56 protein-coding genes (2 of these 56 cut by a window edge) are annotated in these 55191 nt (G+C 68.3%); 34 read left to right on the top strand and 22 right to left on the bottom strand.

The window, feature by feature from the left end; genetic code table 11:
* The 13 genes in view from atzF to BM133_RS27085 are tightly spaced (at most 59 nt apart) and all read left to right on the top strand, a layout consistent with a single transcriptional unit that may run on beyond the window.
* Positions 1-342 carry the 3' end of an allophanate hydrolase gene (atzF, locus tag BM133_RS27145; protein ID WP_093440893.1) on the top strand. The gene continues 1377 nt to the left of window position 1, outside the view, so only the last 342 of its 1719 coding nucleotides appear in the window; its start codon lies beyond the left edge, outside the window; the stop codon is at positions 340-342.
* Positions 343-365: 23 nt separating this feature from the next.
* Positions 366-1364, top strand: a complete 999-nt coding sequence (locus tag BM133_RS27140; protein ID WP_093440890.1) for an ABC transporter substrate-binding protein — start codon at positions 366-368, stop codon at positions 1362-1364.
* Positions 1365-1366: 2 nt separating this feature from the next.
* Entirely contained in the window at positions 1367-2194 is an 828-nt protein-coding gene (locus BM133_RS27135) for an ABC transporter permease (RefSeq protein WP_093440888.1), read from the top strand.
* The gene (locus BM133_RS27130) at positions 2191-3024 is read left to right on the top strand and encodes an ABC transporter ATP-binding protein (protein ID WP_093440885.1); all 834 of its coding nucleotides are present in this window, start codon (positions 2191-2193) and stop codon (positions 3022-3024) included. Before BM133_RS27135 ends, BM133_RS27130 begins: the two co-directional genes overlap by 4 nt.
* Entirely contained in the window at positions 3021-3401 is a 381-nt protein-coding gene (hpxZ, locus tag BM133_RS27125) for an oxalurate catabolism protein HpxZ (protein ID WP_093440882.1), read from the top strand. Before BM133_RS27130 ends, hpxZ begins: the two co-directional genes overlap by 4 nt.
* A 59-nt stretch (positions 3402-3460) precedes the next feature.
* Complete coding sequence (locus BM133_RS27120; protein WP_093440880.1) at positions 3461-4579, top strand: BMP family ABC transporter substrate-binding protein; 1119 nt, start codon at positions 3461-3463, stop codon at positions 4577-4579.
* Between the two features lie 23 nt (positions 4580-4602).
* Complete coding sequence (locus tag BM133_RS27115) at positions 4603-5664, top strand: ABC transporter permease (RefSeq protein WP_093441259.1); 1062 nt, start codon at positions 4603-4605, stop codon at positions 5662-5664.
* The gene (locus BM133_RS27110; RefSeq protein WP_093440877.1) at positions 5661-6584 is read left to right on the top strand and encodes an ABC transporter permease; all 924 of its coding nucleotides are present in this window, start codon (positions 5661-5663) and stop codon (positions 6582-6584) included. Before BM133_RS27115 ends, BM133_RS27110 begins: the two co-directional genes overlap by 4 nt.
* A 5-nt stretch (positions 6585-6589) precedes the next feature.
* Entirely contained in the window at positions 6590-7582 is a 993-nt protein-coding gene (locus tag BM133_RS27105) for a formamidase (protein WP_093440875.1), read from the top strand.
* A gap of 8 nt (positions 7583-7590) precedes the next feature.
* A complete protein-coding gene (locus BM133_RS27100; RefSeq protein ID WP_371286360.1) occupies positions 7591-8277 on the top strand; it encodes a biuret amidohydrolase in 687 nt (228 codons plus the stop codon).
* 8 nt (positions 8278-8285) lie between these two features.
* The gene (locus tag BM133_RS27095; protein ID WP_093440869.1) at positions 8286-9881 is read left to right on the top strand and encodes an ABC transporter ATP-binding protein; all 1596 of its coding nucleotides are present in this window, start codon (positions 8286-8288) and stop codon (positions 9879-9881) included.
* Complete coding sequence (locus BM133_RS27090) at positions 9872-10540, top strand: cysteine hydrolase family protein (RefSeq protein WP_093440867.1); 669 nt, start codon at positions 9872-9874, stop codon at positions 10538-10540. Before BM133_RS27095 ends, BM133_RS27090 begins: the two co-directional genes overlap by 10 nt.
* Complete coding sequence (locus BM133_RS27085) at positions 10537-11322, top strand: GntR family transcriptional regulator (protein WP_093440864.1); 786 nt, start codon at positions 10537-10539, stop codon at positions 11320-11322. Before BM133_RS27090 ends, BM133_RS27085 begins: the two co-directional genes overlap by 4 nt.
* Positions 11323-11328: 6 nt before the next feature.
* Here BM133_RS27085 and BM133_RS27080 read toward each other — a convergent pair whose 3' ends face one another.
* Positions 11329-12291, bottom strand: a complete 963-nt coding sequence (locus tag BM133_RS27080; protein WP_093440862.1) for a tripartite tricarboxylate transporter substrate binding protein — start codon at positions 12289-12291, stop codon at positions 11329-11331.
* Between the two features lie 40 nt (positions 12292-12331).
* Positions 12332-13573: a flavin-dependent oxidoreductase gene (locus tag BM133_RS27075; protein ID WP_093440859.1), complete on the bottom strand. Its 1242-nt coding sequence runs from the start codon at positions 13571-13573 to the stop codon at positions 12332-12334.
* Positions 13574-13670: 97 nt separating this feature from the next.
* Between BM133_RS27075 and BM133_RS27070 the strand changes: the two genes are divergently transcribed.
* Positions 13671-14597: a LysR family transcriptional regulator gene (locus BM133_RS27070; RefSeq protein WP_093440857.1), complete on the top strand. Its 927-nt coding sequence runs from the start codon at positions 13671-13673 to the stop codon at positions 14595-14597.
* Here the strand turns inward: BM133_RS27070 and BM133_RS27065 are convergent.
* Complete coding sequence (locus BM133_RS27065) at positions 14594-15502, bottom strand: LysR family transcriptional regulator (RefSeq protein WP_093440854.1); 909 nt, start codon at positions 15500-15502, stop codon at positions 14594-14596. The genes BM133_RS27070 and BM133_RS27065 overlap by 4 nt on opposite strands.
* A gap of 128 nt (positions 15503-15630) precedes the next feature.
* On the opposite strand from BM133_RS27065, the gene BM133_RS27060 reads away from it, so the two are divergent.
* The 10 genes from BM133_RS27060 to BM133_RS27015 are packed head-to-tail and all read left to right on the top strand — an operon-like array spanning position 15631 to position 25677.
* Positions 15631-16452 carry a cysteine hydrolase family protein gene (locus BM133_RS27060; protein ID WP_093440852.1) on the top strand — a complete coding sequence of 274 codons (822 nt, stop codon included), beginning with the start codon at positions 15631-15633 and terminating at the stop codon, positions 16450-16452.
* A 12-nt stretch (positions 16453-16464) separates the two neighbouring features.
* Entirely contained in the window at positions 16465-17520 is a 1056-nt protein-coding gene (locus BM133_RS27055) for an ABC transporter substrate-binding protein (RefSeq protein ID WP_093440849.1), read from the top strand.
* 14 nt (positions 17521-17534) lie between these two features.
* Positions 17535-18326 (top strand): SDR family NAD(P)-dependent oxidoreductase, encoded by a 792-nt coding sequence (locus BM133_RS27050; RefSeq protein WP_093440847.1) that lies wholly within the window; start codon positions 17535-17537, stop codon positions 18324-18326.
* Between the two features lie 10 nt (positions 18327-18336).
* Positions 18337-19806, top strand: coding sequence for an allantoinase AllB (allB, locus tag BM133_RS27045; protein WP_093440844.1), 1470 nt, complete (start codon positions 18337-18339; stop codon positions 19804-19806).
* Positions 19803-20954: a cyanuric acid amidohydrolase gene (locus BM133_RS27040; protein ID WP_093440841.1), complete on the top strand. Its 1152-nt coding sequence runs from the start codon at positions 19803-19805 to the stop codon at positions 20952-20954. Before allB ends, BM133_RS27040 begins: the two co-directional genes overlap by 4 nt.
* An 8-nt stretch (positions 20955-20962) precedes the next feature.
* Positions 20963-21832 (top strand): ABC transporter ATP-binding protein, encoded by an 870-nt coding sequence (locus tag BM133_RS27035; protein ID WP_093441257.1) that lies wholly within the window; start codon positions 20963-20965, stop codon positions 21830-21832.
* Entirely contained in the window at positions 21829-22605 is a 777-nt protein-coding gene (locus BM133_RS27030; protein ID WP_093440839.1) for an ABC transporter permease, read from the top strand. The genes BM133_RS27035 and BM133_RS27030 overlap by 4 nt, the downstream gene beginning before the upstream one ends.
* 14 nt (positions 22606-22619) lie before the next feature.
* Positions 22620-23033: a DUF3830 family protein gene (locus BM133_RS27025; protein WP_093441254.1), complete on the top strand. Its 414-nt coding sequence runs from the start codon at positions 22620-22622 to the stop codon at positions 23031-23033.
* Positions 23034-23053: 20 nt separating this feature from the next.
* The gene (locus tag BM133_RS27020) at positions 23054-24118 is read left to right on the top strand and encodes an ABC transporter substrate-binding protein (RefSeq protein WP_093440836.1); all 1065 of its coding nucleotides are present in this window, start codon (positions 23054-23056) and stop codon (positions 24116-24118) included.
* Positions 24119-24153: 35 nt separating this feature from the next.
* A complete protein-coding gene (locus BM133_RS27015; RefSeq protein ID WP_256219367.1) occupies positions 24154-25677 on the top strand; it encodes an amidohydrolase family protein in 1524 nt (507 codons plus the stop codon).
* A gap of 24 nt (positions 25678-25701) precedes the next feature.
* Here the strand turns inward: BM133_RS27015 and BM133_RS27010 are convergent, their stop codons facing one another.
* On the bottom strand, positions 25702-26505 hold the full coding sequence (locus BM133_RS27010) for an exodeoxyribonuclease III (protein ID WP_093440831.1): 804 nt from the start codon (positions 26503-26505) through the stop codon (positions 25702-25704).
* 13 nt (positions 26506-26518) lie between these two features.
* Between BM133_RS27010 and pyrE the strand changes: the two genes are divergently transcribed.
* Both pyrE and BM133_RS27000 read left to right on the top strand, forming a co-directional pair.
* Positions 26519-27202 carry an orotate phosphoribosyltransferase gene (pyrE, locus tag BM133_RS27005; RefSeq protein WP_093440828.1) on the top strand — a complete coding sequence of 228 codons (684 nt, stop codon included), beginning with the start codon at positions 26519-26521 and terminating at the stop codon, positions 27200-27202.
* Between the two features lie 12 nt (positions 27203-27214).
* Positions 27215-27907 carry a DUF4124 domain-containing protein gene (locus BM133_RS27000; protein WP_093440826.1) on the top strand — a complete coding sequence of 231 codons (693 nt, stop codon included), beginning with the start codon at positions 27215-27217 and terminating at the stop codon, positions 27905-27907.
* A 36-nt stretch (positions 27908-27943) separates the two neighbouring features.
* Here the strand turns inward: BM133_RS27000 and gatB are convergent, their stop codons facing one another.
* The 3 genes from gatB to gatC are packed head-to-tail and all read right to left on the bottom strand — an operon-like array spanning position 27944 to position 31312.
* Positions 27944-29524 carry an Asp-tRNA(Asn)/Glu-tRNA(Gln) amidotransferase subunit GatB gene (gatB, locus tag BM133_RS26995; RefSeq protein WP_093440823.1) on the bottom strand — a complete coding sequence of 527 codons (1581 nt, stop codon included), beginning with the start codon at positions 29522-29524 and terminating at the stop codon, positions 27944-27946.
* Position 29525: 1 nt separating this feature from the next.
* Positions 29526-31013 (bottom strand): Asp-tRNA(Asn)/Glu-tRNA(Gln) amidotransferase subunit GatA, encoded by a 1488-nt coding sequence (gene gatA / locus BM133_RS26990; protein WP_093440821.1) that lies wholly within the window; start codon positions 31011-31013, stop codon positions 29526-29528.
* Positions 31010-31312, bottom strand: coding sequence for an Asp-tRNA(Asn)/Glu-tRNA(Gln) amidotransferase subunit GatC (gene gatC / locus BM133_RS26985; RefSeq protein WP_093440818.1), 303 nt, complete (start codon positions 31310-31312; stop codon positions 31010-31012). Before gatC ends, gatA begins: the two co-directional genes overlap by 4 nt.
* A 213-nt stretch (positions 31313-31525) precedes the next feature.
* On the opposite strand from gatC, the gene BM133_RS26980 reads away from it, so the two are divergent.
* The 4 genes from BM133_RS26980 to mrdA all read left to right on the top strand — a co-directional run bounded on the left by BM133_RS26980 (position 31526) and on the right by mrdA (position 36225).
* Positions 31526-32569 carry a rod shape-determining protein gene (locus tag BM133_RS26980; RefSeq protein WP_007833435.1) on the top strand — a complete coding sequence of 348 codons (1044 nt, stop codon included), beginning with the start codon at positions 31526-31528 and terminating at the stop codon, positions 32567-32569.
* A gap of 86 nt (positions 32570-32655) precedes the next feature.
* Entirely contained in the window at positions 32656-33615 is a 960-nt protein-coding gene (gene mreC / locus BM133_RS26975) for a rod shape-determining protein MreC (protein WP_093440816.1), read from the top strand.
* On the top strand, positions 33612-34133 hold the full coding sequence (gene mreD, locus BM133_RS26970; RefSeq protein ID WP_093440813.1) for a rod shape-determining protein MreD: 522 nt from the start codon (positions 33612-33614) through the stop codon (positions 34131-34133). Before mreC ends, mreD begins: the two co-directional genes overlap by 4 nt.
* A 121-nt stretch (positions 34134-34254) precedes the next feature.
* Positions 34255-36225, top strand: coding sequence for a penicillin-binding protein 2 (gene mrdA / locus BM133_RS26965; protein ID WP_093440811.1), 1971 nt, complete (start codon positions 34255-34257; stop codon positions 36223-36225).
* Between the two features lie 133 nt (positions 36226-36358).
* Here mrdA and fahA read toward each other — a convergent pair whose 3' ends face one another.
* The 6 genes from fahA to BM133_RS26935 all read right to left on the bottom strand — a co-directional run bounded on the left by fahA (position 36359) and on the right by BM133_RS26935 (position 43026).
* The gene (fahA, locus tag BM133_RS26960; RefSeq protein WP_093440808.1) at positions 36359-37630 is read right to left on the bottom strand and encodes a fumarylacetoacetase; all 1272 of its coding nucleotides are present in this window, start codon (positions 37628-37630) and stop codon (positions 36359-36361) included.
* A 121-nt stretch (positions 37631-37751) separates the two neighbouring features.
* Positions 37752-38726: a Bug family tripartite tricarboxylate transporter substrate binding protein gene (locus BM133_RS26955; RefSeq protein ID WP_093440806.1), complete on the bottom strand. Its 975-nt coding sequence runs from the start codon at positions 38724-38726 to the stop codon at positions 37752-37754.
* Positions 38723-40033, bottom strand: coding sequence for a homogentisate 1,2-dioxygenase (gene hmgA, locus BM133_RS26950; RefSeq protein WP_093440803.1), 1311 nt, complete (start codon positions 40031-40033; stop codon positions 38723-38725). The genes BM133_RS26955 and hmgA overlap by 4 nt, the downstream gene beginning before the upstream one ends.
* Before the next feature lie 52 nt (positions 40034-40085).
* Positions 40086-40283, bottom strand: a complete 198-nt coding sequence (locus BM133_RS26945; protein ID WP_093440800.1) for a DUF2783 domain-containing protein — start codon at positions 40281-40283, stop codon at positions 40086-40088.
* Entirely contained in the window at positions 40265-42013 is a 1749-nt protein-coding gene (locus BM133_RS26940) for an FAD-dependent oxidoreductase (protein ID WP_093440798.1), read from the bottom strand. Before BM133_RS26940 ends, BM133_RS26945 begins: the two co-directional genes overlap by 19 nt.
* 53 nt (positions 42014-42066) lie before the next feature.
* Entirely contained in the window at positions 42067-43026 is a 960-nt protein-coding gene (locus tag BM133_RS26935) for an MBL fold metallo-hydrolase (protein WP_093440795.1), read from the bottom strand.
* A 159-nt stretch (positions 43027-43185) separates the two neighbouring features.
* Between BM133_RS26935 and BM133_RS26930 the strand changes: the two genes are divergently transcribed.
* Positions 43186-44079 (top strand): IclR family transcriptional regulator, encoded by an 894-nt coding sequence (locus BM133_RS26930; RefSeq protein WP_093440792.1) that lies wholly within the window; start codon positions 43186-43188, stop codon positions 44077-44079.
* Positions 44076-44828 carry an SIR2 family NAD-dependent protein deacylase gene (locus tag BM133_RS26925; RefSeq protein WP_093440789.1) on the top strand — a complete coding sequence of 251 codons (753 nt, stop codon included), beginning with the start codon at positions 44076-44078 and terminating at the stop codon, positions 44826-44828. Before BM133_RS26930 ends, BM133_RS26925 begins: the two co-directional genes overlap by 4 nt.
* Positions 44829-44844: 16 nt before the next feature.
* Here BM133_RS26925 and BM133_RS26920 read toward each other — a convergent pair whose 3' ends face one another.
* From BM133_RS26920 to BM133_RS26890, 7 genes are all read right to left on the bottom strand, one after another.
* Complete coding sequence (locus BM133_RS26920) at positions 44845-45339, bottom strand: pentapeptide repeat-containing protein (protein ID WP_093440787.1); 495 nt, start codon at positions 45337-45339, stop codon at positions 44845-44847.
* Positions 45340-45575: 236 nt separating this feature from the next.
* A complete protein-coding gene (locus tag BM133_RS26915) occupies positions 45576-45797 on the bottom strand; it encodes a hypothetical protein (RefSeq protein WP_093440785.1) in 222 nt (73 codons plus the stop codon).
* Between the two features lie 33 nt (positions 45798-45830).
* A complete protein-coding gene (locus tag BM133_RS26910) occupies positions 45831-46511 on the bottom strand; it encodes an ABC-type transport auxiliary lipoprotein family protein (protein WP_093441252.1) in 681 nt (226 codons plus the stop codon).
* Positions 46512-46526: 15 nt separating this feature from the next.
* Complete coding sequence (locus tag BM133_RS26905) at positions 46527-47483, bottom strand: MlaD family protein (protein WP_093440782.1); 957 nt, start codon at positions 47481-47483, stop codon at positions 46527-46529.
* Between the two features lie 18 nt (positions 47484-47501).
* The gene (locus BM133_RS26900) at positions 47502-48344 is read right to left on the bottom strand and encodes an ABC transporter ATP-binding protein (RefSeq protein WP_093440780.1); all 843 of its coding nucleotides are present in this window, start codon (positions 48342-48344) and stop codon (positions 47502-47504) included.
* Positions 48341-49507 carry an MlaE family ABC transporter permease gene (locus BM133_RS26895; protein ID WP_093440778.1) on the bottom strand — a complete coding sequence of 389 codons (1167 nt, stop codon included), beginning with the start codon at positions 49505-49507 and terminating at the stop codon, positions 48341-48343. The genes BM133_RS26900 and BM133_RS26895 overlap by 4 nt, the downstream gene beginning before the upstream one ends.
* 134 nt (positions 49508-49641) lie before the next feature.
* On the bottom strand, positions 49642-50550 hold the full coding sequence (locus BM133_RS26890; RefSeq protein WP_093440776.1) for a LysR family transcriptional regulator: 909 nt from the start codon (positions 50548-50550) through the stop codon (positions 49642-49644).
* 146 nt (positions 50551-50696) lie between these two features.
* Between BM133_RS26890 and BM133_RS26885 the strand changes: the two genes are divergently transcribed.
* A complete protein-coding gene (locus tag BM133_RS26885) occupies positions 50697-52331 on the top strand; it encodes a GMC family oxidoreductase (RefSeq protein ID WP_093441249.1) in 1635 nt (544 codons plus the stop codon).
* Positions 52332-52338: 7 nt separating this feature from the next.
* Here the strand turns inward: BM133_RS26885 and tetR are convergent, their stop codons facing one another.
* The gene (tetR, locus tag BM133_RS26880) at positions 52339-53013 is read right to left on the bottom strand and encodes a tetracycline resistance transcriptional repressor TetR (protein WP_093440773.1); all 675 of its coding nucleotides are present in this window, start codon (positions 53011-53013) and stop codon (positions 52339-52341) included.
* Between the two features lie 79 nt (positions 53014-53092).
* Between tetR and tet the strand changes: the two genes are divergently transcribed.
* Positions 53093-54310: a Tet(A)/Tet(B)/Tet(C) family tetracycline efflux MFS transporter gene (gene tet, locus BM133_RS26875; RefSeq protein ID WP_093440771.1), complete on the top strand. Its 1218-nt coding sequence runs from the start codon at positions 53093-53095 to the stop codon at positions 54308-54310.
* Between the two features lie 120 nt (positions 54311-54430).
* On the opposite strand, the gene BM133_RS26870 is transcribed toward tet, so the two are convergent.
* Positions 54431-55191, bottom strand: partial view of an ABC transporter substrate-binding protein gene (locus tag BM133_RS26870; protein ID WP_093440768.1) — the 3' portion only. 307 nt of this gene lie beyond the right edge of the window; only the last 761 of its 1068 coding nucleotides appear in the window; its start codon lies beyond the right edge, outside the window — the gene reads right to left on this strand; its stop codon occupies positions 54431-54433.

Below are 55191 nucleotides of genomic sequence, written 5' to 3'. Positions count from 1 at the left end.
ACCGAGCGCGGCGCCACGCTGCTGCGCACCACCACCACATCGCCCGCCTACCGCCTTTTCGCATTGCCCGGCACCACGCCGCCCAAGCCCGGCCTGCAGCGCAATGCGGAAGGCGGCGGCGCCATCGCGCTCGAGGTGTGGGCCATGCCCATCGCGCAGGTCGGCAGCTTTCTCGCATTGATCCCGCCACCGCTCGGCCTGGGCAGCGTCGAGCTGGCCGACGGCAGCTGGGTGAACGGCTTCATCTGCGAGGGACATGCACTGGCCGGCGCGCAGGACGTCACCCATCACGGCGGCTGGCGTGCCTATGTCGCGAGCCGCGCCCCGACCACTTCCAACTGATTCCAACCGATCCAGGAGTTCCGATGAGCACCCTCGATAAATCCGCGGCATCGCGCCGCCAGTTGCTGCAAGCGGGCGCCGCGGGCCTCGCCGTGCTGGCCGCGCCCGCCATCGTGCGTGCGCAGGCCGCGCCCAAGCTGCGCATCGGCTTCTGGCCCGTGGCCGCGGGCCTGCCGTTCTTCGCGGCGGTGGATCGCGGCTACTTCAAGGAAGCGGGGCTCGACGTGGAGCCGCTCAAGTTCGCCGGCGCGCAGCAGGTGATGGAGGCCATGCTCGCGGGCCGCTGCGACGGCAGCGCCAACGGCACCGGCTCGGCCAACCTCGCCATCGGCGAGATCGCGCAGCCGGGCCTCTTCAAGATCTTCTGCACCAACCCGAGCAACGCCAAGTTCGTGCTCGACGAATTCATCGTCGGCAAGGACAGCCCCATCAAGACCATGGCCGAGCTGGCCGGAAAGAAGGTCGCCTCGGGCCCCGGCATCCAGAACGTCACGCTGTGCAAGACCATGCTGGAGCGCGCGGGCGCCAAGGGCGCGGTCGTGAGCGAGCTGCCCATCGGCCAGCACGTGGCCGCGCTGGTCGCGGGCCAGGTCGATGCCTGCTACACGCTGGAGCCCACCGGCACCGTCGGCCGCATGAACGGCACCACGCGCGTGATCGAGGCCGGCGTCGTGGCGAAGTACATCCTCGGCGACCCGATGGCGCCGTGGCACGGCGGCGCGGCCAGCCTCACCACCGAGTTCATCAAGAAGAGCCCCGAGGTCGCGAAAAAATACATCGCCGCCTACGCACGCGGCGTGGAACTGGTGCGCACCAAGCCCGACGATGCGCGCCAGCACATGAAGGGCTACACCGCCATCGAAGGCAAGCTCACCGCCGAAGTGCCGCTCGCGTCTTACATGCTCTACAACGAGTTCAAGCCGAGCGACGTTGCGTACTTCCAGAAGTTCTACGACCTGTTCACCGAGAAAGGCATCTTCGAGAAGAAGGTGCTGGTGGACGGCCTGCTCTACAAGGCATGACCATGGCCGACGCAAGCACGACCACGGCCGCGCCGTGGACACCGCCGGCCAGCCTCAACGCTGCCGCGCCCAAGCCGCCGCTGCGCGACCGCCTGCTGCCCTTCATCGGCCCGGTCGTCCTGTTCATCGTGTGGGACCTGGTGGTGCGCCTGGGCTTCATCAAGCCCATCCTGCTGCCCACGCCGGCCGACACCATCGCGGCGCTGATCACGGGCCTGGCGGGCGGACCGCTGCTCACCGATTTCGCGATGACGGTGTGGCGCACGCTGCAGGCCTTTCTCATCGCGGCGGTGGTCGGCGTGCCTTTGGGCGTGCTGCTCGGCAGCAACGAGAAGGCGTACCGCAGCGTGGAGTTCCTGATCGACTTCTTCCGCTCGACGCCGTCGTCCGCGCTCATTCCGCTGTTCCTGCTGATCTTCGGCGTGAGCGACGTCAACAAGATCGCCATCGCGGCCTTCGGCGCTCTCCTCATCGTGGTGTTCAACAGCGCCTACGGTGTCATCAATGCCAGGAAGCAGCGCGTGATGGCGGCCAAGGTCATGGGCGCCTCGCGCTGGCAGGTCTTCAAGGACGTGCTGATCTGGGAGAGCCTGCAGCCCAGCTTTGTCGGCCTGCGCTCGGCGGTGTCGATGGCGCTGGTGATCGTCATCGTGGCCGAGATGTTCATCGGCTCCGACACGGGCCTGGGCCACCGCATCATCGACGCGCAGCAGGTGCTCAACGTGAAGAGCATGTACGCGGCGATCCTTGCGGCCGGCGCACTCGGCTACGCGCTCAACATCCTCTTCCTGATCGCCGAGCGCCGCATCGTGCACTGGAGCGGAAGATGAAAGTCACACCCGACATCGTCATCAACGGCCCGGTGTATGCCGACGTGCCCAAGCCGGCGTTCAAGCCCGGCCCCGCCGGCACGCACATCACCATCCGCGGCCTCACCAAGTACTTCGCGGGCTGGCCGCTGTACGAGAACTTCGACCTCGACATTCCCAAGCACAAGATCGTCTCGGTGTTCGGCCCCAACGGCTGCGGCAAGTCCACGCTCATCAACATGATCGCGGGGCTCGTTCCCATCGACTCGGGCGAGATCCTGTTCGACGGCAAGCAGCGCAAGGACACCAAGATCGGCTACGTGTTCCAGAACTACCGCGAGGCGATGTTCCCGTGGATGCGCACCATCGACAACATCGCCTACCCGCTGAAGCTCGAAGGGCGCAGCAAGGCCGAGGTCGACCGGCGCATGGAGGAGCTGGTCGCGTCGTTCGACGTGAAGTTCGACCTGAAGCGCTTCCCCTACGAGCTCTCGGGCGGACAGCAGCAGACCGCGTCGATCATGCGGGCCCTCGCGCCCAACCCCGAGGTGCTGTTTCTCGACGAGCCCTTCTCCGCGCTCGACTTCGAGATGACGCTCTTCATCCGCGAGAAGCTGCAGGAGGTGTTCATGCAGACCGGCACCACGATGCTGCTGGTCTCGCACGACCTCGAAGAGGCCGTGTACCTCGCCGACGAGGTGCTGCTGCTGACCAAGCGGCCCACCAAGGTGGCGGAGATCCTGCGCTACGGCGATGCGCGCCCGCGCACCCTGGAGACGCTGAGCAGCGACAGCTTCGTTGCGATGAAGAAGCTCAGCCTCGACATCTTCCAGCGCGAGGTGCGCCGATGACGATGGAGATCAACCTCCCCGAAGTGCACGCCGAAGTCAGCGCCGTGTTCGCGCGCTACGAAGAGGCACTGGTGACCAACCAGCGCGCCGTGCTCGACGAACTGTTCTGGAACAGCCCGCACACGCTGCGCTACGGCTTCTCCGAAAACCACTACGGCCACGCCGACATCCGCGCCTTCCGCGCCTCGCTGCCGGTGCAGAGCCCGCCGCGCGAACTGCTGCGCACCGTCATCACCACCTACGGCCGCGACTTCGCGACGGCGAACGTCGAGTTCCGGCGCGAAGGCAGCCGCGTGATCGGCCGGCAGAGCCAGACGTGGATACGCACTGCCGAGGGCTGGCGCGTCGTCGCCGCCCACGTGAGCATGCCGGCCTGAAATCGGCACATCGCACGGCACATTTTTTGCACCTCCTTCAACTCTCCCGAAAGAACGCCATGACCAGCCAATTCAATCGCCGCGATTCCCTCAAGTCCCTGGCCGCGCTCGGCGCCGCCGGCACCCTCGGAGGCTGGAGCGCCCTGGCCACAGCACAGGCCAAGCCGCTGACCGTCGGCGTGATCTACGTCGGCGCGCGCGACGACTACGGCTACAACCAGGCGCACGCCATGGCCGCGGCCGAGATCAAGAAGCTGCCCGGCATCAAGGTGGTCGAAGAAGAGAACGTGCCCGAAACCGCCGCCGTGCAGAAGACCATGGCCGGCATGATCTCGCAGGACGGTGCCAAGCTGCTGTTCCCCACGTCCTTCGGCTACTTCGATCCGCACATCCTTGCCGTGGCGCCCAAGTACCCCGACGTGCGCTTCTCGCACTGCGGCGGCCTCTGGACCGAGGGCAAGCACCCCAAGAACGCGGGCAGCTTCTTCGGCTACATCGACGAGTGCCAGTTCCTGAACGGCGTGATTGCCGCGCACATGACCAAGAGCAACAAGGTCGCCTTCGTCGCAGCCAAGCCGATTCCGCAGGTGCTGCGCAACATCAACGCCTTCACGCTGGGTGCGCGCTCGGTCAAGCCGAACATCACCTGCAGCGTGATCTTCACCGGCGACTGGTCGATGGCCGTGAAGGAAGCCGAAGCCACCAACAGCCTGGCCGACCAGGGCTGCGACGTGTTCACCATGCACGTGGATGGCCCCAAGGTGGTGGTCGAGACCGCAGCCAAGCGCGGCAAGATGGTCTGCGGCTACCACGCGAGCCAGGCCAAGCTGGCGCCGAACGCCTACCTCACCGGTGCCGAGTGGAACTGGCTCACCGCCTACAAGACCGCGATCGAAGCCGCGCAAACCGGCAAGCCGCATCCCAACTTCCTGCGCGGCGGCCTGAAGGAAGGCTACGTGAAGATGTCCGCCTACGGCCCCATGGTGCCGGACGCCGCGAAGAAGCAGGCCGACGACATCAAGGCCAGGATGATCGCGGGCACCTTCGATATCTTCAAGGACGGTATCAAGGACAACAAGGGCGCGGTCGTGGTGCCCGCCGGCAAGGTCCTGAAGCAGACGGACCTGGAGCTGGAGAAGATGAACTACCTGGTCGAAGGCGTCATCGGCTCGGCCTGAGTTCCACGTCCATGCCGATGCCCATGCGTAGTGCGCTCAAGGAATTCGCCCTGCCGGTGTTCGCCATCGCGGCGGCGCTGCTGCTGTTCGGCGTGCTCGTCGCCTTTGCCGGCGTCGATCCGGTGGAGGTGTGGGCGACGCTTTTCAAGGGCGCGTTCGGCGACTGGTTCTCTTGGCAGAACACCCTGCAGCGCGCCGCACCGCTGATGCTCACCGCGCTGTGCGTGGCGCTGCCCGCGCGCGCGGGGCTGATCGTCATCGGCGGTGAAGGCGCGCTGGTGTTCGGCGGCCTGGCCTGCGCCGCGCTCGCGCATGCGGTGCCGCTGCCCGCCAATGTCGTGGGCACGGTGATGGTCTGCATCGCAGGCGCACTCGCCGGCGCGCTGTGGATCGTGCTCGCGGGGTGGCTGCGCCAGTACCGCGGCATCAACGAAACCATCAGCAGCCTGCTCCTGGCCTACATCGCCATCGGCATCTTCAAGCACCTGGTCGAAGGGCCGCTGCGCGATCCGGCGAGCCTGAACAAGCCATCGACCTATGCGTTGAACGACGGGCTGCTGATCGGCGGCATCGGCGGCTCCGACGTGCACTGGGGTTTCGTGATCGGCGTCGTGGCCTGTCTCGGGCTCGGATGGTGGTTGCGTGCGACGGCCTCGGGTTTCTCGGTGCGCGTGGTCGGCGGCAATCCGCGCACCGCGCAGCTCGTGGGCCTGCCGGCCACGCGGCTCATCCTCGGGGCCTGCGGGCTCGGCGGTGCCTGCGCGGGCCTCGCAGGCGCGGTCGAGGTGGCGGCGGTGCACACCAACGCCAACGCCTCGCTGATCGCGGGGTATGGCTACGCGGGCATCCTCGTGTCGTTCATCGCGCGGCACAACCCGGTGGCCATCGTGCCGGTGGCGATCCTGTTCGGCGGCTTCGGTGCGGCGGGAAGCCTGCTGCAGCGGCGGCTCGGGTTGCCCGATGCGTCGGTGCTGGTGCTGCAGGGCATCGCGTTCGTGCTGATCCTTGCGAGCGAGGGCCTGCGCATGATCGACTGGAAGGCGCTGCGCGCGCGCATGTTCCGCGCCTCGGGGAGCCCCGCATGACCGCCGACCAATGGATCGCGCTCGCAGCCGGCATCGTCGGCGGCGCACTGCGCGTGGGCGCGCCTTTTCTTTTCGTGAGCCTGGGTGAATGCCTCACCGAGAAATCGGGGCGCATCAACCTCGGGCTCGAAGGCGTGCTGGTGCTGTCGGCGATGGCGGCTTTCGGCGGTGCCTACCTCACCGATTCGGCCTGGCTCGGTGTGCTGATCGGTGCGATGGCCGGGGCTGTGCTCGCGCTGCTGCACGGCCTCCTGTGCTCGCTCGATCGCGTCAATGACGTGGCGACCGGCATCGCGTTGATGCTGCTGGGCACAGGCCTGGCGTTCTATCTCGGCAAGCCGCTGATCCAACCGCAGGCGCCGCAGATCCCCGCGATACCGCTGGGCTTCTGGAGCGACAACACGGTGGTGCGTTCGGCGCTGCAACTCAATGCGCTCGTGCCCATCGGCGTGGCGCTCGCGGTGCTGCTCTGGTGGGGCTTCGCGCGCACGCGCGCCGGCCTCCTGGTGCGCATGGCCGGCGATTCGGCGCAGGCCACGCGCGCACTCGGCTACTCGGTCTCGGGCCTGCGCATCGCGGCGACCACGGCGGGCGGCTTCATCGCCGGGCTCGGCGGCGCATCGCTCACGCTGTTCTATCCGGGCAGCTGGAACGAAGGCATCTCCAGCGGACAGGGCCTGATCGCCGTCGCGCTGGTGATCTTCGCGCGCTGGAGCCCGCTGCGCTGCGTGGGCGCGGCCTTTCTCTTCGGCGGTGCGGGCGCCATCGGCCCCGCGCTGCAGTCCATCGGCATCGGCTGGGGCTACCACCTCTTCAACACCGTGCCCTATGTGCTCACGCTGGTGATCCTGGTGCTCACCTGCAAGCCGGGCAGCGCCGCCATCGGCAGCCCCGGCGAACTTTCATCGACAAGGAACTGAACACCATGAGCGGTCTGGGTGGCCTCAACAAATCGGCGCACGGCGTCGTCGTCGGCCTGGTGCAGCTGCAGCTGCCGAACGTGAAGACGCCGGCCGACCTGGCCGCGCAGACGCAGCGCATCTGCGACATGGTGGGCAAGGCGCGCCGCAACCAGTCGACCATGGACCTCGTGGTGTTCCCCGAGTACGCGCTGCACGGCCTCTCGATGGACACGAACCGCGAGATCATGTGCACGCTCGATGGCCCCGAGGTCGCGGCCTTCAAGCGCGCCTGTGTCGAGCACCGCATCTGGGGCTGCTTCTCCATCATGGAAGCCAACCCCGGCGGCAACCCGTACAACAGCGGGCTCATCATCGACGACCAGGGCGCCATCAAGCTCTACTACCGCAAGCTGCACCCGTGGGTGCCGGTCGAGCCGTGGGAGCCCGGCAACCTGGGCATTCCGGTGTGCGACGGACCCAACGGCAGCAGGCTTGCGCTCATCATCTGCCACGACGGCATGTTCCCCGAGATGGCGCGCGAGGCCGCGTACAAGGGCGCCGACATCATCCTGCGCACGGCCGGCTACACCGCGCCGATCCGCCACGCGTGGAAGATCACCAACCAATCGAACGCCTTCTGCAACCTCGCCTACACCGCGAGCGTGTGCCTGTGCGGCAGCGACGGCAGTTTCGATTCGATGGGCGAGGGCATGTTCTGCAATTTCGACGGCACGGTGCTGGTCGAGGGCGGCGGCCGCGTCGACGAAATCATCACCGCCGAACTGCGGCCCGACCTCGTGCGCGAAGCGCGCACTGGCTGGGGCGTGGAGAACAACATCTACCAGCTCTACCACCGCGGCTACGTCGCGGTGAAGGGCGGCGCGCAGGACTGCCCCTACACCTACATGCACGACATGGCCGCCGGCACCTACAAGCTGCCGTGGAGCGCCGACGTGAAGGTGACCGACGGCACGAGCTGCGGCTTTGCGCCGCCGGAACGCAACTACCAAGGATGAGCACCGCCATGACCACCATCGCTTCCGAGCCGTATGCCTGGCCCTACAACGGTGATCTCCGCCCCGAGAACACCGCGCTCGTCGTGATCGACATGCAGACCGACTTCTGCGGCAAGGGCGGCTACGTCGATGTGATGGGCTACGACCTCGCGCTGGTGCAGGCACCCATCCAGCCGATTGCGCGCACGCTCGCTGTGCTGCGGCCGCTGGGCTTTCACATCATCCACACGCGCGAAGGCCACCGGCCCGATCTTGCGGACCTGCCGGCCAACAAGCGCTGGCGCTCGCGGCAGATCGGCGCCAACGGCGTGGGCATCGGCGACGACGGGCCGTGCGGCCGCATCCTCGTGCGCGGCGAGCCGGGCTGGGAGCTCATTCCCGAGCTCGCGCCGCTGCCCGGCGAGGTGGTGATCGACAAGCCCGGCAAGGGCTCGTTCTATGCGACCGACCTCGAACTGATCCTGCGCACGCGCGGCATCGAGAACCTGATCCTCGCGGGCATCACCACCGACGTGTGCGTGCACACCACGATGCGCGATGCGAACGACCGCGGCTTCGAATGCCTGCTGCTGTCGGACTGCACGGCCGCCACCGACCACGGCAACCATCTCGCGGCGCTGAAGATGATCACGATGCAGGGCGGCGTGTTCGGTGCGCACACGACCTCGCAGGCATTGCTGGCCGCGTTGGGCTGATTGCACCCATGAGCGCCATGCCCCACGCCATCGGCGCACTGCCCGCGGGCAGCGGCGCGCTCGCGCTCGACACCTACGAGCTGACCAAGCGCTTCGGCGCCTTCACCGCGATGGACAAGGTGACCATGCGCGTCGAGCCCGGCACGGTGCACGCGCTGCTCGGCGAGAACGGCGCGGGCAAGAGCACGCTGGTGAAGTGCGTGGCCGGCTTCCAGCGCGCGGAGGAGGGCAGCATCCTCGTCGACGGGCGCGAGCAGGACATCGCCAACCCCATCGTCGCGCGTGCGCTGGGCATCGGCATGGTCTACCAGCACTTCACGCTGGCACCGGGCATGACGGTGGCCGAGAACCTGTTGCTGGCTGGCGGCAAGACGCCCGCGCTGATCGACTGGAAGACCAAGCGCGCGGAGCTGAAGGACTTTCTCGCGACCACGCCCTTCAGCCTCGACCTCGATGTGCGGCCTTCGGAGCTTGCGGCGGGCGAGAAGCAGAAGCTCGAACTGTTGAAGCAGCTCTACCTGAAGCCGCGCCTCCTGATCCTGGACGAGCCGACCTCGGTGCTCACCCCGCAGGAGGCCGACGAGGTGCTGGGCCATGTGCGCGAATTCGCACGCAGCGGCATGTGCACCGTGCTCATCATCACGCACAAGTTTCGCGAGGTGATGGCCTATGCGGACAGCGTGACGGTGCTGCGCAGGGGCAAGGCGGTGCATCACTGCCGCGTGGCGGACACGAGCCCGGCGCAATTGGCGCAGGCCATGATGGGCGGTGAAGACGCCGCCGTTGTCGCACCGGCTTCATCGCCCGCCGTCAGGAAGCCCGTGGCCGATGCGGCACCTGTCGCGCTGCAGGTCGAAGGCCTCAAGGCGCAGGGCGACCGCGGCACGCTCGCGCTGCACGACCTGAGCCTTTCCGTGCGCGCGGGAGAAATCCTCGGCGTGGCGGGCGTCTCCGGCAACGGACAGCGCGAACTGGTCGAAGCCCTGGTCGGGCAGCGCCCGAGGCTGGCCGGCCGCGTGACCGTGAGGGGCCAGCCCTACAACGCACGCCGCGCCGAGAACCGCAGCCTCAAGGTGCGCAGCCTTCCCGAGGAGCCGCTGCGCAACGCCTGCGTGGGCGACCTCAGCGTGGCCGAGAACATGGCGCTGCGCGATTTCGACAGGCCGCCGCTGTCGCGCGGCGGCGTGCTGAACTTCCCGTTCTGGCGCAGCCGTGCGCGCGAGTGGATCGCCGAGTACGGCGTCAAGACGCAGGGCGAGGGCGCGCCGATCCGCAGCCTTTCGGGCGGCAACGTGCAGCGCGCGGTGCTCGCGCGCGAACTGGCCGGCGACATCAACGTGCTGATCGCGGCGAACCCGGTGTTCGGCCTCGACTTCGCCGCTGTCGCGGAAATTCACGAACGCATCGTGCAGGTGCGCGAGAAGGGCGGTGCGGTGCTGCTGATCAGCGAAGACCTGGACGAGCTCCTCGAACTGGCCGACCGCATCGTCGTGATGAGCGAAGGAAAGATCGTGTTCGAGACCTCGGCTGCGGATGCCGAGCGGCACGTGATCGGCGCGCACATGGGCGGTGGACACCACGAGCCGGAGCCAGCATGCGCATAGAAGCCAACCCCTTCGCCTACGCGTTCGAATTGAAGCACACGGCGCTGGTCCTCATCGACATGCAGCGGGACTTCATCGAGCCGGGCGGCTTCGGCGAAACGCTGGGCAACGACGTGTCGCTACTCGAAGCGATCGTCCCCGCGACGAAGGCCGCCCTGGCGGCGTGGCGCAAGGCCGGCGGCCTGGTGGTCCACACCCGCGAGGCGCACAAGGCGGATCTTTCGGACTGTCCGCCCGCCAAGCGCCACCGCGGCAACCCGAGCCTGCGCATCGGCGACGAAGGCCCGATGGGCCGAATCCTCGTGGCCGGCGAGCCCGGCAACCAGATCATCGATGCACTCGCACCGGTCGAGGGCGAGATCGTCATCGACAAGCCCGGCAAGGGCATGTTCTACGCGACCGGCCTGCACGAGTTGCTGCAGCAGCGCGGCATCACGCACCTGCTGTTCGGCGGCGTCACCACCGAGGTCTGCGTGCAGACCAGCATGCGCGAAGCCAACGACCGCGGCTACGACGGCCTGCTGCTGGAGGACTGCACCGAGAGCTACTTCCCGGCCTTCAAGGCGGCGACGCTCGACATGATCCGCGCGCAGGGTGCCATCGTCGGCTGGACCGCGCCGAGCGCGGCGCTGCTCGCCGCGCTCGACAACGCGGCATGAAGCCGGCGCCAGCGACTACCATCCCCCACGTGTCTACCGTCCGACCCCGCCCAGCTTCCCCCGCGCCCGCGCCCACGCCCGCACCCGATGCGGCCGTTTTTCGTACACGCGCCGACGAGGTCTACGCGCAGCTCAAGCGCGACGTGGCCGAGTTCATCCTCGTGCCCGGCGACCGTTTCACCGAGAACGAGATCAGCGACCGGCTCGGCGTGTCGCGCACGCCCGTGCGGCAAGCGCTCTTCCGATTGCAGCAGGAGGGCTTCGTCGAGGTGCTGTTCCGAAGCGGCTGGCGCGTGCTGCCGTTCGACTTCGACCAGTTCGAGCAGCTCTACGACTTGCGCATGGTGCTGGAGACCACGGCGGTGCACCGCATCTGCGAGGCCGACCACCGGGTCGATCGCAGCCTGCTCGACACGCTGGCGGGCATCTGGCTCGTGCCCGCGGCCGAGCGCAGCACCGACACGGCGCAGGTCGCGCAGTGGGACGAAGCCTTTCACTGCTCGCTCGTGGCCGCTGCGGGCAATGCCGAGATGGCGCGCGTGCACAGCGACGTGACGGACCGCATCCGCATCATCCGCCGGCTCGATTTCACGCAGCAGCCGCGCATCGAGGCGACCTACGAGGAGCACGCGAAGATCCTGAAGGCGATCCGCGCGAACCGGGGGGATCAGGCCGCGATGCTGCTGCGCGCGCACATCGAGACCAGCCAGGCGGAGGTGCGCAAGATCACGCTGCACCAGGTGCATCTGGCGCGGCATGCGGGCAAAACGGCGCCGCGCTGAAGGAACTCAGTCCGCGGTGATGTTCCCGCGCTTGACCACCATTGCCCAACGGTCCGCATCCTTCTTCACCAGCGCCCCGAATTCCGCCGGCGTCGAACTCGCCGGCACCATGCCCTGCGACTCGAACGACTTCGCCACTTCGGGTTGCTTCAGGACCGCAGCGATCTCCTTGTTGAGCCGCGCCACCACGTCGGGCGGCGTGCCCTTGGGCGCGAGCACGCCGTACCACATGTCCACGTTGTCGGCGGTCACGCCCGCTTCGGCGAGCGTCGGCACGTCGGGCAGTTGCGGCAGGCGCTTGCTGCTGCCGGTGGCAATGGCTTTCAGTTTGCCGACCTGGATGTGCTGCAGCGCCACGTGCACCGGCAGGAACATGTAGTCGATGCGACCGCCCAAGAGGTCGGTCACCGCGCCGGCCGTGCCCTTGTACGGCACGTGCATCAGCTCTGTGCCGGTGCCTTGCATCAGCAGCGCCATCGACAAGTGATGCGGCGTGCCGACACCCGGCGTGGCATACGTCAGCTTGCCCGGTTCCGCCTTGGCCGCGCTCACCATCTGCGCGACCGACGTCGCCTTCTGCACGTTCGGGTTGGTCACCAGCAGCAGCGTGCCCCACGAGGTGAGCGACACCGGCGTGAAGTCGGCCACGGGGTCGTAGCTCAGCGACTTGTAGAGGCTGCGGTTCATCACCAGCGTGTTGACCTGCACCATCAGCGTGTAGCCGTCGGGCTTGGCGCGCGCAACTTTCTCGCTGCCGATGTTGCCGCTGGCGCCCGCGAGGTTTTCCACGATCACCGGCTGGCCCAGCAACGCGGGCAGGCGGGCCGAGAGCTGGCGCGCGACGAGGTCGATGCCGGTGCCCGGCGTGTAGGGCACGACGAGCGTGATCGGCTGCTCGGGCCAGGCGTGGGCCGCTGCGGCGCTGGCTGCAACGAGCAGGGCGGTGAGGGGCTTGGTCAGGAATCGCATGGTGTCTTGTCTCCGTCTTGTTCTGTGAAATTGCCGGTGCTCAGAGGTACGAGGCTCGCGCCTTCAACGCGACCGGGTCGTAGCCGGCCACACGCTTGTAGTTGTCCGAGATGGCCTGCAGCTCGGCGTGGCTCACCACATCCTCGATCTGCCCGAAGCGCTTGCCGCCCGAGCGTTCGAACACCTCGCGCAGGATCGCATCGGGCGGGTTGCTGCGGTTGGTCAGCACCACGTTGGTGGTGGCCTTCACGCGCACGCGGTCGTAGTCTTCCAGCGCCGCGGTGCCGACGCCCAGGTCCTTGAGCGCACCGGCGAGGAAGCGCGCGTCGATGATCGCCTGGCCCGCGCCGTTGGAGCCGCGCGGCACCATCGGGTGCGCGGCGTCGCCCAGGAGCGTGAGGCGGCCGTGCGTCCAGCGCGGCAGCGGGTCCTGGTCGACCATCGGGTACTCCAGGATGGTGTCCGAGGCGCGGATGAGCGCGGGCACGTCGAGCCAGTCGAAATGCCAGTCGGCAAATGCCGGGAGAAAGTCTTCGAGCCGGCCGGTGCGGCTCCAGTCGCGCATCGCGGGTTGCGGCGCGTGGATCTCGGCGACCCAGTTCACGAGCTGGTTGCCTTCGGCATCGATGTCGTTGCGGATCGGGTAGATCACCATCTTTCCGACCGCGAGCCAGCCCGCGCGCACCATGCTCGCGCCCGAGAGAAACGGCTTCCATCGGGTGGTGCCGCGCCACATGTTCACGCCCGAATAGCGCGGTGCGCCTTCGTTGGGGTAGAGCTGCTTGCGCAGGGCCGAGTGGATGCCGTCGCAACCGATGGCCACGGCGCCGCGCACGGCGGGTGCATCGGCGAAGTGGACGGTGACGCCGCCCGCGTCCTGCGTCACGCCGGTGCAGCGGTGGTTGCAGACCACGCTGTCCGCGCCCAGGCGCTTGAGCGTCTCTTCGAGCAGCACCGTCTGCAGGTCGCCGCGATGGATCGAGAACTGCGGCCAGTCGTAGCCCGCATGTTCGCCTGCTGCTTCCTGGAAGATCAGCTGGCCGTGCTCGGTGAAGAAGATCGACTCCTTCGTGCGCACGCCCACCGCGTCGAGTTGCGGCAGCAGGCCGAGCTCGGTCAGCTCGCGCACCGCATGCGGCAGCAGGTTCACGCCCACGCCCATGGGCTTGAGCTCGGGCACGGCCTCGTACACGCGGCAGGGAATGCCGGCCTGGTGCAGGCTCAGCGCGAGGGTCAGGCCGCCGATGCCGGCGCCCAGGATGATCACTTGCTTGTCGTTCATGGTTCTCGAAAGGATTGCGTTTGTCTCGCGTCGTATTGGGAACGGAAGTTCGCCATTTGTGAAATTTAGATGTGCTATGGATTTATCATGAATCTTTATGAACCTCTCGACCCGCCAGATGCGCGCCTTCCTGCAGGTGGCGCGGCTGGGCAACTTCACGCGCGCGGCCGAGCAGGCGCACATCACGCAGGCGGGGTTGAGCATCCTGATCCGCGAGATGGAAAAGCAGCTGGGCTGCCGCCTCTTCGACCGCACCACGCGCGTGGTCAGCCTCACGCCGGCCGGGCGCCGGCTGCTGCCGGTGGTGGAGCGGCTGGTCACCGACCTGGACGACGTGGCCGCGCAGCTCGGCGCCGAGGGCGACGAGGCGCGCCAGACCTTGCGCATCGCGGCCACGCCGCTGGTGTCCTCGCACCTGCTGCCGCAGGTGTTCACCACGTTCCGCGAGGCGCATCCGCAGGTGAGCCTGCGCCTCTTCGATGCCGACCTGCGCGACGTCGAAGCGATGGTCGCGGCCGGCGATGCCGACATGGGGCTCGGCTTTTTCTTCAAGGCGGCGGCGGGGCTGGAGCGCACGCCGGTCGGGCGCTTTCACCTGATGCGCGTGATGCCCGTGATGCCCGTGATGCCCTCGACGGACGCTGCCGATGAGCCGCCCGCCATCGGCACCGCGCCGTGGTCCACATTGCGCACCGCCGAACTCATCGGCCTGCCCGCGGGCAACCCCATCCAGAGGGTGATCGACCAGCACCTGGCCACCATCGGCCGCGCCGATGCGCAGCGGCCCACCTTCAATTTCTTCGGCACGTTGATCTCGATGGTCGAGGCCGGCTTCGGCACGGCCGTGATGCCGACCTTCGCGCTCGCGGCCTGCCGCCGCCACCGCGTGCGCACCGACGTGCTGGTCAAGCCGAAGATCGGGCTCGACTTCTATCGCATCGCCAAGCGCGGCGCGCACGAGACCGAAGCCATGCAGGCCTTCGTCGCCACGCTGGTGAAGGCGCTGCCCGCACTCTCGCGCTAGCGGGCATCCGCACCCGAGGGTTCGGTGAGCCGCTTGCGCAGGAACTCCGCGAAGGCGTAGGCGATCACCGGCAGCTGCCGCCCGCGCAGGCTGGCCAGCACCAGTTCGCCGCGCGGAAAGCCGCGGTCCTCGATGTCCCTGGCCACGATGTTGGGGTCTTCGGTCTGGGTGCCGATGGCCATCTGGAACGAGATCGACTGGCCGTCGTACAGGCAGCCGCGCAGGAACTCGAAGCTGTTGCTCTCCACCATGGCCCGGATCGAGGTGGAACTGCGCGCGAGAAAACGCTCGAGCAGCTGGCGCCCGCCCGTGTCGCGGTTCGGAAGCACCACCGGGTGGTCGGCGCAGTCGCGCAGGCGCAGGGTCTTCGCCTTCGCAAGCGGATGGCGCTTGTGCATGATGGCCATGAGCTTCTGCTCGACCGCGCACACGCGCTCGATGTCGGCCTCCGGCGCGAGGTTGAACACCAGCGCCAAGTCGGTTTCGAAACTGCGCAGCGCGCCGGCGGCTTGCACGTGGTCGCCGATGCGCGCATCGAAACCCACCAGCGGATGCGTCTTGCCGAAGTCGTTGATGGCCGCCGGCAGGAATCGCGGCGCGAGCGCCTGGCTCGCCACCAGCCGCACCGATCCGCGGCGCAGACCCTGCAGCTCCTCGATTTCGGAGCGCACCCGCTCCAGCTCCGACGAGCGCCCCCGGATGTAGCGCACGAACAGTTCGCCCGCCGCGGTGAGCCGCATGCCGCGCGGCAATCGCTCGAAGAGCGGCGTGCCCAGTTCTTCCTCCAGGTCCTGGATGCGGCGGTTGACGGCGGAGGGCGCGACATGCAGCCGCTCGGCGGCCTGGCGGATCGATCCGGCCCGGGCGACCTCGTCTGCGTAGCGCAGGAAGCGAAGGTGGTTCATGCCCGCATCGATTGCACGAAGCGCGCCAGCGCCGCCGCCCAGACCGTTGCCGCAACGGCAACGCACAGTACGTGAATCGGTACGGATCAGGAGCACCTTCTGGCACGTCGGCTGCGTGCCCGTCTCGCATGACACGCCGATCCGCGCCTTCGCGCACCAATGCAGAGCAGCCGCCCGCCCGCTTCGGCCCGGCGCCCCATAACGCGTGGACGCTGGCCGGCGGCCGGGTCAGCCTGGTGCGCGCACCCCGGCGGCCACGGCCGGTGCAGATGCCGGCCGAGCCGCAGCCGATCGCGTTCGACCTCGCGCGCAGCGCGCTCGTCGTGGTCGACATGCAGAACGACTTCTGCCACCCCGAGGGCTGGTTCGCGCAGAAGGGCATCGCCATCCGTGCGGCGCGCAAGCCGATCGCGGCCATCGCGCGCCTGCTGCCCGCATGGCGCGCGGCAGGCGGCGCCGTGGTGTGGCTCAACTGGGGCATTCGCGCGGACCGGCTGAACCTGTCGCCCACGGTGCAGTTCAAGGGCAAGCGCAGCGCCGAGGGCGTCGGCTATGCCGAGCATTCGCCCATCGACCACGGCCCTTCGCTCGTGCAGGGCGAGTGGGGCGCGCAGGTGATCGACGAGCTGGCCGTCGCGCCCGGCGACATCGCGGTCCACAAGCACCGCCTGAGCGGCTTCTGGGACAACGAGCTGGACAGCATCCTGCGCCAGCAGGGCATCACCACGCTGATGTTCGCGGGCATCAACACCGACCGCTGCGTGTTCTCGACGCTGCAGGACGCGAACTTCCTCGGCTACGACTGCGTGCTGCTGAAGGACGCGTGCGGCACCTCGTCGCCGGCCTTCGTCACGCGCGGCATCCATTTCATCGTGCAGCAACTGCACGGCTTCGTCGCGACCGCCGAGTCGCTGCTGGTTTCTTTGTCTTCGCTTTCCAGAAAACGCTAGGAGTCTTTCGCCATGCCACTGTCTCTCTTTGGAACCGGGCGCCTCGTGCGCTCCCTCGCCGCGCTGGTTGCCGCCGGCGGACTGGCCCTGGCGGCCGTGCCCGCCGCCGCACAGGTGCCCATCAAGCTGGTGCTGAACTGGAAGTACGAAGGCCCGCAGGCCTGGTTCTTCGTGGCGCAGGACAAGGGCTACTTCAAGGCCGAGGGCCTGGATGTCGAGATCGACCAGGGCGAGGGCTCCGCGGCCTCGATCCCGAAGGTCGCGGCCGGCGCCTACCAGGCGGGCTTCGGCGATCTCAATGCGCTGATCGACCTGGCCTCCAAGCGTCCGGCCGATGCGCCGGTGGCGGTCTACATGCTCTACAACACGCCGCCCTTCACGCTCGTGGTGAAGCAGGACAGCCCGATCAGGTCGCCCAAGGACCTGGAAGGCAAGACCATCGGCGGCCCCGCCAACGACGGTGCGCTGAAGCTGTTCCCGGCCTTCGCCAAGCTCGCCAAGGTCGATGCATCCAAGGTGACCATCACCCACATGGCGCCCAACCTGCGCGAGCAGATGCTCACGCGCGGGCAGATCGACGCCGCCTTCGGCTACGTGACCACCGTGAGCTTCAGCGCCAAGGCGATGGGCCTGGATCCCGCGAAGGACCTGCGCTTCATCCGCTACGGCGACAACGGCATGGACCTGTATTCCAACGCCGTGTTCTTCTCGCGCACCTTCGCCAAGGAGAACCCCAAGGCGGTGCAGGGCTTCGTGAAGGCGCTGAACCGCGCGGTGAAGGAGGTCATCGCCGACCCGGACATGGGCATCGACCACGTCATGAAGCGCGAGCCGCTGCTCAAGCGCGAGGTCGAGAAAGAAAAGCTGCTCGCCACGCTGCGCAACGACATGAGCCACCCCGAGGTCGCCCGCATCGGCCTGGGCGACGTGGACGACGCGCGCCTGAAGAAGGGCATCGACATCGTGGTCGATGCCAACCAGCTGCCGCGCACGCCGGCATCGGCCGAGGTGTTCGACCGCAGCTTCCTGCCCGCGCGCGCCGAGCGCCCTTCCAAGACATCGAACTGAAAGCGAGAAACGACATGGACCTGCAACTCAAAGACAAGGTGGCGCTCATCACCGGCCCGGCCAAGGGCATGGGACGCGCCGTGACGCTGGCCTTCGCGCGCGAAGGCGCCAGGCTGGTGCTGGCCGGGCGCGACACCGCCGCCATCGAGCCCGTGGCCGCCGAGGCCCGCGCGCTCGGCGTCGAGGCGATCGTCGTGCCCTGCGACCTCACCGTGGGCGCGCAGACCGACGCACTGGCGGCGCATGCACTGGAAGCCTTCGGCCGCGTCGACGTGCTGGTCAACATCGCCGGCGGTTCGGGGCCCATCGGCAAGACCGGCTGGGAAACCACGAGCGAGGAATTCAACGAGATCGTGCAGCTCAACATGACCGGCTGCTTCAACACCATGCGCGCCGTGCTGCCCGGGATGATCGAACGCAGGAGCGGCAAGGTGGTGAACGTGGGCGGCACCTTCGGCATGCGCGGGCGCGCCGGCCGCATGGCGTACTCGGCCTCCAAATGGGGCTTGCGCGGCATCACCAAGAGCTTTGCGCTGGAGGCCGGGCCGCACGGCATCAACGTGAACTGCGTGGCGCCCGGCATGGTCGACGGCCCGCGCTTTCGCGAGAAGGTGTGCGCCAACATGGCCGAGAAGCTCGGCATCTCGCTGGAAGAAGCGATGACGCGGCACGCGGCCGACTATGCGCTGCGCCGCGTCTCCACCGATGCGGACGTGGCCAACGCCTGCCTCTTCATGGCGAGCGACGTGTCGCGCCAGATCACCGGCGTCGACCTGCCCGTCGATGGCGGCTGGGCGATGCTCTGAGGAGGCCGCGATGAAAGAAGTCGACCTCGTCATTCGCGGCGCCCGCGTGGTCTCCGCGGACCAGATCATCGAAGCCAGCGTGGCCATTGCCGGCGAACGCATCGTGGCTGTCGGCCATGACGACACCATGCCGCCCGCACGCGAGGAAATGCGCGCGGACGGCCTGTTCCTGCTGCCCGGCGCCATCGACAGCCACGTGCACTTTCGCGACCCCGGCTACCCGAACAAGGAAACCTGGAAGACCGGTTCCGCCGCCGCCGCACTGGGCGGCGTGACCACGGTGTTCGAGATGCCCAACACCAACCCGCCGACCGGCACCGTCGAGGCGCTGCGCATCAAGCAGAAGGCGGCCGAGTCGTCGTATTGCGACTTCGGCATCCACGGCCTGTTGGGCGACGACACGGTCGACCGGCTCGAAGAGTTGCTCGACGCGGGCGTCACCAGCTTCAAGGCCTTCGTCGGCAACACCTTCGGCAACCTGCCCGCGCCCACCGACGGCGCGCTGCTCGAAGGCTTCGAGAAGCTCGCGCCGCTGGGAATCCGCACGGTGGTGCATGCGGAGAACTCGTCGATCCTGCAGCGCCGCCAGCAGAAGATGAAGGCCGCCGGCCGCATCGATGCGATGGCGCACCTGGCCGCGAGGCCGGCCGTGGCCGAGATCGAGGCGATCGGCCGCGTGCTCACGCTGGCCGAGTGGACCGGCGCGCGCGTGCACATCGCGCACCACAGCGCGGCCGATTCGCTCTTCCTGCTGCGCGAGGCCAAGCGCCGCGGCGTGGATGTGACGGCCGAGACCTGCCCGCAGTACCTGCTGCTCAACACCAGCCACATGTTGAAGCTCGGCGGCGTGATGCGGCTCAACCCGCCGATCCGCGAGGCGCGCCACAACCAGCCGCTGTGGGACGCGCTGATGGACGGCACCCTCGACATGATCGCGACCGACCACGCGCCGCACGCACCGGAAGAGAAAACCCGCGAGAGCATCTGGGACTGCGACTGCGGCTTCCCGGGCGTCGAGACGCAGATGCCGCTGATGCTGACCGAGGTGAACCGCGCGCGCGCCACGTTGATGGACTACGTGCGCTGGAGCGCGGTGAACCCGGCCAAGGCCTGGGGCCTGTACGGCACCAAGGGCGTGATTGCACCGGGCGCGCATGCGGACATCGCCATCGTCGACATGCAGCGCGCGGGCACGCTGTCGCAGAACAAGCTGCAGAGCATCAGCAAGATCTCGCCGTGGAACGGCCGCGCGGTGCAGGGCTATCCGCTGCACACGCTGCTGCGCGGGCGCTTCGTGATGCGCGAGGGCAAGCTGGTGACCGATGCGGTCGGCTGGGGTCGTTCGGTGAAGGGCGTGCAGAAGATGCCGGCGCCCGCGCCGCGCAACACCGAGCACTACAGCAGCGCGATTTTGCAGACGCCTGCCGGCGTGCCTGCAACAGCCGTGCCCTCGGGGCCGGTTGACTGGAATGCCGCATGAGCGCGGCACAGGTCCAGCGGGTATGGGTCTGGCGCATTCCTTGCACCGGGCCGGGAGACCTGAGCGGCGTGAAGGCGCTGATCGATGCGGGCGAAATCATTGCGGCCGACATCGTGGCGGTGATGGGCAAGACCGAAGGCAACGGCTGCGTCAACGACTTCACGCGCGAGTACGCGTCCACGGCGTGGTGCCACCTGCTCGCCCCTGCACTCGGCTGCACGCCCGAAGCGGTGCACGGGCGCGTGGCGCTGGTGATGTCGGGCGGCACCGAGGGCGTGCTGTCGCCGCACTTCACGGTGTTCGCGCGGCGTTGGGTGTCCGATGCGCCCGCGGGCCTGGGCAAGCGCCTCGTGGTCGGCATCGCGCAGACGCGCGACTTCCTGCCGGAAGAAATGGGCCGCGCCGCGCAGATCGACGCCACCGCGCACGCCGTCGCCGAGGCCATGCGCGATGCGGGCATCCAGAGTGCGGACGACGTGCACTTCGTGCAGGTCAAGTGCCCGCTGCTCACTTCGGCCAAGGTGTCGGCAGCACTGGCGCGCGGCGCCGCGCCGGCCACCCACGACAGCTACGAATCGATGGGTTATTCGCGCGGCGCGTCGGCACTTGGCGTGGCGGTTGCACTGGGCGAAGTCGCACGTGAAGAGATCAGCGATGCGAGCGTGATGAGCGACTGGCGGCTGTTCTCCGCGCGCGCCTCGGCCTCGGCCGGCATCGAGCTGGAAGGCAACGTCGTCATCGTGCTGGGCGAGGCGGAAGGCAGCGCCTCGGTGTTTCGCATCGCCCACACGGTGATGCGCGACGCGATCGACGCGGCCAGCGTGCGCGCGTTGTTGCGCGATGCCTTCGGGCTCGACGCGGAACGCGATGCGCAAGCCCTGTCTGCGCGGCTGGTGAACCTGCTCGCGAAAGCGGAGGCCAGCCCCGATGGCCGCGTGCGCGACGCCCGCCACACCATGCTCAACGACTCCGACATCCACTCGACGCGCCATGCGCGCGCCGTGGTGGGCGGCGTGCTGGCCTCGGTGGCCGGCCACACGGCGCTGTACGTGTCGGGCGGCGCCGAGCACCAGGGCCCCGCGGGCGGCGGCCCGGTGGCCGCGATCCTGCGGATGGACGACGACGCGGCTTTTTCTTCTTCCTCTTGAAGGACCTCATGGGCAACCCATTCATCCAACTGTCCGACGTGATGCTGCGCTATGGCGGCGGCACCATCGCGCTGGACCATACGACGCTGGACATCGAGAAGGGCGACTTCGTCGCGCTCGTGGGGCCGAGCGGCTGCGGCAAGTCGACCATCCTGAAGCTGGTGGCCGGCCTGCTGCGGCCGAGCGCGGGCGCGGTGATCGCCGGCGGACGCGAGATGGGCGCGGCCGGCACGCTGGGCCCGGCGGGCACGCATGCGTCGCCGGCGCCGCGCCTTCGCATCGGCCTCGCCTTCCAGAACCCGACCATGCTGCCGTGGCTCACGATCCGCGAGAACGTGATGATCCCGCTCAAGATCGTCGAACCCTTCCGGCAGCACTACCGCAGCAAGAAGCGCGGCGAATACGCCGAGCGCGCCGATGCGCTGCTCGCGCAGGTGGGCCTGAAGGGCTTCGGCGACAAGCGGCCGTGGCAGCTTTCGGGCGGCATGCTGCAGCGCGCCTCGCTGTGCCGCGCGCTGGTGCACGAGCCCGAGCTGCTGCTGCTCGACGAGCCCTTCGGCGCGCTGGACCAGTTCACGCGCGAAGAGCTGTGGGACATCATGCAGACGCTGTGGATCGCCAAGCGGCCGACCGTGCTGCTGGTGACGCACGACCTGCGCGAATCTGCCTACCTGGCCAACCGCATCTGCGTGATGAGCGCGCGGCCGGGGCGCATTCTCGAGACGCGCGAGGTGGGCTTCGCGCGGCCGCGCACGCTGGAGAGCAGTTATGCGCCGGAGTTCGCAAGCCTGGTGCAGCAGTTGCGCATGCGCATTGCCGACGCGCGCCGCGAGAGCGATGCCGTGCCGGCCGCTGCGCTCGAAGCGGTGGCCGCATGATCGCGCCGCGCACACGGCAGCGCCTGCTTTCCGCGGGCGCGCTCATCGGCTTCTTCGTGCTGTGGGAGGTGGCGTGCCTGGCCTTCGGCGTGTCCGACCTGATCCTGCCGCGCCCGAGCCAGATCGCGCTGGTGCTGATCCAGAAGATGCCGCTCCTGTGGCCGCACACCGTGCAGACGCTCTACACCACGCTCGCCGGCTTCGTGCTGGGCGTGGGGGCGGGCATCGTCATCGGCGTGGTGATCGGCTCGTCGAAGCTGGCCTACGACGTGACCTATCCGCTGCTGGTGGGTTTCTCCAGCATCCCGAAGGTGGCGGTGGTGCCGCTCTTCGTGGTGTGGTTCGGCGCGGGCACGGTGCCGGCCATCCTGACCTCGATGGTGATCAGCATTTTTCCGGTGGTGGTCAACGTGGCCACCGGCCTTGCGAGCACCGAGCCCGAGCTGGAAGACGTGCTGCGCGTGCTGGGCGCGAGAAAGCGCGACATCCTGTGGAACGTGGGCCTGCCGCGCGCGCTGCCTTATCTGTTCGCCTCGCTCAAGATCGCGATCACGCTGGCCTTCGTGGGCACCGTGCTGAGCGAGACGGTCGCGGCCAACAAGGGCATCGGCACGGTGATGATGATCGCCAGCGGCAACTTCGACGTGCCGATGGTGTTCGCGGGGCTCTTCCTGCTCGCGGCGATGGGCGTGGCGCTGTATGCCATCTCTTCGCTGGTCGAGCGGCGCACGACGGGCTGGGCCCAGCGCAAGACCGACATGGCGATGGCATGAACGGCGTGAACGTCATGAACGATCTCATCCGGATCACCGCCGGCGGCCTGCGCTTCGTGGCACAGACGCACCCCGACGCGCCGCTCACCGTGGCGGCCTTTCGCGAGCTGCTGCCTTACCGGCAGAAGCTCATCCACGTGCGCTGGAGCGGCGAGGGCTGCTGGGTGCCGATGGGCGATTTCCAGCTGGGCGTGGGCTTCGAGAACCACACCAGCCATCCGTCGGTGGGCGACATCCTGTTCTACCCCGGCGGCTACAGCGAGACCGAGATCATCCTGGCCTACGGCGCCTGCAGCTTCGCCAGCAAGATGGGCACGCTCGCGGGCAATCACTTCCTCACCGTCGTCGAAGGGCGGGAGCAGTTGCGCGCGCTCGGCACCCAGGTGCTGTGGGAAGGCGCGCAGGACGTTCTCTTCGAAGCCATCTGATTCATTCCAAGGAACCTTGCATGTCTTCTTCCTCCTCTCCTGTCACGCGCCGCACGGCGGTCGTGGCCTTGTCCGCCGCACTGGGCGCGTCGCTCGCGGCACTCCCGGTGCGCGAAGCGCAGGCCCAGTCGCTCACGCCCGTCCGGTTCGTCCTCGACTGGAAGCTGCAGGGCATCCACGCCTGGTACTACCTGGCCGAAGACCGGGGCTACTTCGCGGCCGAGAAGCTCGCGGTGACCATCGACCAGGGCGACGGCTCCGGGGCGGCCGTGACCAAGGTGATGGCCGGCGCCTACGACGCAGGCTTCGGCGACGTCAACGCGATCGTGCAGAACGCGGCCGCCAAGCCCGGCGCCGCACCCGTGATGGTCTACATGATCTACAACCGCGCGCCCTTCGCACTCATCGTGAAATCAAGCAGCCCCATCAAGACGCTCAAGGACCTGGAGGGCCGCACGCTGGGCTCGCCGGCCGGCGGCGCCGCATTGCGCATGTTCCCGCTGATGGCGGCCAAAAACGGCGTGGACGCCAGCAAGGTCAAGTGGACCCACATGGCGCCCAACCTGCAGGAGCAGATGATGGTCAAGGACCATGTCGAAGGCTCGGCCGTGTTCTCGGTGACGAGCTACATGAACCTGGTGGCGCAGGGCGTGGACCCGGACAAGGACATCCGCTGGTTCCACTACGGCGACCATGGCGTCGACCTGTACGGCAACGGCGTGCTGGTGTCCCGCCAGTTCCTGAAGGACAGGCCCCAGGCCGTGGCCGGACTCGTGCGCGCCGTCAACAAGGCATTGCGCGACACGGTGGCCGACCCCGACGCGGCCATCGCCGCGCTGATGAAGCGCGAGCCGCTGCTCAACCAGGCGCTGGAGAAACGGCGCCTGCTGTACACGCTGCGCACCGTGATGCTGACGCCCGAGGTCGCGGCCCATGGCATGGGCGATGTGAGCGATGCACGCATGACGCGCGCCATTGCGCAGGTCAAGGAGGCATTCGAATTGGCGAGTGCGCCTGCGGCTGGCGAGGTGTTCGACCGGCGCTTTCTGCCGCCGCCGGCGGAGCGCAGAATCGCCGCGCCATAGGTCCATAGACGCAACCCGACGACGAAGGAAACGCCATGTCCGCTCCCATGCACGAAGGCCCGCTCGACTGCGCATGGCTGCTGGCCGATCCCGGCGCGCAGCCTGCGCAATCCGATGTGCGCATCGCCTTGGAGGGCGGCCGCATCCAGTCGGTCGTGCCGCTGGCGGACGAGCCGGGCGCCGGCGCGCCGCGCCTGCTCGCGCTGCCGGCGCTGGCCAATGCGCACGACCATGCGCGCACCTTTCGCAGCGCCACGCTCGGCGCCTTCGGCCAGCCGCTGGAAAGCTGGCTGCCGTTCCTCGGTGTGGTGCCGGGCATGGACCCTTACCTCTGCGCTGCGACTTCGTTCGCGCGTTCGGCGAAGCACGGCGTGGCGAACCTGATGGTCCACTACACGCGCGTGCAAGGCGGCATGGCTTACGTCGACGAGGCCCAGGCGGTGGCGCGCGCGGCACGCGATGTCGGCGTGCGCATCGGCTTCGCCATCGCGATGCGCGACCGCCATGGCATCGCCTACTGCGACGACGCGACCGTGCTGGCGGCGCTGCGCCCGGGCATCCGCGATGCGGTGGCCGAGCGGCTCGCGGTGAAGCCGGTGGCGCCTGCCCGGCAGCTCGCGCTGGTCGACGAGGTCGCACGCATGGTGGAGGAGGGCGGCCATGGCGAACACGTGACCGTGCAGTACGGCCCGACCGCGGTGCAGTGGTGCAGCACGCCGCTGCTCGAGGCGATCGCGCAGGCATCGGTCGACACGGGCCGTCCGGTTCACATGCATCTGCTCGAAACGCGCTATCAGCGCGACTGGGCCGATGCGAACTACCCCGGCGGCATCGTCCGCTTTCTCGACGACATCGGCCTCCTGACGCCGCGCCTCACGCTCGCGCATTGCGCCTGGGCGCGGCCCGAGGACCTGGCGCTGATCGCGGAGCGTGGCGCGACCATCGCGGTCAACACCAGTTCGAACCTGGGGCTCAAGTCGGGCATCGCGCCGGTGCCCGAGATGCTGAAGCACGGGTGCCGCGTGGCCATGGGCCTGGACGGCATGGCCTTCGATGAAGACGACGACGCGCTGCGCGAAATGCGGCTCGCGTATTCGCTGCACCGGGGCTGGGGCTACGACACCACGATGACGCGCGAACAGCTCTGGGCCTTCGCTTCGCGCAATGGCCCGCGCAGCGTGCATGGCATGCGTGGCGGCCTGGCCTCGGGCGGCCCCATCGCGCCCGGCGCCGCGGCCGACCTGGTGCTGCTGGACTGGGACGCGCTCGACGACGACGCGCTCTTCGCCGATACCGATCCGCTCGACCTGCTGCTGGCGCGGGCCAACGGCAGCCACATTGCCAAGGTGCTGGTCGGCGGGCGCGTGGTGGTCGATGCGGGCCGCGTGCAGGGCGTCGACGAGCCCGCATTGCGCGCCGAGCTGCTGGCGCGCATGCGCAGCGCGTTGGCCGGGGGCCGTGCCGGCGCCACGTCGTGGCGCGAAACCGTCAAGGCGCTGGCGGACGACCTCGGGCCGTTCTACCGCCGCGGTCAAATGATGGGCGGCTGCTGCGGCTAGGCAGGCCGCTTCGCCAAAGCAGGGTCAGAGCTTGAAGTCGTACTCGACCGTGATCGGGGCGTGGTCGCTGAACTTGATGGTCTTGTAGATCGCCTCGGTGCGCGCGAGCGCGCCGATGGCCGGCGTGGCCAGGTGGTAGTCCAGCCGCCATCCCACGTTGTTCGCATAGGCCTGGCCGCGGTTGCTCCACCAGGTGTAGGCCTCGTCGGTGGTCTCGGGCTTGAGCATGCGGTACACGTCCACCAGGCCCGCGCCCTCGGCGCCGGCGTCCAGCAGCCTGGTCATCCACGCGCGCTCCTCGGGCAGGAAGCCGCTGTTCTTCCTGTTGCCGCGCCAGTTCTTCAGGTCGATCTCCTTGTGCGCGATGTTGATGTCGCCGCAGAGAACGAACTCGCGCTCCTTCTTGAGCGCGATGAGATACGGAAAGAAGCCCTTCAGGAAACGGAATTTCGCCTCCTGCCGCTCCTCGCCCGAACTGCCGCTCGGGAAGTAGCAGCTGATGACCGAGAACTTGCGCTTGGGTGTGTCGAAGCGCAGTTCGAGGTAGCGGCCTTCGGCGTCGAACTCGGCATCGCCCCAGCCCACGATGACCTGGCTCGGCGCGTGCTTGGTGTAGATCGCGGTGCCGGCGTAGCCCTTCTTCTCGGCGAAGTGAAAGTGGCCCTTGAGCCCGGCCATTTCCTCGAAGCGGCCTTCGATGTCGCTCGCCTGGACCCGGATCTCTTGCATGCAAATACAATCCGGCGCAAGTTCGGCCACCCAATCGGCGACGCCCTTGGTGGTCGCCGAACGCAGGCCATTGAGATTGAGACTGGTCAGTTTGAACACAAGGAATTTCCCGATGGCTGTAGATGGTGAAAAAAGCAGCGCGGTGGCGCAGGACTTCGTCCAGTTCGCGCTCGATGCCGGCGTGCTTCGCTTCGGCGAGTTCAAGACCAAGGCCGGCCGGATGAGTCCTTATTTCTTCAATTCGGGACTCTTCGACGACGGCGCCAAGATCGCGCGGCTTGCGGGATTCTATGCAGACCGCCTGATCGAGAGCGGCCTGGAATTCGACATGATCTTCGGCCCCGCCTACAAGGGCATCCCGCTGGGCGCCACGGTAGCGGCCGAGCTGGCCCGGCGCGGCCGCAACTACCCCTTTGCCTACAACCGCAAGGAAGCCAAGGCGCACGGCGAGGGCGGCAACCTGGTGGGCGCGCCGCTCAAGGGCCGCGTGCTGATCGTGGATGACGTGATGTCCGCCGGCACCGCGGTGCGCGAATCGATCGCCGCGATCCAGGCCGCCGGCGCCACGCCGCATGCCGTGGCCATCGCGCTCGACCGGCAGGAAAAAGCCACCGAGAACGGCGTCGACGTGGACCACAGCGCCGTGCAGTACGTGCGCAACCAGCTGGGCCTCGCGGTGATCGCCATCGCCACGCTGGACGACCTGCTGAGCTACCTCTCGGGCGATGCCGCGGCCGACCTGGGCGCGCACCGCGAACGCGTGCTGGCCTACCGCACGCGCTACGGCGCGAGCTGAGGAACAACAGCGATGCGTACACGCGATCACGGCAAGCCCAACCGCCTGCTGGCGGTGGCGTCGTTCTCTTTTCTGACGGCCATCCTTTTCTCCGGTGCGGTGCACGCACAGAAGGACGCGCCCGCCGGCGGCATCTACACCTGCACCGACGCGCGCGGCCGCACGCTCACCGCGGACCGGCCGATTGCCGATTGCAGCGACCGCGAGCAGCGCGAGCTGAGCCCGAGCGGTCTCACGCGCCGCAAGATCGAGCCCACGTATTCGGCACGCGAGATGGCCGAGCGCGAAGACCGCGCCCGCGAAGCCGCCGTGCAGGCGGCCAAGGCGACCGACGAGCGCCGTCGCGAGCGCGCGCTGCTGGTGCGCTACCCCAGCGCCGCTTCGCACGACCGCGAGCGCGACCAGGCACTGTCGCAGGTCGACGCAGTGATCCAGGCGGCGCAGAAGCGCATCGCCGAGCTGGGGGAAGACCGCAAGAAGATCGACGAGGAACTCGAGTTCTACAAGAAGGACACGAGCAAGGCGCCGGGCGCCATGCGCCGCAAGCTCGAAGACAACGCGCAGAGCGTGGCGGTGCAGAACCGCTTCATTGCCGAGCAGGAAGAAGAGAAGAAGCGTGTGAATGCGCGCTTCGATGAAGAGCGCGCGCGTCTGAAGCCGCTCTGGGGTCCGGCCCCGAGCACGGCTGCCGCTGCGCCGCGCTGAACCCGCCGGGGCCGTGATGGCCCCGGGGCTCGTCGATCAGCCCAGCTTGGCTTTCAGCAACTCGGTGACCTGCGCCGGGTTGGCCTTGCCGCCGCTGGCCTTCATCACCTGGCCTACGAGCCCGTTCAGCGCTTTCTCCTTGCCGGCGCGGTACTCGTCGACGTTCTTCTGGTTCTTGGCGATGACCTCGTCGAGGATCGCGTCGAGTGCGCCTGTGTCGCTGATCTGCTTGAGGCCGAGACTCTCGATCATGTCGTCGACACCACCGGAGGTATCGCCGCCGGAATGGGCCCAGCCCCACATGGCCTCGAACACCTGCTTGGCGCCACTGTTCGAGATGGTGCCGTCCGCGATGCGTTGAATCAGTTGGGCCAGTTGCAGTGCCTTGACGGGCGCGGCCTCGATGCCGATCTCGGCGGCGTTCAGGCGGCGCGCCATCTCGCCGGTGATCCAGTTGCTTGCGAGCTTGGGCGCTGCGCCGGCGCTCACGGCTTCATCGAAGTAGCCTGCGAGCGCGGTGCTTTGCGTGAGCTGCGTGGCGTCGTATTCCGACAGCCCGTGGTCGCGCACATAGCGCTCGGCCATCGCCCGCGGCAGCTCGGGCATCTCGCTGCGCACGCGTTCGATCCAGTCGTCCGCGATCACCAGCGGCGGCAGGTCCGGATCGGGGAAGTAGCGGTAGTCGGCCGAATCTTCCTTGGCGCGCATTGCGCGCGTCTCGCCGGTGTCGGCGTTGAACAGCACCGTGGCCTGCTCGATCTTCCGGCCGTCCTCGATCTCGTCGATCTGCCAGCGGATCTCGTAGTCGATCGCCTGCTGCATGAACTTGAAGCTGTTCAGGTTTTTGATCTCGCGCCGCGTGCCGAGCTTTTCGCCGGGCTTGCGCACCGACACGTTCGCATCGCAGCGGAAACTGCCTTCCTGCATGTTGCCGTCGCAGATGCCGATCCACGTCACGATCTTGTGCAGTTCCTTCGCATAGGCCACGGCCTCGGCGGTGGAGCGCATGTCGGGCTCGGTCACGATTTCGAGCAACGGCGTGCCCGCGCGATTCAGGTCGATGCCGCTCAGCTTGAACAGGTCCAGCTCGCTGGTCATGGGCACATAGTTCGCTTCGTCTTCGTCGCCAAGATGCGCCAGTTGATACAAGCTGGCGCCATGCAGCGACTTGCCCGCGTCTTCCTCGAGGTGGGCGCGCACGAGGCGCACGGTCTTCTTCTCTTCGCCGAGAAAGAACGACACCGAGCCGCCCTGCACGACCGGGATCTCGAACTGGCTGATCTGGTAGCCCTTGGGCAGGTCGGGGTAGAAGTAGTTCTTGCGCGCAAAAACGCTGCGCGGCGCGACGTGCGAGCCGAGCGCGAGACCCAGCTTGATGGCGCGTTCGACCGCGCCCTTGTTCATCACCGGCAGCGTGCCCGGCAGCGCGAGGTCCACGGCGCAGGCCTGCGTGTTGGGCTCGGCGCCGAAGGCGGTGGAGGCGCGGCTGAAGATCTTGCTCGCGGTCGAGAGTTGCGCGTGCGTCTCGAAGCCGATGATGACTTCATAGCCGCGCACCAGCGGGCCGGTCGGGCGGCCTTGTTGCTGTGCTTCGAAGGTGTTCACGGTCTCGCTCATTTCAGAAGCCCTCCGGCGTGCGCGTGTGCCAGTCGGTGGACTGCTGGAAGCGGTGCGCTGCGTTGAGCAGCTTCGCTTCGCCGAAGTAGTTGCCGATCAGCTGCAGCCCGACGGGCATGCCGCTGTCGAAGCCCGCAGGCACGCTCATGCCCGGCAGGCCGGCGAGCGATGCGGGCAGCGTGAAGATGTCGGCCAGGTAGTCGGCCACCGGGTCGTCGCCGTGTTCGCCGATCTTCCATGCGGTGGTCGGCGCGGCGGGGCCGGCGATCACGTCGCACTGCTTCAACGCCTGCTGGAAGTCGTCCGCGATCATGCGACGCACCTTCTGCGCCTGCAGGTAGTACGCGTCGTAGTAGCCGTGCGAGAGCACGTAGGTGCCGATCATGATGCGGCGCTTCACCTCGTCGCCGAAGCCCTCGGCGCGCGTGCGTTCGTACATGTCGGACAGGTCCTTGTACTGCTTCGCGCGATGGCCGAACTTCACGCCGTCGAAGCGGCTCAGGTTGCTCGACGCCTCTGCGGCCGCGAGGATGTAGTACACGGGAATCGACAGCTCGGTGCGCGGCAACGAGACCTCGACGCGCCTGGCGCCGAGCTTCTCGTACTGGGCGAGGGCTGCGTCGATCGCGGCGCGCACGCCGGGTGCCACGCCTTCGCCGAAGAACTCCTTCGGCACGCCGATGCGCAGGCCCTGGAGCGAGTCGTTCAGCGCGCGGCCGAAGTCTTCGGAGGGCTTGTCGATCGAGGTCGAATCGCGGTCGAGATCGGGGCCGCAGAAAGCCGAGAGCAGCAGCGCGCAGTCTTCGGCCGAGCGCGCCATCGGACCGGCCTGGTCCAGGCTCGATGCGAAGGCCACCATGCCGTAGCGCGAGGCGCGGCCGTAGGTCGGCTTGATGCCGGTCACGCCGCAGAACGACGCAGGCTGGCGGATCGAGCCGCCGGTGTCGGTGCCTGTGGCCGCGGGTGCCAGGCGTGCCGCGACGGCCGCCGCACTGGCGCCCGAGGAGCCGCCCGGAATGCGCTCGCGGTTCCACGGGTTCTGCACCGGCACGGCCTTGTCGTGGCCCACGGCGGGCACGGCGACGTTCTCGTTGGCCGAGCCCATCGCGAACTCATCGCAGCTCAGCTTGCCCAGCGTGACCGCGCCGGCCTCGGCCAGGCGGCGCACCACGGTGGCGTCGAAGGGCGAGCGGTAGCCCGCGAGCATCCGGGAGCCGGCGGTGGTGGCGAAGTCGGTGGTGACGAAGATGTCCTTGTGCGCGATCGGCACGCCGGCCAGTGCCGGGGCGTTGCCTGCTGCGAGGAGGGCGTCCGCCTTGCGGGCCTGGGCGAGGGTGACTTCTTCGTTCACGTCGACGAAGGTGCCGAGCGATTCGTGGGCCTTCATGCGGCCGAGAAACGCCTGCGAGGCTTCGACGGCCGAGACCTTGCGTTCGGCCAGGGCGCGGGCCAGGGCGACCACGCCCATCTGGTGCAGTTCGCCGCTCATTGCTCGATCACCTTGGGCACGAGGAAAAGGCCGGCTTCGACGGCCGGGGCGCTCTTCTGGTTGGCTTCGCGGTTGTCGGGTTCGCTTACCACGTCTTCGCGCAGGCGCAGCGTGATGTCCTCGATCGCAGCCACCGGATGGGCCAAGGGCTCGATGCCCGTCGTATCGACCGAACGCATACGTTCGACTAAGTCAAAAAAGCCATTGATCTGGCTGAGCATGCGCTCGCTTTCGTCGGAAGCAAGCTGCAGCCGCGCCAGGGAGGCGATGCGTGCGATATCTGAAGCGTCAAGGGACATGGGTCGGACCGGTCAAAAAACCGAAGGTAATCGCACGCCGAGAAGGGTGCTAACACGGGAATCAGAGGGGATTCGGGTATTATCCCGCCTTTGCCGCAACCCCCGCGAACGCGCCGGCTTTTGCGCCAAAAACGATCAATTCACCCCGTCAAACGACCCAAAAATAGAGCGACGACCTGCCGATGCGCAGGCCGTGCTCAGAGGATTCCGCACATGTTTGGAGCTTTCCGTCGGTACTTTTCCACCGACCTTGCGATCGACCTCGGCACCGCCAACACCCTGATATTCGCCCGCAACAAGGGCATCGTGCTGGACGAGCCCTCCGTCGTCGCGATCCGCCACGAAGGCGGCCCGCACGGCAAGAAGGTGATCCAGGCCGTGGGCCGCGAGGCCAAGGCCATGCTGGGCAAGGTGCCCGGCAACATCGAGGCGATCCGCCCGATGAAGGACGGCGTCATCGCCGACTTCGTGATCACCGAGCAGATGATCAAGCAGTTCATCAAGATGGTGCACCCGCGCACGCTGCTCACGCCGAGCCCGCGCATCATCATCTGCGTGCCCTGCGGCTCGACGCAGGTCGAGCGCCGCGCCATCAAGGACGCGGCCGAAGCCGCCGGCGCCACCTCCGTCTACCTCATCGAAGAACCCATGGCCGCGGCCATCGGCGCGGGCCTCCCCGTGAGCGAAGCCTCGGGCTCGATGGTGGTGGACATCGGCGGCGGCACCACCGAAGTGGGCGTGATCTCGCTGGGCGGCATGGTCTACAAGGGCTCGGTGCGCGTGGGCGGCGACCGCTTCGACGAAGCCATCATCAACTACATCCGCCGCAACTACGGCATGCTGATCGGCGAGCCGACGGCCGAAGTCATCAAGAAGAACATCGGCTCGGCCTTCCCGGGCTCCGAAGTCAAGGAGATGGAAGTCAAGGGCCGCAACCTCTCCGAAGGCGTGCCGCGCAGCTTCACCATCAGCAGCAACGAAGTGCTGGAAGCCCTGACCGATCCGCTCAACAACATCGTCTCGGCCGTGAAGAACGCGCTGGAGCAGACGCCGCCCGAACTGGGCGCCGACATTGCCGAGCGCGGCATGATGCTCACCGGCGGCGGCGCCCTCCTGCGCGACCTGGACCGCCTGCTGGCCGAGGAAACGGGCCTCCCGGTGCTCGTGGCCGAAGACCCGCTGACCTGCGTGGTGCGCGGCTGCGGCATCGCCCTCGAACGCATGGACCGCCTGGGAAGCATCTTCACGAGTGAGTGACCGGACGCCCGTCCTCATCGCCGGCCTCTGCTTGCATGGGCCGGCTTTTTGTTATTTGATTCCGCACCACCGCCGGGTCTGAATTCATGCCTCTGGGCACGCTCGATCGCACAGCGCCACCCCTGTTCAACCAGGGGCAGTCGGCACTCAGCAAGCTGATCTTCTTCGGCGCGCTCTCCCTGTTCCTCATGGTGGCCGACGCACGCTTTCACATCGTGCAGCCGATCCGCGCGACCCTCGGCGCGGTGCTCTACCCGGTGCAGTGGGTGGCGCTGAAGCCCGTGCAGATCATGATGGGCGGCGGCCGCTACCTCGAAGACCTGCAGACCGCCCAGCGCAACGAGGCCGACGCCCGCAAGGCGCTCATGATGCAGGCCGAGCGCGCGAGCCAGGCCGACACGCTGGCGCAGGACAACGCGCGCCTGCGCGAGCTGCTCGAGCTGCGCCAGACCACCACCACGCCGGGCCGCGCGGCCGAGGTGCTCTACGACGCGGCCGACCCCTACACCCGCAAGATCGTCATCGACCAGGGCCTCGCGCACGGCGTGGCGGCCGGCTCGCCGGTGATCGATGCGCGCGGCGTGCTCGGCCAGGTCACGCAGGTGCTGCCCTTCACGAGCGAGGTCACGCTGGTGATCGACCGCGACCTGGCCATCCCCGTGCAGAACACGCGCACGGGCGTGCGCAGCGTGGCCTTCGGCGACGCCTCGGCGCACGGCGGCGGCCTCGAGTTGCGCTTCATGGCCGCCAATGCCGACCTGCAGGAAGGCGATCTGCTCTCCACCAGCGGCGTCGACGGCATCTACCCGCCGGGCCTGCCGGTCGCGAAGATCGAACGCATCGAGCGCCGCGCCGATTCGGCCTTTGCCCGCATCTACTGCGTGCCGCTGGCCAGCGTGACCGCTGCGCGCTACGTGCTGGTGCTCGAGCCCACCGGTTCGCCCACGGCACCGCCGCCGGCCGCGCCCACGACCACGCAGCGCAAGCGCCCCGAAGGCAAGCCCGGCGCCGGCAAGAACGAGAAAAAACCAGGAGGCGGCCGATGATCAAGCGCCCCGGCCAGCAGCAGCTCCTGCTGCCCGTCAGCCCGCTCTTCATGTGGACCAGCCTCGTCGTGGCGCTCCTGGTCAACATGATCCCCATCGGCCGTGCCGCCTGGATGCCCGACCTCCTGGCGCTGGTGATCGTGTTCTGGGGCGTGCACCAGCCCTCGCGCGTGGGCATCGGCGCGGCCTTCGTGTTTGGCCTCTGCATGGACGTGCACCAGGCCTCCATGCTCGGCCAGCATGCGCTCTCCTACACGACGCTGGGCTTCTTCGCGATCACGATCCACCGGCGCCTGCTCTGGTACCCGGTGCTGTCGCAGGCGCTGCAGGTGCTGCCGCTCTTTGCGCTGTCGCAGTTGATCGAGGTCATCACGCGGATGATCGGCGGCGGCGTGTTCCCGGGCTGGACGGTGCTGATCTCGCCGGGCGTGGAGGCGATGCTGTGGCCCCTGGCGAGCGCGCTGTTGCTCGCCCCTCAGCGCCGCACCCCGGAACCGGACGAGAACCGCCCCCTCTAGTCATGGTGCCCCCGGCTTTTCACTTCGCTTCGCTGCGCGTGAGTCCACCCTTGAGAGGGAGGCGCGGCCCGTCTGCCACTGCACTTGACTTGCACTAGCACGCGCCTAAGCTCCCACCGCCATGACCGAAATCCGCAACGTCGCTGCCGACCTCGCGCGCTTCAAGCGCCGCGTGATCGTGATCGGCCTGACGGTGCTGTTCGCGTTCAGCCTGCTGAGCGCGCGGCTGATCTACCTGCAGGTCACGCGGCATGAAGACCTGGCCGAGCAGGCCGAGAGCAACCGCACGGCCATCGTGCCGGTGGTGCCCAACCGGGGCCTCATCCTGGACCGCAACGGCATCGTGCTGGCCTCGAACTACTCGGCCTACACGCTGGAGATCACGCCCTCCAAGGTGAACGATGTCGAGGAGACCATCGACAACCTCACCCAGGTGCTGGAAGTCTCGCCGCGCGACCGCCGCCGTTTCAAGCGCCTGCGCGAGGACTCGCGCAGCTTCGACTCCATCCCGATCCGCACCCGCCTGAGCGATGAAGAAGTGGCGCGCTTCGCGGCCCAGCGCTACCGCTTCCCGGGCGTGGAGATCAAGGCGCGCCTGTTCCGCAACTATCCCAACGGCGAGACCGGCTCGCACGTGCTCGGCTACATCGGCCGCATCAACCAGCGCGAGAAGACCGCGATGGAAGACTGGGAAGAAGAAGAGCAGGCCAACTACAAGGGCACCGACTACATCGGCAAGCTCGGTATCGAGCAGAGCTACGAGAAGACGCTGCACGGCCAGACCGGCGTGGAGCAGATGGAAACCTCCGCGGGCGGACGCGCCATCCGCCGGCTCGCGAGCCACCCGGCCACGCCCGGCAACACGGTCATGCTGTCGCTGGACATCAAGCTGCAGAAGCTGGTGGAAGACATGTTCGGCGAGCGCCGCGGCGCGCTGGTGGCCATCGACCCCAAGACCGGCGAGGTGCTGGCTTTCGTGAGCAAGCCCACGTTCGACCCCAACCTCTTCGTCGAAGGCATCGACACCGAGAGCTGGAAAGAGCTGAGCGAATCGCTCGACAAGCCCTTGCTCAACCGCGCGCTGCGCGGCACCTACCCGCCCGGCTCGACCTACAAGCCCTTCATGGCCATGGCCGCGCTGCAGACCGGCAAGCGTGGCGCCAGCGTGGTGGTGAACGACCCCGGCTACTTCAACTTCGGCGGCCACCGATTCGGCAGCCCCGAGGGCAACCTGGGCGGCGTGGACATGCGCCGCTCGATCCAGCTCTCGAGCAACATCTACTACTACTCGCTGGCCAACGAGATGGGCGTGGACCTCATCCACGACTTCATGAAGCCGCTGGGCTTCGGCCAGATCACCGGCATCGACCTGGGCGGCGAGGTGCGCGGCGTGCTGCCCAGCACCGAGTGGAAGCGCAACGCCTACAAGCGGCCCGAGGCGAAGAAGTGGTATGCGGGCGAGACCATTTCGCTGGGCATCGGCCAGGGCTACAACGCCTTCACGATGCTGCAGCTCGCGCAGGCCACGGCCATCGTGGCCGACGGCGGCATGAAGCACAAGCCGCACCTCGTGCTGGCCACGCGCAACACGGTGAGCGGGCAGGTGGTGCCGCTGCAGCAACCGCCGGCGGAAAACCTCGGCTTCACGGCGGCCAACGTCGCGGTGGTGCGCGAGGGCCTCACCAGCGTGGTCACCGCCGGCACCGCGCGCGGCGTGTTCGCGGGCGCGGGCTACCAGGCGGCCGGCAAGACCGGCACGGCGCAGGCGGTGACGCAGGCGCAGAACACCAAGTACAACGCCCGCGCGCTCGAAGAACACCAGCGCGACCACGCGTTGTTCATGGCCTTCGCGCCGGTCAACAACCCGAAGATCGCCATCGCGGTGGTCGTGGAGAACGCGGGCTGGGGCGCCGGCGCTGCCGCCCCCATCGCGCGCCGGGTGTTCGACTACTGGCTGATGGACCAGTACCCGAGCGAAGCCGACATGGCCGCCATCAAGACCGGCAAGGCCGCCGCGCCGATGGGCAAGCCGCGCGTGGCGAGCGAAATGGCGTGGCCGGTGGCGGCGACGACTGCCGCCCCGGCACCCTGAACCTCTTGTTCCCTCTCCCCTTGGGGAGAAGGTTGGAGTGAGGGTGAGCGGCAATCGGGGCCGCACGATGTGGTGAGGCCCACTGCCCTCACCCTGACCCTCTCCCGGAGGGAGAGGGGACACCACGCAGACCTCAGGCAGCCACCGTGCCGCTGACTTCACCCAGACCGATACGCACCGCCCCCGCGCGCTCGCAGTAGCCGCGCATGACCAGCGTGTCGCCGTCTTCCAGGAAGGTGCGCTTCTCGCCGTTGGGCAGCGTGATCTGCTGCTTGCCGCCCAGCGTGAGTTCCATCAACGAGCCGGCCTCGTCGGGCTTCGGGCCCGAGAGCGTGCCCGAGCCCAGCAGGTCGCCCGGCTGCAGGTTGCAGCCGTTCACCGTGTGGTGCGTGACCAGCTGCGCGGCGGTCCAGTAGGCGGCCTCGGTGGTGTTGCCGCGCGTGAGGCGCGCAGGCGGCACGCCTTCGGCGCGCATCTTCGCGGTCTGCAGCAGCACTTCGAGCGTGATGTCGAGCGCACCGGCCTCGCGGTTGGACGGTGCATCGAGGTACGGCAGCGGCTGCGGATCTTGCGCGGGCCGCTCGAACTTTGCGCGGAACGGCGCCAGCGCCTCCATCGTCACGATCCACGGCGAGAGGGTGCTTGCGAAGTTCTTCGCGAGGAACGGACCGAGCGGCTGGTATTCCCAGGCCTGCAGGTCGCGCGCCGACCAGTCGTTGAGCAGCGTCACGCCGAAGAGGTGGTCTTCGGCGTCGCCGATGGCGATCGGTTCGCCCAGCGCATTGCCGCGGCCCACGAGAAAGCCCAGCTCCAGTTCGTAGTCCAGGCGCTTCGAAGGGCCGAAGCTCGGCTCGGCCGCATCGGGCGCCTTGGTCTGGCCCTGCGGGCGCTTGAAGACCTGGCCGCTCACGCCGATGGATGACGCCCGGCCGTGATAGCCGATCGGCACCCACTTGTAGTTGGGCATCAGGGGCTGATCGGGGCGAAAGAGTTTGCCGATGGTGGTCGCGTGGTGGATGCCCGTATAGAAGTCGGTGTAGTCGCCGATGCGGCAGGGCACGGTCATCTCCGCCTTGACTTGCGCCAGCAGCGCCTTCGACCATGCGGCCTCTTTGCTGCTGCCCTCGGCGAGGCCGGCGGAGATCGCGGCGCGCAGGGCCTGGCGGTCCTTCGCGCTCGCGCCCATCAGCGCGTTCATGTCGTCGGTGTCGATGAGCCCCGCGGCCTTCAGGTCGAGCACCTGGTCGCCGATGGCAACGCCGATGCGAAAAGCTTCGCTGCTGCCCGCCGTGCGGAAGCGGCCGAAGGGCAGGTTCTGGATCGGGAAGTCGGTGCCGGCCTCGTTGGCCGAGGCGACCCAGCTGCGCAGCTTGGGGTCATGGGTGGCGTTCAGTGCGGTCGTCATGGATGGCTTTCGTTTTCTGTGTTCGGTTCGTTCGGTTCGGTGCGGCAACCGTTCGGACTGAGCTTGTCGAAGTCTTGCGCGGCGCTTCGACAAGCCCAGCGTGAACGGTTGAAGGTGTGCTTCAGTCCGCGGTCATGCCGGCTTTTTTCGCGACCTCGCCCAGGCGCTGGTATTCGGTCTGCGTGAGCGTCGCCAGCTCCTGCGCGGTGGAGCCGCGCGGCGAGAAGCCGGCCTGCTGCAGCTTGGCCTTCACGTCGGGCATCGCGAGCGCTTCGACGAAGGCTTCGTTCAGCGCCTTCACGACGGGCGCCGGCAGGTTCGCCGGCCCGTACACGCCGAACCACGGATCGAGTGCATAGCCCTTCAGCCCCGCTTCGGCCATCGTCGGCACGTCGGGCAGCGACGGCGAGCGCGTCGGCCCGGCGACCGCCAGCGCGCGCAGCTTGCCGGCCTGGATGTGCGGCAGCGAGGCCGGCAGGTTGTCGAACATCACGCCGATGTTGTTGCCCAGCATGTCGGTGATGGCCGGGCCACTTCCTCTGTAGGCGACGTGCACGAGCTCGGTGCCGGTCATCTGCGCGAACATCACGCCCGCCAGGTTCATCGACGTGCCGGCGCCCGCGGTGGCGTAGGGCAGGCCGGGGTTCTTCTTCGCGGCGGCGATCAGGTCGGGCACCGACCGGATCGGCGAGCTCGCCGGCACTTCGAGCACGATCGTCGAGGTGCCCAGCAGGCTGATCGCCGTGAAATCCTTGCGCGGATCGAAGGCCATCGACTTGTAGATGTGCGGGTTCAGCGCATTGGTCGAGATCGCGCCGAAGCCGATGGTGTAGCCATCGGGCGCGGCCTTGGCCACGGCGTCCATGCCGATGTTGCCGCCCGCGCCGCCGCGGTTGTCGATGAGCACCGGCTGGCCGAGTTTTTCCGACACCTTCTGGCCCACGGTGCGCGCCACCAGGTCGGTGGTGCCGCCGGGCGTGTAGGGCACGATGAAGCGGATGGGCTTGGACGGGAAGTCCGCCGCGTGCGCGAGGAATGGCACGGCGAGCAGCGCGACAGCCGCCGCACGGCGCGTGAGGGCGAATGCGTTCTTCATGGCTTGAACTGGTCCTTCAGGCCCGCCCAGCAGTCGGCGTAGTCGGTGTCCAGCGCCGGGCTCTTCAGCGCGAAGTTGGTCGGGATGAAGCGGTAGCGGCTCTCGAACATGAAGGCCAGCGTGTTGTCCAGCTTGTGCGGCTTCAGGGCCGCATGCGTCGCCTTGTCGAAGGCTTCTTCGTCCGGCCCGTGCGGCACCATGCAGTTGTGCAGGCTCGCACCGCCGGGCTTGAAGCCGCCCGGCTTGGCGTCGTATTCGCCCAGCACCAGCCCCATGAATTCGCTCATGAGGTTGCGGTGGAACCAGGGCGGACGGAAGGTGTTCTCCATCACCATCCAGCGCGGCGGGAAGATCACGAAGTCGCAGTTCGCGGTGCCGGGCGTGTCGCTCGGCGAGGTCAGCACGGTGAAGATCGACGGATCGGGATGGTCGAAGCTGATCGAGCCGATCGCCATGAAGTGCGCGGTGTCGTACTTCACCGGCGCGAGGTTGCCGTGCCAGGCGACCACGTTGAAGGGCGACTGCCTGGTCGGCGCCTTCCAGAAGCGGCCGGCGAATTTCTTGACCAGTTCATAGGCGCCGCCGTCTTCCTCGAAAGCCGCCACGGGCGCCTGGAAATCGCGCGCGTTCGCCAAGCCGTTCGAGCCGATGGGGCCCAGTTCGGGCAGGCGGAAATGCGCGCCGTAGTTCTCGCACACGTAGCCGCGCGAGAGACCATCGGGCAACGCCACCTTGAAGACCATGCCGCGCGGCAGCACCGCGATTTCGCCGGGCTTCACGTCGAGCACGCCCAGTTCGGTCGTGATGACCAGGCGGCCTTGCTGCGGCACGACCAGCATCTCGCCGTCGGCGTTGACGAAGGCGCGCTTGTCCATCGAGCGGCCCGCCAGGTACATGAGCGAGGCCACGCCGACCTGCGAATCGGCATCGCCGTTGGCCGCGACGGTGTGCATGCCGTCGACGAAGTCCACTTCGGCCGCGCCGTCCAGCGGCATCGGGTGCCAGCGCATCGGCTCGGGCGCGAGCGCGATCTCGCGGTCGCCGCCGGTGGTCCAGTGCGCCTGCGCATACGGCTGGTAGCGGCCCGACACCACCGAGGGCTGGCGGCGGTAGAGCCAGGTGCGGCGGTTCTCGTGGCGCGGCGCGGTGAAGGCGGTGCCCGAGAGCAGCTCGGTGTAGAGGTCGAACGGTCCGCGCTGCGGGTTGTTGCGGCCCTGCGGCAGGGCGCCCGGCACGGCTTCGGAGGCGTATTCGTTGCCGAAGCCGCCCAGGTAGCGCCGGTCGTCGTTGGCGGATGCTTGGGTCATGGTGTTCTCTTTCGAAAATCGCGATGAGGTTGGAATGCGTGCGCCGCGCGGCTCAACTGCCGCGCGCGGCCTCGAAGGCCTCGCGCAGCACGGCCAGCGAGCCAATGTGGTTGGCCAGCACGAGCACCAGGCGCGCGTTGAAGGCGTGGCTCTCGTCGTTGGAAAGCCCCTGGTGCGCCTCGATGAGCGCCTCGTAGAAATCGTCGGGGGCTTCCAGGTTCGGCGCGGTGTTCAGGTGTTGCATGCGCATGCCTCTGTCTTTGTCTTTGCCAGTGCGTGGTCGATGGCCGTGCGGATGTCCGCGGCAGCGGGTTGCCGCCAGCGTGCGCACACATGCTGGTCGGGCCGCAAGAGGTACACGGTACCGGGTTGCGCGTCGTAGCGCCGGGCGGCGAGTTCGCCTGCGGGTGTCGTGCCGTGCACGCGCACGATGTGCAGCGGCCGGCCGCTGGCCTTCAGCGCCTGTGCGCTGCGCTCGGCGGCCTCGCCGGTGCCGAACACCAGCGCGGTGAACTGCGCCACATGGCATTCGCGCAGCAGCCAGCCGGTGCGGCCATCGGCGCACACGATCGGCGCATCGGCGGCGGCGGCGCCCGGCACCATCGCGCCGTCGAACGTGTCGGTGTCGGGCGTGTTGAGCGGCGAATCGCGCAGCACCGCCGGCACCGAAAGCCGCCCGCTGTTGACCAGCGTGCGCGCGAAGGCCTGGCGCCGGGTCAGCGCCAGCACCGCGTCGCGGAACAGGCGGCTCACCTGGCTCTTGGGCGTGATGAAGTCGGTCGCGCGCGTGGAGTGGCGGATGTTCTCGTCGGCCGCGAATTCGCGCTCGCTCGCGTAGCTGTCGAGCAGCGCATCGGGCGCCTCGCCCTTGAGCACTGCGGCGAGCTTCCACGCGAGGTTGTCCGCATCCTGCACGCCCGAGTTGGCGCCGCGCGCGCCGAAGGGCGACACGCCGTGCGCCGAGTCGCCCGCGAACAGGACGCGGCCATGGCGAAAGCGCTCCATGCGCTGGCAGGCGAAGGTGTAGACGCTGGCCCAGCCGATCTGGAACTGCACCTCGGTAAAGCCGATGCTGTCGAGCAGCGCACGCACGCGCGGCGTGATGTTCTCGGGCTTGCGTTCTTCCACCGGGTCGGCGTCCCAGCCGAGCTGGAAGTCCACGCGCCACATGCCGTCGGCCTGCTTGTGCAGCAGCACGCTCTGGCCGGGATGGAACGGTGGGTCGAACCAGAAGCGGCGCTCGGTCGAAAGAATGTCGCCCCCCAAGCTCGGCACTTCGTGTCCTCGCTGCCCCCCCGAGGGGGGCGCGTCCGCCTTGGGGCGGCCCGGCGGCGGACCGGCATCCATCGTGATGTCGGCGATCAGGAAACGGTCGCGGAACACGCGGCCCTTGGCCTCCTGGCCCAGCAGCTGGCGCAGGTTGGAGCGCGAGCCGTCGCAGGCGGCGACATAGCCGGCCGACAGCCTGTAGTCGCCTTCGGGCGTTTCCACGGTCAGCACCGCGCCGCCGTCGCGCTGCTCGATGCCGGTCACCTTGTGGTTCCAGCGCAGGTCGATGAGCGGCAGCGCAGCGGCGCGCTCCACGAGGTAGCCCTCGACGTAGTACTGCTGCAGGTTGATGAAGGCGGGCCGCTCGTGGCCGGGCTCGGGCAGCAGGTCGAAGCGGTAGACCTGCTCGTCGTGGAAGAACACCTTGCCCACGTTCCACGAGACGCCCTTGTCCACCATGCGGTCGCCGCAGCCCAGGCGATCGAACACCTCCAGCGTGCGCTTGGCAAAGCAGATCGCGCGCGATCCGCTGGAGAGGGTGTTGTCGCTGTCCAGCAGAACCACCGGCACCTGGCGCAGCGCGAGGTCGATGGCGAGCGTGAGGCCGACCGGGCCGGCACCGACGATCACGACCGGGTGATGGGCGGGGGGCGCGGCGTCCTGGTCGGCGTGGCGTCGGTAGTCGAAGCGCAGACTTTGATAGTCGATCACGTGTTGTCTCCGTGTCTTGTCTTTTCCTCCCCCTGCGGGGGAGGGCGCAGGGCTCAGCCTTCCAGCGCCTTCCACATCTCGACGTCCCGCTCGGCCGTCCACACGCGCGGATCGGCATGGCCCGAGGCCTCGTCGTACGCGCGGCTCACGTCGAACGGCATGCAGTGGTCGAAGATCACCCACTGGCTGTACCTGGGCTTGAGCTTCGCGTAGGTGTCCTTGTAGACCGTGTTCAGGTCGCGCCCGGCCTTCACGCCTTCCTGCACGCTGGCATACACGTCGGAGATGAAGTTGCGCGTGCCCGTGAGGCCCTCGGCCACTTCGGCCGGCGTGGTGAGCGCGGCGCCGCGGCCCGGCACCAGCGCGGCGGGCTTGAGGGCGGCGATGTTGTCCAGCGTCTGCGGCCAGTCCTGGAAGTAGGCGTCGCCGGCATACGGCGTGGCGCCGAACTCCACCAGGTCGCCCGAGAGCAGCGTGCGCTCCTCCGGCAGCCAGACGACCGTGTCGCCCTTGGTGTGGCCGCGGCCCAGCTGGATCAGCTGCACCTCGAGCTTGCCGAGCCACAGCGTCATCTTGCCGGTGAAGGTCAGCGTGGGCCAGGTGAGGCCCGGGGGCACGGTCTCCACGTTCTGGAACAGGCGCGGGAAGCGGCCGATTTCGCTGGCCTTGTCGGCCTCGCCGCGCTCCACGATCAGGTCGCGCGTGTCCTGGCTGGCCAGGATGTGTTCGGCACCGTAGCCCGCCGCGCCCAGCACGCGCACTGCGTGGTAGTGGGTGAGCACCACGTACTTGATCGGCTTGTCGGTCACCTCGCGGATGCGGCGCACCACGTCGGCGGCCATGGCGGGGGTGGCTTGCGTATCGGCCACCAGCACGCAGTCGTCGCCGATCACGATGCCGGTGTTCGGGTCGCCCTCGGCGGTGTAGGCCCAGGCGTGCTCGGAGATCTGACTGAAGGTGATCTTCTTTTCTTCCATGTCGGCCTGGCTGGCGAACTTCTTGGCTTGGCTCATCGTGTGTCTCCGGTCTGTTTGTGGGGTGGAAGGTGACGGGTTGAAATTCGTTTAGGGCAAACGAATTCGCGGATAACGAATTTTCGGAGTGTAAGCGGCGGATCAGTTAATGTCTAATCCCTTCTTCATGAACGAACGATCGGCAGGCCTGTGACAACGGTGACCAAGGACTCCAGCGACAGCAGCGACGCCCCCGAGACCGACCGCGCCGCCCAGCGCGGCATCCAGAGCATCGAGGTCGGCGGCCAGCTGCTGCGCGCGCTGGTGCACCACGGCCGGCCGATGGCGCTGAAGGACCTGGCGCGCGAAGCCGACATGACGCCGGCCAAGGCCCACCCCTACATGGTGAGCTTCGGGCGGCTCGGGCTCATCGAGCAGGACCGCGCCAGCGGTCACTATCTGCTCGGTCCGCTGGCCTTGCAACTGGGGCTCATCAGCCTGCAGCAGGCCGACCCGGTGCACATCGCCACCCCGCTGCTCAGTCCGCTGGCGCAGCAGATCGGGCACACGGTGGCGCTGGCGGTGTGGGGCGCGCGCGGCGCGACCATCGTGCGCACGGCCGAGTCGCCCTCGCCGGTGCACGTGAACATGCGGCATGGCACGGTGTTCTCGCTGACCAACACGGCCTCGGGCCGCATCTTCGCGGCCTATCTCGATGCCGACGCGGTGCGGCAACTGCTCGAAGAAGAGCGCCAGCGTCAGAAGCCGCGCAAGGGCGCCGCCGCCGAGCCCGCGGCCCCCGCCGGCATGCCGCCGGTGCAGCCGCTGCCGTCATGGAGCGATTTTGAGCGCCAGCTGAAGGAGGTGCGCGCGCACGGCATCAGCCGCTCCGACGGCGAAGTGATCGTGGGCGTGAGCGCCATGGCCGCGCCGGTGTTCGACCACACCGGCGCCATCGTGCTCGCCGTGACCGCCATCGGTCCGGCCGGCATCTTCGATACCGCGTGGGATGGCGAGCTCTCGCGCGCACTCAGGTCCTGCGCGGGCACCGTGTCGCAGCGGCTCGGCGCTACCGCCGCGGGGTCTTCCGATATCCGAAAAACAGAGCGATGACGCAACCCGCCGCAACCGGCAGCCCTTCTTCTTCTCCGCTCGAATCCGCCATCGCGCTGCTGCGCGACGCCCGGCGCATCGTCGTTTTCTCGGGTGCCGGCCTGTCCCGCGCCTCGGGCATCCCGACCTACCGCGACGCGGACGGACTCTGGAAGAGCCAGAGCGCCCTCCAGTTCTCCCACGCCGAGGACCTGAAGCGCGACCCCTCGGGTTTCACGAAGTTCTGGGGCCAGCGCATGTCGCTCATCGAATCGGCCGTGCCCAACCCGGGCCACAGGGCGCTCGCGCAGTTGCAGCGGCTGCGCCCGGCGACGCGGCTGGTCACGCAGAACGTGGACGGCCTCCTCACCCAGGCGGGCGGCCTCGACGTGCTCGAACTGCACGGGTCGCTGCGCCGCTGGCGCTGCGACCACTGCGGCAACCGCAGCGGGCCGTGGCCTTTCCACCGGTGCCTGCGCTGCGGCTCGCACGCGCGGCCCGACGTGGTGATGTTCGGCGAAATGCTCAACCCCGGCGTGCTGCTCGAAGCGCAGGTGGCCGCGCAGGAGTCGGACCTCTTCCTGGTGGTCGGCAGCACGGCCATCGTCTATCCGGCGGCCGAACTGCCCGAGCTGGCGATGGCGCGCGGCAGCCAGCTCGTCACGCTGAACCTGGAGCCGCTGCCGCACCTGGACGATTCCGCGGCGGTGGTGCTGCGCGGCGCTTCGGAAGACCTGTTGCCGCAATTGCTGGCGGGGATGGTCGCCTAGCTTCGCGCGCCGTCAGTCAGTTGATGCGCGCGTTGGTGAGCTGCATGTCCTCGAACTGGCTGCCGGTGAAGTCGACCTGCTCGCCTTGCAGGTCGGTGGCGTTCACTTGCCGGCCTCTGCAGTCGAGCAGGTTCACCTGCGACCAGTGGCTCGCGTCGAAATTCAGCGCGGTCCAGTTGCATCGCGTGAAGGTGCAGTGGCTGAGCGTGCTGGCCTTCAGGAGCGATGCATCGAAGGTGCAGCCCACGAAGGCGCAGCCGCTGATGCTGATCCGCTGCATGTCGCACTGGCTGAACGCGCAGGCGGTGAATCGGCATGAAGTCCAGGCGGCATCCACGAAGGTGATCGACGTGAAACTGCTGCCGCTGAAGGTGCTGGACGCAAAGGTGATCAGGTTCAGGTCGAGGCCGGCATAGGCATTGCCGTCGCTTTCGCCCGCGAGGCCCGCCGGTGCGCCGCCGATGCCTTTGCGCCATTTGTCGTGGTTCTGGATGATCTGGAGGGCGCTCATTCCATGGCCCTTCCGTGTGCAACCGACGGCATCACCGTGGTGCTGGTTTCGATCGTGCGCGCTCGCGCGGCGTTGAATGCGGACATGTGTTCCTCCCGTGAATCCGCTCCCGTGGATCGGGAGTCGCGGCGGATTATGGGAGGGCGCTCGCAGCGAAAGAGCGCGAGAAATGGTCCGGCAACCATTGCGCCACGCGTGGCGTGAAGGATTGCATGGGGCTCGCGATGCGTGGGCGCTCAGCCCCTCTTGCCGCCCAGCAGCACCAGCGCGCCGCCCACCACGATGGCGGCCACGCCGGCCCAGGCGGGGAAGTTGACGGTCTGCTTCTCCTTCACCGAGAACTCCAGCGGCCCGAGCTTGGCCTGGTGGGTTTCCTTGGTGAAGCTGAAGCTGCCCATGCCCAGGGCGGCGATGCCCGCCACGATCAACAGGATGCCGACGATGCGTGTCGCGTTCATGGGGCGGGTCTCCTCTTGTGTTGGTGCCGCAGCTTACTGCCGCGGCTGGCGCTGCAGCGCATCCATCCACTGCGTGACCTCGGCCACGGCCGCATCGCTGGCGGCGGCCAGCGCCTTCACGCCGCCGGGCGCGTCGGCGCTGGGCGCGGGGCGGCGCACGGTGATGGTCTTCTGGCCCAGCACGCGGTCGCCGCCGGTGGTGCCGCGGATCAGCGTGGCGCGCAGCCGCACGAGGCCCACGCTCGTCGTGGGCGAATCGAAGTAGTGGCTGAACTCGTCCAGCGAAATGCGCAGCGTGTCGGGCACCTCGCCCTTGCTGCGGGCGATGGTCGCGCTCTCTTCCGGGCCGAGCACCATGCGGCGCTCGGCGAGGCTGTCGCGCAGCCGCTGGCGCAGCAGTTGCGCGGGCGGCTGGCTCCAGCGCGACTGGCCGTAGGGCCGCAGCTCGTTGACGTCCGCGTAGCCGAGGCGGTAGAGGATCTGCGTGCCGTCCAGGCGCGTGTTGCTCTCGAACTCGGCCAGCGCCAAGGTCGGCAGCGCGGCGGCGGGCGTGAGTGCAGCGGCCGGTGCGGCCGGTGCGGCCGTGGCGGCGAGCCCGGGGCCGAAGTCGTACAGCGTCGCGCGCGCGGGCTTGTCGGGCAGCGCGCCGCAGCCGGCGACCAGCAGTGCGATGCCCGCGAACGCGGTGGCAAGGGAGTGGGTGCTTGTCTTCATGCTCATCACCTTCGATCAAGGACGCGCGGCCGGCGCGGAGAAACCCGGCTCCCCGGGGCCCGCCGCGGCGCCGCCGTTGCCGAACAGGAGCGACTGCGGGTTGTCGTTGATGCTGTCCGCCGCGCGGCCCAGCCGGCGCACCGCGTGCGAGGTGTCGTCGGCCACGCGGTTCACGCGCGGCAAGGTGGCCGCGTTGAACGAGTCGACCGCCTGCGCGAGCGCCTTGGTGCCGTCGCTCAGCCGCTCGACCGGGCCGTCGGGCGCGTTCAGCCGGCCCACGGTGGTGTTGAAGTTGTTGGCCACGCGCGAGACGTCGCCGGCCGCCTTCTTCACCGTGCCGAGCGTGTCGGGCATCGCGGCCAGCGTCGGGTTCAGCCCGGTCTTCACCGTGGTGTCGAGCGTCTTGAGCAGCGTGTTCGCGCTGGCCGAGGCTGCGGCGATGTTCTCCAGCGCATCGGCGGCGCGCTTCTGGTTGGGGTCGCTGAGCAACTGGTTGGCGCGCTTGGTCACTTCCTCGACCTGGTTGATGATGGCCTCGCCGCGGTCCTGCAGCTGCGCGAGCATCGAGGGCTTGAGCGGAATGCGCGGCGGCTCGTCGTCGTTGGGCTTGAGCGCGACGCTCGATTCGCCCTTGTCGTCCAGCGCGATGAAGGCCAGGCCCGTCACGCCCTGGTAGCTCAGCGTGGCGAAGCTGGAGGTGGTGAGCGGCACGCGCTCGTCCACCGTGATGCGCACGCGCACGTTGCCCTTCACCTTGGGGTCGAAGTCGATCGACGCGACCTTGCCGACCGCGATGCCGCGATAGCGCACCATGGCCTGCGGCTGCAGGCCGCTGACGGCGTCGCGGGTGGACAGCTCGTACACGTTGCGCACGGTGTTGTCGCGCGTGAACCAGATCACCAGCCCGACGAGCACGGCGATGAGGCCGAGCACGAAGGCGCCGGCGGCGAGGGCATGGGCCTTGTTTTCCATGGTGTGGCTACCTACCTTTCAGCGCGGTGCGGCTTCGGGCCGCGGCGCGTGTTGTTCTGTGGCTGGCTTGTCATGCAGCGCCTCCAGGGCGCGCTGGCCGCGCCCCCCGAGAAAGTATTCGTGGATGAACGGATGCGGGTAGGCGATGACCTCGCGCGCCGTGCCGCTCACGATGACCTTCTGGTCGGCCAGCACCGCGATGCGGGTGCTCAGGTCGAACAGCGTGTCCAGGTCGTGCGTGACCATCACCACCGTCAGGCCCAGCTCGCGGTGCAGGCCGCGCAAGAGGTTGCAGAAGCTGTCCGAGGCCTCGGGGTCCAGGCCCGCGGTGGGCTCGTCGAGCAACAGGAGCGGCGGGTCCATGATGAGCGCGCGCGCCAGCGCCACGCGCTTGATCATGCCGCCCGACAGGTCCGAGGGGCTCATGTTGGCGTGCCGCGGCTCCAGGCCCACCATCTGCAGCTTCACGAGCGCCGCGTGGCGGATCAGCTCGTCGGGCAGGAGCTTCAGCTCGCGCAGCGGAAAAGAGATGTTCTCCAGCACGCTGAAGGCCGAGAACAGCGCGCCGTGCTGGAACAGCATGCCCACGTTGGCCGCGCCCGAGGCGCTCAGCTCGCCCGGCTGCTGGCCCAGCACCTCGACCACGCCCTGGGTCGGCTTCTCCAGCCCGAGGATCTGGCGCAGCAGCACCGTCTTGCCGGTGCCCGAACCGCCGACCAGCGAGAACACCTCGCCGCGGTCGATGTGCATGTTGAGGTCGCGATGCACCACCTGCTCGCCTTCGGCGTTCTTGAACACCGTCCAGAGCTTGCGGATGTCGACCACGGTGGGGTCGTCGCGGGTGTTCGTTGCGGCGTTCATCCCCGGAACCCTATGCCCTTGAACAGCACCGCGAAGAGCGCGTCCACCAGGATCACCGCGGTGATCGACGTCACCACCGACGAGGTCGTGCCGCGCCCGAGGCTCTCGGTGTTGGGCTTGACCTTCATGCCGAAGTAGCAGCCGATCAGCGCGATCAGAATGCCGAACACCGCCGACTTGGCCATCGCGAGCCAGAGGTTCGAAATCGGCACCGCGCGCGGCAGCGCCGAAAGAAAGTAGGCCGGCGAAATGTCCAGCGCCGCATCGGCCGCCAGCATGCCGCCCAAGAGCGCCGCCATCGAGGTCCAGAGGCTGATGAGCGGCATCGCGATGGCCAGCGCCAGCACGCGCGGCATCACGAGGCGAAAGCCGTGCGGGATGCCCATCACGCGCATCGCGTCGAGCTCTTCGGTCACCCGCATCACGCCGATCTGCGCGGTGATGGCCGAGCCCGAGCGCCCCGCGATCAGCACCGCGGCCAGCACCGGCCCGAGCTCGCGCACCAGCGAGAGCCCCAGGATGTTGACCACGAAGGCCTCGGCGCCGTAGTTGCGCAGCTGCTGCGAGATCAGGTAGGCCAGCACCACGCCGATCAGGAGGCCGACCAGCGCCGTGATGTGCAGTGCCGTGGCACCGAACTGATAAAGGTGTCCCGAGAAATCGCGCCACGGCCCGCGGTGCGGCGCGCGGATCAGCCGGCCGACGTCGAGCGCCAGCTGGCCGATGAGGCCGACGAAGTCGCGCGCCACGACCATCGCGCGCGGCCCGTTGTGCGAGAAGGTGCGGATGCGGTCGGCCAGCGTCTTGGGCGGCTCGTCGGGCGTGGCCACGGTGTACTGCGCCACCTGGTCGAGCACCGCCTTGTGCTGCGCTTCCATCTCCAGCGTGGCGGGCCATTCGTGGCGCCAGTGCTCCCACAGCAGCTGGGCGCCGATGTGGTCGAGCTGCTCGATGGGGCGCAGGTCCCACGCGCGATCGTCCGCGGGGGGCGCGGCTTCCAGGTTTTTCGACAGCGCCTGCCAGGCGGGGAGCGACGACATGCCCAAGGCCGTCCAGCGGCCGCTGGCCACCGTCCATTGGCGGCCTTCCTGCGCCTTCAGCGCGACACGCGGCAACGCGCTGTCGGCGGCTTGGGCGTCGGCAGTCGAGGGGGCGGAAGGCATGGGACGGATGAGCAGAAAGTAAACAAAAAATCGGGTTCGGGGAATGCGCGCATCGTAACCGGGTGCATCCGGCGCCCATGTGCTCCAGACCCCTCATTCGCGTAGGGCGGCGCCCCGTTTTCTTCAGCTTTTCTTCAGCTCCACGCCTTGCCCAGCGCGTCCCAGGCGCTGGCGATCACCGGCTCGTCGCGCCGCGAGGCCAGCGAGACGAAGCGCAGCGCGCAGTCCAGCTGCACCCGGTCGGCCATCGCGAGGCCGTGGGCCTGGCATTCGCGGATCGCGATCGAGTCGCGCACAAGGCTCAGGCCAATGCCGGACTTCAGGAGGTCGAGCATCGACGCCTCCTGGTCCACCAGCGCCACGCGCCGCGGCGAGAGCCCCAGCGGCGCGAACACGCGCTCCAGCAGCCGGTGGTGCGCCGACTCGGGCGGCGTCGCGAGCCAGGGCAGTGCGGCCAGCGCCTTCCAGTCGCGGCCCTGCACCTGCGGGCCCCAGCCGGCGGGTGCGACCACGCGGTAGGTGAAGCGGGTGAGCGTGCGGACCGCGAGCGCGGCTGGCGTTGCGGCCGGACTCTCTTCGCCGGGATCGAGATGAAACCCCACGTCCAGGTCCCCGCGCAGCACCTGCGCGAGCACGCTGCCGCTCATGCCGTGGCGCAACTCGGTCTCGATCTGCGGCGCGGCCTCGACCAGTTCGCGCAGGAACACGCCCAGCCGGGTGAATTCCGGATCGAGGATGGTGCCGATGCGCAATGCCCCGCGCACCGTGCCCTGGAGCTTGCGCGCGGCCTGCTGCAGATCGCCCACGGCGGCCAGCACCCGCTCGGCCTGCGGCAGCATCGCCGCGCCGTCGGCCGTGAGCGCCAGGCCGTGCGGCGTGCGCGTGAAGAGCGCGAGCCCGGTTTCCTCGGCAAAGCGCTTGAGCTGCAGGCTCACCGCGGGCTGCGTGAGGTGCAGCCGCTCGGCGGCGCGCGAGACGCTGCCTTCCTTCGCCGCGAGAACGAAGGCGCGCAAAATCTGGAGATCGATGGCGGCGGCAGTCATATAAGACCGATTTATAAGCCAATGGCGCCGAAATCATTGGCCTTTACGTCGGAGAGGCGGGTAGATTCCGGCCCGGAGCGCGCAACACGTCCATGAATCCCGGAAATATCGCGCGCAGGACACAGACACCGGAAAAAGAAGAACCCATGCGAGACAACGACAACACCTTCGACTACATCATCATCGGCGCCGGCACCGCGGGCTCGCTCATCGCCAACCGCCTGAGCGCCGACAAGACGAAACGCGTGCTGCTCATCGAGGCCGGCCGCAAGGACGACTACCACTGGATCCACATCCCGGTGGGCTATCTCTACTGCATCGGCAACCCGCGCACCGACTGGCTCTACAACACCGAGCCCGACGCCGGCCTCAACGGCCGGGCGCTGCGCTATCCGCGCGGCAAGACGCTGGGCGGGTGCTCCAGCATCAACGGGATGATCTACATGCGCGGCCAGTCGCGCGACTATGACCAGTGGGCCGATCTCACCGGCGACGACAGCTGGTGCTGGCAGAACGTGCTGCCGGCGTTCAAGAAGCACGAGGACTTCTACCTGGGCGCTGACGAAATGCACGGCGCGGGCGGCGAATGGCGCGTGGAGAAGCAGCGCCTGCGCTGGGACATCCTCGATGCGTTCGCCGAAGCCGCGGTGCAGGCCGGCGTGCCGCACACCACCGACTTCAACCGCGGCAGCAACGAAGGCGTGGGCTACTTCCAGGTCAACCAGAAGAACGGCTGGCGCTGGAACACCGCCAAGGCGTTCCTCAGGCCCACCTGCTACGGCCGGCCGAACTTCGAGTTGTGGACGGGTGCGCAGGTCTCGCGCCTCCTTTTCGAGAAACAGGAAGACGGCACGCAGCGTTGCACCGGCGCCGAAGTGTGGAACGGCAGCGAGATGAGCACCGCACTCGCCGAGCGCGAAGTGATCCTCTGCGCGGGTGCCATCGGCTCGCCGCAGATCCTGCAGCTCTCGGGCGTCGGCCCGGCCGAGCTCTTGCGCCAGCACGGCATCGACGTGGTGCTCGATGCGCCGGGCGTCGGCGCCAACCTGCAGGACCATCTGCAGATCCGCGCGGTCTACAAGATCGATGGCGCGCCCACGCTCAACGTGCTCGCATCGTCGATGGTCGGCAAGGCGAAGATCGGCCTGGAATACCTGCTGAAACGCAGCGGCCCGATGAGCATGGCGCCCTCGCAGCTGGGCGCCTTCACGCGCAGCAGCGACGCCTACGAGTGGCCGAACCTGGAGTACCACGTGCAGCCGCTCTCGCTCGATGCCTTCGGCGATCCGCTGCACAGCTTTCCGGCCTTCACCGCGAGCGTGTGCAACCTCAACCCGACGAGCCGGGGCTCGGTGCGCATCAAGAGCAAGCGCTTCGAGGACGCACCCGCCATCGCCCCCAATTACCTCAGCACCGACGAAGACCGCAAGGTGGCGGCCGACTCGCTGCGCGTGACGCGCCGCATCGCCTCGCAGCCCGCGCTCGCGAAATACAAGCCCGAGGAATGGAAGCCCGGCGTGCAGTACCAGAGCGACGAAGACCTCGCGCGCCTGGCCGGCGACATCGCCACCACCATCTTCCATCCGGTGGGCACCACGAAGATGGGCGCCGACGGCGATGCGATGGCGGTGCTCGATGCGAAGCTGCGCGTGCGCGGCATCCAGGGCCTGCGCGTGGTCGATGCGGGCGCGATGCCCACCATCACGAGCGGCAACACGAACAGCCCCACGTTGATGATGGCCGAGAAGGCCGCGGGCTGGATCGTCGAAGCCAACCGCTGAGGCGGCCTCAGCGGCGCGGGGCCTTGGGCTTCCTGTCCGCTTTGAGCCCGGTGGTCTTCTTGCCCGCCATGCCCGCGATGCGCGCCTTCGCGCCTTCGAGCATGAGCTGCACGCCGACATCGAACATCGCATCGGGCCCGGCCTTGCGGTAGCTGGCGAACGCCTCCGCCAGCAGGGGCCGCGATGCGGCGGCGGCATCGAGCGTCTGCTGCCGCACTGGCGCGTCGTCGGGCGCGGCCTGTTCCTCGAGCACGCAACCCACGGTGTAGCGGCCCAGCGCGATCATCAGCGCCATCGCCTGCGGCGCCGGCAAGCCACGGCTGACCACGGCGGCGAGCTGGGCCTCCACCATTTCCAGGTCGCCCGGATCGGGCTCGGTGCCCGCATGCAGGCGCGCACCGTCGCGCCGCGCCAGCAGCGCACGCCGGAAGCTGCGCGCGTTCGCGAGGAGGAACGCGTCCCACGATTCGCCCTCCAGCGGCAGCCGGCGCTCGTGGGCGCGGCGCAGGATCTGGCCGCTCATCGCATCGAGCAGCGCGCGCTTGTTCTTGAAATGCCAGTACAGCGCGGGCTGCTGCACGCCCAGGCGCTCGGCCAGCAGCCGGGTGCTGAGCTTGTCCATGCCGACCTCGTCGAGCAGCGCGAGCGCTGCCTCGAGGATCGTTTCGCTATCCAGTTTCATGCCGATGTCCGTGCCTGTTTCCGGACCGATGGTACGGGGACTTCCCAGTCAGGAATTTATCGCTGATAATTCCTTATCAATGATAAATTCCAACACATCTTCTCCGGCCGCCGTCACGGGCGGCGGCCACGCGCAGGCGGTGATCCTGGCGATCGTCACGCTCGACGCCATCGGCATCAGCCTGGTCATGCCCATCGTGCCGGGCTTGCTGCGCGAGGTCGGCCACACCGGTGAGCTCGGCTGGCACTTCGGCGCCTTTCTCTCGCTGTATGCGCTGATGCAGTTCCTTTGCGCACCGGTGCTCGGCGCGTTGAGCGACCGCTTCGGCCGCCGGCCGGTGCTGCTGGTGTCGGTGGCGGGCGCGGCGATCGATGCGCTCTTCATGGCCTTCGCGCCCTCGCTCTGGCTGCTGTTCCTGGGCCGCGCGATCGCGGGCATGACGGGCGCGAGCATGGCGGTGGCCTCGGCGGCCATTGCCGACCTCACGCCCGAGCACCAGCGCGCGCGCTGGTTCGGCCGCATGGGCGCCTGCTTCGGCCTGGGCTTCATCGCCGGGCCGGCCATCGGCGGCGTGCTCGGCGACCACGGCGTGCGGCTGCCGTTCATTGCGGCCGCGGTGCTCAACGGACTGACCTTCCTCGTGGGCCTGCTGGTGCTGCGCGAGTCGCGCCCGCCCGCACTCGCGTCGCAGCCCTTCGACCGCGGCGTGCTGCATCCGCTCGCATCGCTGCGCTGGGCCGCGGGCTTTCCCGCGCTGCTGCCGGTGCTTGGCGTGTTCCTGGTGCTCGTGCTGGTGGGCGAGGTCGCGGGCACGACCTGGGTGCTCCACGGCGAGGACCGCTACGCCTGGAACGGCACCACGGTCGGCCTTTCGCTCGCGGGTTTCGGCCTGATCCATGCGCTGGTGCAAGGCGTCCTGGCGGGCCCGCTGGTCGAGCGCTGGGGCGAGCGTGTGGCGATCGCGGTCGGCACCCTCTCGGACTGCACGGCCTACGCGCTGATCGCCTTCGCCTCGCAGGGCTGGATGGCGCTCGCGCTGCTGCCGTTCCTGTGCATGGGCGGCGTCGGCCAGCCCGCGCTGCAGGCGATGCTCTCGCGGCGCGTGGGTGAAGCCGACCAGGGGCGGCTGCAAGGCGTGCTCGCGAGCATCTCCAGCCTGGCCTCGGTGGTCGGCCCTTTGCTGATCAGCTCGCTCTACTTCGCGTTCCGGGTGCGCTTCCCGGGCCTCGTGTGGCTGGTCGGCGCCGTGCTCTATCTGCTGTGCCTGCCGGTGTTGGTGCGCAAGGCGAAAGCATAGTTGCCCGTCCCGTACCCGCCCCTTCGGGAACACCGAGGAACCGGCTTTGCCGGGCCTCAGGTGTTGCCCCCGGTAGGGGTTGGCGAAGCGACACGAAGTGCGCGCAGCCTGGGGGCGAGCCTATTTTTCGATGGTCTTGTTCCATCGCGAATTCCAGGCGGGCCGGTTCGCGTTGATGCTTTCCCAGTCGATGGTGATCGCCGTCTTCATCCATTTGTTGATGTCCGCCACCTGCGTCGCGCCTTCGCCCACGGCGGGGGCCTTCGGGTTGGTCGGAATCTGCGCGCCGTACTGAAGCACGTTGGCCTGCGCGAGCGGGCTGAGCAGGAACTCGGCGAGCTTCTGCGAGAGCTCGGGCTCGCTGTTGTTGGCGATCACGCACTGGCCCACCATGAGCACCACCGCGCCTTCCTTGGGCGGCGCGTACTCCACCGGAATGCCCTTGGTCTTGAGCGCGGCCACGGCCGTGGGCGTGAGCGGGAAGATCGCCGCCTCGCCCGTCTGCACCATCTCCGAGAGCTTGGCCGAACTGGGGATGTACTCCAGCACGTTCGGGCCAATGGTGTTCGGCCAGGCTTTGAAGCCAGGCTCCACGTTCTTGTCGTTGCCGCCCTGGATGCGGTTGAACATCAAGAAGCCGTGCAGCCCGAAGGACGAGGACGACATCGACTGGAACACCACCTTGCCCTTGAACTTCGGGTCGGCCAGGTCCATCCACGAGGTGGGCGCGGCCCAGCCCTTTTCCTTGAACATCTTGGCGTTGTAGGCGAGACCCGTCATGCCCAGGCTCACGCCGCTGGCCATGTCGTCCTTGAAGCGCGCGGCCGGATAGATCTCGGCGAGCGACGGGTTGGGCTTCTGCTTCTGGCACAGGCCCATGC

Origin of the sequence: Variovorax sp. 770b2, assembly GCF_900115685.1 — a bacterium.
Taxonomy (GTDB): Bacteria; Pseudomonadota; Gammaproteobacteria; order Burkholderiales; family Burkholderiaceae_C; genus Variovorax.
The sequence above is the reverse complement of the archived record's forward strand: the minus strand, read 5'-3'. Positions and strand labels throughout refer to the sequence as shown.

Bases quoted from the DNA above. Each gene is read 5' to 3' on its own strand.
- BM133_RS27060 (WP_093440852.1), top strand. From the start codon at position 15,631: ATGACACGCCGATCCGCGCCTTCGCGCACCAATGCAGAGCAGCCGCCC.
- BM133_RS27095 (WP_093440869.1), top strand. From the start codon at position 8,286: ATGAGCGCCATGCCCCACGCCATCGGCGCACTGCCCGCGGGCAGCGGC.
- fahA (WP_093440808.1), bottom strand. From the start codon at position 37,630: ATGACGACCGCACTGAACGCCACCCATGACCCCAAGCTGCGCAGCTGG.
- BM133_RS27055 (WP_093440849.1), top strand. From the start codon at position 16,465: ATGCCACTGTCTCTCTTTGGAACCGGGCGCCTCGTGCGCTCCCTCGCC.
- BM133_RS27065 (WP_093440854.1), bottom strand. From the start codon at position 15,502: ATGAACCACCTTCGCTTCCTGCGCTACGCAGACGAGGTCGCCCGGGCC.
- hmgA (WP_093440803.1), bottom strand. From the start codon at position 40,033: ATGACCCAAGCATCCGCCAACGACGACCGGCGCTACCTGGGCGGCTTC.
- gatC (WP_093440818.1), bottom strand. From the start codon at position 31,312: ATGTCCCTTGACGCTTCAGATATCGCACGCATCGCCTCCCTGGCGCGG.
- BM133_RS27115 (WP_093441259.1), top strand. From the start codon at position 4,603: ATGCGTAGTGCGCTCAAGGAATTCGCCCTGCCGGTGTTCGCCATCGCG.
- tetR (WP_093440773.1), bottom strand. From the start codon at position 53,013: ATGAAACTGGATAGCGAAACGATCCTCGAGGCAGCGCTCGCGCTGCTC.
- BM133_RS26925 (WP_093440789.1), top strand. From the start codon at position 44,076: ATGACGCAACCCGCCGCAACCGGCAGCCCTTCTTCTTCTCCGCTCGAA.
- BM133_RS27105 (WP_093440875.1), top strand. From the start codon at position 6,590: ATGAGCGGTCTGGGTGGCCTCAACAAATCGGCGCACGGCGTCGTCGTC.
- BM133_RS27015 (WP_256219367.1), top strand. From the start codon at position 24,154: ATGTCCGCTCCCATGCACGAAGGCCCGCTCGACTGCGCATGGCTGCTG.
- BM133_RS27040 (WP_093440841.1), top strand. From the start codon at position 19,803: ATGAGCGCGGCACAGGTCCAGCGGGTATGGGTCTGGCGCATTCCTTGC.
- BM133_RS27075 (WP_093440859.1), bottom strand. From the start codon at position 13,573: ATGAACGACAAGCAAGTGATCATCCTGGGCGCCGGCATCGGCGGCCTG.
- BM133_RS27140 (WP_093440890.1), top strand. From the start codon at position 366: ATGAGCACCCTCGATAAATCCGCGGCATCGCGCCGCCAGTTGCTGCAA.
- BM133_RS27050 (WP_093440847.1), top strand. From the start codon at position 17,535: ATGGACCTGCAACTCAAAGACAAGGTGGCGCTCATCACCGGCCCGGCC.
- BM133_RS27085 (WP_093440864.1), top strand. From the start codon at position 10,537: ATGAAGCCGGCGCCAGCGACTACCATCCCCCACGTGTCTACCGTCCGA.
- gatB (WP_093440823.1), bottom strand. From the start codon at position 29,524: ATGAGCGAGACCGTGAACACCTTCGAAGCACAGCAACAAGGCCGCCCG.
- BM133_RS27000 (WP_093440826.1), top strand. From the start codon at position 27,215: ATGCGTACACGCGATCACGGCAAGCCCAACCGCCTGCTGGCGGTGGCG.
- BM133_RS27070 (WP_093440857.1), top strand. From the start codon at position 13,671: ATGAACCTCTCGACCCGCCAGATGCGCGCCTTCCTGCAGGTGGCGCGG.
- BM133_RS27030 (WP_093440839.1), top strand. From the start codon at position 21,829: ATGATCGCGCCGCGCACACGGCAGCGCCTGCTTTCCGCGGGCGCGCTC.
- BM133_RS27035 (WP_093441257.1), top strand. From the start codon at position 20,963: ATGGGCAACCCATTCATCCAACTGTCCGACGTGATGCTGCGCTATGGC.
- BM133_RS26935 (WP_093440795.1), bottom strand. From the start codon at position 43,026: ATGAGCCAAGCCAAGAAGTTCGCCAGCCAGGCCGACATGGAAGAAAAG.
- BM133_RS27120 (WP_093440880.1), top strand. From the start codon at position 3,461: ATGACCAGCCAATTCAATCGCCGCGATTCCCTCAAGTCCCTGGCCGCG.
- BM133_RS26890 (WP_093440776.1), bottom strand. From the start codon at position 50,550: ATGACTGCCGCCGCCATCGATCTCCAGATTTTGCGCGCCTTCGTTCTC.
- BM133_RS26900 (WP_093440780.1), bottom strand. From the start codon at position 48,344: ATGAACGCCGCAACGAACACCCGCGACGACCCCACCGTGGTCGACATC.
- BM133_RS26885 (WP_093441249.1), top strand. From the start codon at position 50,697: ATGCGAGACAACGACAACACCTTCGACTACATCATCATCGGCGCCGGC.
- BM133_RS27100 (WP_371286360.1), top strand. From the start codon at position 7,591: ATGACCACCATCGCTTCCGAGCCGTATGCCTGGCCCTACAACGGTGAT.
- hpxZ (WP_093440882.1), top strand. From the start codon at position 3,021: ATGACGATGGAGATCAACCTCCCCGAAGTGCACGCCGAAGTCAGCGCC.
- BM133_RS27090 (WP_093440867.1), top strand. From the start codon at position 9,872: ATGCGCATAGAAGCCAACCCCTTCGCCTACGCGTTCGAATTGAAGCAC.
- BM133_RS27025 (WP_093441254.1), top strand. From the start codon at position 22,620: ATGAACGATCTCATCCGGATCACCGCCGGCGGCCTGCGCTTCGTGGCA.
- pyrE (WP_093440828.1), top strand. From the start codon at position 26,519: ATGGCTGTAGATGGTGAAAAAAGCAGCGCGGTGGCGCAGGACTTCGTC.
- BM133_RS26920 (WP_093440787.1), bottom strand. From the start codon at position 45,339: ATGAGCGCCCTCCAGATCATCCAGAACCACGACAAATGGCGCAAAGGC.
- BM133_RS27020 (WP_093440836.1), top strand. From the start codon at position 23,054: ATGTCTTCTTCCTCCTCTCCTGTCACGCGCCGCACGGCGGTCGTGGCC.
- BM133_RS26945 (WP_093440800.1), bottom strand. From the start codon at position 40,283: ATGCGCATGCAACACCTGAACACCGCGCCGAACCTGGAAGCCCCCGAC.
- BM133_RS26910 (WP_093441252.1), bottom strand. From the start codon at position 46,511: ATGAAGACAAGCACCCACTCCCTTGCCACCGCGTTCGCGGGCATCGCA.
- mreD (WP_093440813.1), top strand. From the start codon at position 33,612: ATGATCAAGCGCCCCGGCCAGCAGCAGCTCCTGCTGCCCGTCAGCCCG.
- BM133_RS26895 (WP_093440778.1), bottom strand. From the start codon at position 49,507: ATGCCTTCCGCCCCCTCGACTGCCGACGCCCAAGCCGCCGACAGCGCG.
- BM133_RS26905 (WP_093440782.1), bottom strand. From the start codon at position 47,483: ATGGAAAACAAGGCCCATGCCCTCGCCGCCGGCGCCTTCGTGCTCGGC.
- allB (WP_093440844.1), top strand. From the start codon at position 18,337: ATGAAAGAAGTCGACCTCGTCATTCGCGGCGCCCGCGTGGTCTCCGCG.
- mreC (WP_093440816.1), top strand. From the start codon at position 32,656: ATGCCTCTGGGCACGCTCGATCGCACAGCGCCACCCCTGTTCAACCAG.
- BM133_RS26980 (WP_007833435.1), top strand. From the start codon at position 31,526: ATGTTTGGAGCTTTCCGTCGGTACTTTTCCACCGACCTTGCGATCGAC.
- tet (WP_093440771.1), top strand. From the start codon at position 53,093: ATGATAAATTCCAACACATCTTCTCCGGCCGCCGTCACGGGCGGCGGC.
- BM133_RS26955 (WP_093440806.1), bottom strand. From the start codon at position 38,726: ATGAAGAACGCATTCGCCCTCACGCGCCGTGCGGCGGCTGTCGCGCTG.
- BM133_RS26915 (WP_093440785.1), bottom strand. From the start codon at position 45,797: ATGAACGCGACACGCATCGTCGGCATCCTGTTGATCGTGGCGGGCATC.
- BM133_RS27110 (WP_093440877.1), top strand. From the start codon at position 5,661: ATGACCGCCGACCAATGGATCGCGCTCGCAGCCGGCATCGTCGGCGGC.
- mrdA (WP_093440811.1), top strand. From the start codon at position 34,255: ATGACCGAAATCCGCAACGTCGCTGCCGACCTCGCGCGCTTCAAGCGC.
- BM133_RS27135 (WP_093440888.1), top strand. From the start codon at position 1,367: ATGGCCGACGCAAGCACGACCACGGCCGCGCCGTGGACACCGCCGGCC.
- BM133_RS27130 (WP_093440885.1), top strand. From the start codon at position 2,191: ATGAAAGTCACACCCGACATCGTCATCAACGGCCCGGTGTATGCCGAC.
- gatA (WP_093440821.1), bottom strand. From the start codon at position 31,013: ATGAGCGGCGAACTGCACCAGATGGGCGTGGTCGCCCTGGCCCGCGCC.
- BM133_RS27080 (WP_093440862.1), bottom strand. From the start codon at position 12,291: ATGCGATTCCTGACCAAGCCCCTCACCGCCCTGCTCGTTGCAGCCAGC.